This window comes from Pseudomonas anatoliensis, from assembly GCF_017976235.1.
GTDB lineage: Bacteria > Pseudomonadota > Gammaproteobacteria > Pseudomonadales > Pseudomonadaceae > Aquipseudomonas > Aquipseudomonas anatoliensis.
In genome coordinates, this window is sequence record NZ_JACVHC010000007.1 from 393,194 (window position 1) to 434,288 (window position 41,095).

A 41,095-nucleotide genomic window follows, 5' to 3' on the forward strand; every position below is an offset into this window, starting at 1 on the left:
GTTGTTTGATCGCCATGGCCTCAGTCCTTTTTTATCGGTTCTGTTCCGGATTCCACTGGGCATACCGCTGGCCGCGCAGAAACTGCCACAGGCCGAGGCTCATGCCCGCCAGGGTGACCAGCAAAAACGCCGCCAGACGGAATGGTTTGGGCAAACGGTGTTGCGAATCGAGCAGGCCGGCGATGGCGATCGTGTAGCCGATCAACTGCGCGATCAGGCTCAAGCGATAAAAACCGTGTTCTTGCCACAGCCAGAAGTTGCTCAGCAGCAACGGCAGCAACAGCACCGGCGCCAGTCGGCGGATCAATTTGTGGCTGATCAAGGCGATCGAATACAGGCCGTGCTTGAACGGATTGAGCAGCTCGCTGCGTTGCGCCAGGCTTTGCAAGCCGCCAACGGTGACGCGCTGACGCCGGCGAAATTGTTTGCCCGCCTCATCGACGCCATGGTCGATCACTTGCGCTTCAGGCACGTAGACGATGCGTTTGCGTGCCACCGGAGCACAGGTGCTGATAAAGAAATCGTCGTTGACCTCGGCCGGCACGTTCTGGAACAACTCGCGGCGCAGAGCGAGCAGGGCGCCATCGGCGGAAACCATGCAACCGGTGCGATTCTCCACGCGGCGCAGCCAGCCTTCGTAGTGCCGGTACAGGCTGTCACCGACGCTCAGGCCCCCGCCGGTGACCGGAATCACCATGTGCCCTGCACACGCGCCGACCTGCGGATCGCTCAGCGGCGCGAGCAAGTGGCCGAGGGTGTCGCGTGACCATTGATTGTCGGCATCGGTGAACACCAGAATGTCGCCGGTACTCAGCGCTGCGCCGGCATTCAGCGTAGCGGCTTTGCCCTGGCGGGGCAGGTCGAGCACGGTAATGCGCGGATCAACCACTTTGTGCGCGCAGGCCACGGTGTCATCCGTCGAGCCGTCGCTGGCGAGGATGATCTGCAGCGTCGCCGGCTGATAATCCTGAGCCAGCAGCGTGCGCAACTTGTGCTCGATGTGCCACGCCTCGTTATGCGCGGCAATCACGATGCTGATGTTCAGAGGCGGCGCTGGCGTATGGCGCCAAGCCGGGAACAGCGGCGCCAGCAAGGTCAGCAGCAGCGGATAACCGACGTAGGCGTACACCGGCAGCAGCAGGCACATCCAGAAAATGAATTCAGCCACGGGCAGGCCTCCTGGCGTTCCAATGACACAGACTGAGAACAAGTGCCGCGCTGGGCAGGTGCAGGCGTAACCAGTGCAGACCCCACAGTTGCAAGGTGAGGCGAACGTTGTGGTGCTTGATACTCTGCCGCACGCTGAGCACCAGACTCGGCAGCAGGGTCAGCACCAGCAGGATCACCGCGAGCTGCGCGAGGCCGGCGAGCAAGGCAACGATCAAGAGAAAATCCGTCACCCAGACCAGCAGCGACAGCAGCGGAAAACGCAGCAGGCGCAGGCTCATGCCATGGGTGCGCAGCAACTGCAGGTGACTGCCCTGACGCCACAGTTCCTTGCCCATCCACTCGCGCCAATTCATTTCGTAGCCCCAATGCAGGGCGATGCTGGTATTGATCGACAGCAGCCGTGCGCCCTGTTTGCTCAGGCGCAGGGTGTATTCCTTGTCCTCGCCGGTGCGCAGGGTTTCGTTGAAACCGCCGACGACATCGAACCAGCGTTTGCGCATCAGCAGGTTGGCGCTGGGCAGCCAGTCCACGGTGCGGCTGGCGTGCGCTGATGGCCGCAGCATGCGCCGTTGCCAGGCGGTCGCGTACCACGGCGCGGCGGCGGGGGTGTGCAGGTCCAGGCCGAAGATGTCGCCCTGAGCGTCTGCTTCGAGGGCGAACAATTGGCTCAGCCAGTCTTCGGGCATTTCAATGTCGGCATCGATGAACGCCAGCCATTCACCACTGGCAACCGTTGCGCCACGATTGCGCAAAGCGCCGATCAGCAGGCCGGGCAACACCAGAACCTGCGCGCCGAATGCGCGGGCGATCTGTGGCCCGTCATCAATAGAGCCGTTGTCGACGACAATCAGTTCACAGTCGATGTCAGCGGCGTTCGCGGCTTTGCGAGCGGCCAGGAGGGTGCGGCCGATGTGCCGTGCCTCGTTGTACATCGGAATGACGATGCTGACCCGGCTCATGCCCTGACCTCCGTCAGCGGTGCTTGCTCGGCTTTCAGGCGCAGCACCCAGGTCAGGGCAAGCATGATCCACAGGTATTTCAGGTTCGGCGCGCTGAGAAACATCAGAAACAACGTCAATGACAGAAAACTCATTCCAAGATGAGTCACCACGTCCGCGTGCTGCCACTCGCGCCGTTGCAGCCACGCGCGTCGTGCGCGGATCAGGTTGTAGAAACCCTGCACGAGCATGCCGACAAACAGCAGGCCGGCCGGAATCCCCAGTTCGCTGAAAATCTCCAGGTAAGTGTTGTGCGCCCGGCGATACAGGTCACCGATCTTGCGGTTGGCCGAGAATGCCTTGGCGTAACCGGTGGTCGCGTAGTGCAGCGGGAAGGTCCCGGGGCCGGAGCCGAGCAGCGGATGTTCGCGGATGATCTGGCTGCCGACGACAATGTAGGAGGCGCGACGGCCGAGTGATTCGTCCTGAGCCTTGGCCCCGGCGCTCAAGATACTCAGCGACTGGATGCGTGCCAGATAACCGGCAGGCATCGCATAAATCGCCAATGGCAGCACGATGGCGGCGCCGAGCATGGCAAAGCCGAAATGCCGGGGACGGACGCGGGTGAGGTGCTGGCGGTAATGCCAGACACCGATCGCCAGACTCAAGGCCAGTACCACCAAGCCTGAGCGCGACTCCGTTTTGGTCATGCCGCCGAGCAGCAAAAGGCAGCAGCCAGCCCAGAACAAACGCTGCAAAAGGTTCGGACTGCGAATCACCAGCAGCAGGCCCAGCGGCACGGCGAAGGCGATCAGCAGAGCAAAGGCATTGGGGTCATCGAGCAGGCCGGCGGCGCGGCCCTTGTCCTGGAATCTGCTGGAAAACATCGCCATGGCGCAGGTGGCGCTGACGCTGAGCGTGACCAGCCGGGCGAACAGATCGAGGTTCAGCTCGCGGCCGATCAACAAAGTGATCACGAACAGAATCAGGCCCACGCTCAGTTCACGCAGATGACTCTGTGACATGCCCAGGTTGTCGGTGGCGAGCAGGCTCAGCAGGTACAGCGCCATGAAACCGATCAGGTAGCGCCACAGATTGCTGCGCAGGCGCTGCGATGGAATCTGGTGCAATGCCAGTTGCAGCATCAGGATCAGCGCCAGCGAAGCCCCGAGGAATTTGCTCCCGGAAAACATGCTGTCCTTGAAGAACCCTTCAAACGGCACCAGCGCGGCAATGCCAAGCAGGCCCCAGGACGGTTTGCGGTACAGCACCGTGAAACCCAGCAGCCCCAGCACTGCCCCCGGCGCCAGATACGGATAAGGACTGACCAGCAAAGCCATGCAGACCAGTGCCAGCAGACTGACGATCGAGAGCGGGAAAATCATGCGCGTGCCTCCCGTGCGGTGCGGATGTACAGCTGCGACCAGTGTTCGGCCAAGGCCTTGAGGTCGTAGCGATCCTGTTGCGTGCGTTTCGCGTTGTCGCGCAGTTGCCGGGCCAGGCCCGGTTGCATCAGCAACGTCTCGAGCTGGCGGGCGAGGGCTGCGCTGTCGGTGGGCGCGGCGAGCAGGCCGTTATGCCGGTCTTCCAGCACATCGGGAATCCCGCCGACCGCGAAGGCCACCACCGGCACCCCGGCCTGCATGGCCTCCAGCAAAATCATCGGCGTGCCCTCGGTGCGCGAGCTGATCACCAGCGCATCGAGTTGCTGCCACCAGCGGCGCATGTCGGTCTGATAACCCGGCAAACGAATGCGCTGCTGTAAACCGGCGGCATCAATACGCGCCTGCAACACCTCGTGTTCCGGGCCATCGCCGAGCATCACCGCGTCCAGTTGCGGGTGTTGCAGGCACAGCGCAATCAGCGCGTCGAGAAACAGATCCGGGCCTTTCTCGCTGCTCAGGCGCCCGACGTAACCGGCGAGCCAGCGCTGGCGATCAGCATTGGGAATCATCTCGGCGTGAGCCGGCAAACCGTTGGGAATCACTTGCAGCTTGTCGGCCCGCACGCTGGCCTGGCGGTGGATGGCCGCGATGCTTTCAGCCACGCACACCACCCGATCAACCGATGCGGTGCGGCACAGTTGCAGGCTCAGCCAGGTGTAGAACTTTTGTTTGCGGCTGCGCGGGGTGAAACCGTGTTGGGTGATGACCAGCGGCAGGCGCAACAGGGTCGCGCCGAGCCAACCGAATAACAGCCCTTTGAAATTGTGCGTATTGATCAGCGGCCGTTCGCTGCGGCGTTGACGCAAGTGCCGCAGCAAGGTGCCCAGGCCAGTGCAACCCTGCGCGTCGACCCCGCCCTCACGAAAGCGCGCGATCAGTTCCGGCGGCGCGTCGAGGAACAGCACTTGATGCTGTCCCGGCGTCGCTAGGCAATGATCGAGCAACATGCGCTCGGCGCCATAGAAGCCACCGCTGCTGAGCAAATGAATGATCGGCAGGGCGGCGTTCGGCGGGGTCGACATGTTCAATTGCGCACCCAGTGCACGAAGCTTGGCACCGACCAGCTCTTGTGCGGATTGCCCGGCAGCGCTTCCTGTTCGTTGATCACCAACAGCACCGGCAGCCCCAGTTCATGGCTGATTTGCGCCGGATGTTTGAAGCGATGATCAAAGAACTCCCGCACATAGACGAACGCGATCGCCAACAGCAGGCCGGTGAGCATGCCGAACGGAATGATCAACATGGGTTTGGGGAACGCTGCTTCAGTCGGCTCGAACGGCGGGCTCAACACCCGCGCGTTGGACAGGTCGTTGTCCAGCGAGCGCGTGGTGCTGCTTTCGGCAAAGCGTTGCGCGTAGGTCGAGAACGCGGCGTGCAGGGCGCCTATCTCGGTGTCCATCTGCCGCAGCTTGCTCTGGGTTTGCTGCAACTGGTGGATACGCTCCTTGAACTCGGCAATGCGCGCGGTTTTCTGCTCGATCACCTGGCTGACCACCGACAGATCGATCGTGCGCTCCTGGATGCGGTTATTGACCACTTTGAGGAACTGCTGGCGAGTGCGGGCAATTTGCTCGCGGGTCAGCAACATCGGCTCGCTACCGGGCTGGAACACCGCCAGATCATTCATGTAGCGGCTGACCTGAGTGGTCAGCGCCTCGCCCATCTGTCTGATCTCGCGGTCTTCGAACGCGATGTTGTCCACCGTGGTGGTGAAGGTGAACGGGAAGGTGTAGTCGTTGAGTTTGTTGGTGTTGGCAGCGGCCAGGCTGGTTTTCAGGTAATCGAGCCAGCGCTGGCTTTGCAGCAAGCGATCGCGGTACAGATTGAGTGCCTGCTCCTCGGTGTTGATTGCATTGAGGCGAAAGGTGATTTCCTCTTTCGGGTCGGACGAACCGACACCTTCGAGCAAACTCAGCCGAGCACCTTCCAGTCCGTCGAGGCGCACCTGGTATTGATGCTTTTTGGTTTCATAAAACGAGTGCGGCAGTTCGATCGATTGCAGCGCCTGACGGCTGACCAGATAGTTTTGCAGCAAAGCTGCGACAAACGTCGTGCCCTGGGCTGGATCCGGGAAGCTGTAGACAATCGAAATCACATTGGAACCCGGCAGGGTTTCGATCTTCAGATTGTCGATGGCTTCTTGCGTCAAGCCGTCGAGTACCGTGTCGCGCACGGGATCGGTTTCCAGGCCCAGCGTGCTGCGCAGCGGGTTGACCACGTATTCGCGCAACGGCGAGCTGACGTAGCGTTTGAACGGTTCACCGAGCAGCTTGCTGAACATGCCTGGCGCTGGGGTGTACTCGCCGTTGTCACGCAGCTCGCTGATGGTCTGACGAATCAGCGCCGGCGAACGCAGGATATTGCTTTCGGTTTCCATGTCCGCCAGCGACGGCGGAATGAACGTGGCGTTGTCCTGGGTCAGCGAGGTGGTCGCATCGCCCTGGGAGAGTTTTTTCGACTGCACGATCACCTGCGCGGTGATATCGAAGCTCTGTTTGAGCAACAGCGGCAGCACCAGCGCGATCACTGCAAAGATCAGGAAGACACGCTTCACCAGTTGCTTGTTGGCGAAGAAAATCCTGAAGAACTCGTGCAGGTAATTTTCTTTTGGGTTCATGTCGTTCACCTGAGAGTCAGTTGTCACTGCCTTTGTTGTCGACGCGGTAGCCGAAGCTGAACCCCACGCCCTGGAACAGCACCACGTCGGCCAGTTGGCGGGCGAGTTCGCCGGCGCTGGCAAGCTTGGTTTTTGGCACGTAGAGCATGTCGTCCGGTTGCAGGTAGGCGATCTGCGGAGCCTCGCCTGACAACGCCTTCTCGACGTCGTAATTCATCGCCTGCACCTGATTGCCATTGCGCCGCATGATCACCACCGAATCGAGGCGCGCCTTGACGTTGGTGCCGCGGGCGAGGGTCAGGGCTTCAAGCACCGAGACCGGACGGCGGATCGGGTAGGAGCCAGGCTGGGCCACTTCGCCCAAGACGTAGATCTCGTTGCCAGCCGTGGATTTGAGCAGCACATCGACGCTCATCCGCCCTGGCAATTGCGCGTATTTTTTGTTGAGGAAGGCTTCCAGTTGATTGACGGTCATGCCTTGCATTGGCACGGCACCGATTTCCGGGAAGCTCGCGTAGCCGTCAGTCCCCACGGTGATCTCGCGGCTCATGCCGGTGGCGGGGTGGTTGAGGGCACTTTTGAGGTTCTGTTCGTTGCTCAACGGGCTGAGGACTTGCACGCTCAGCTGATTGCGGTTGGGCTGGAACAGTTGTTTGCGTTGATAAACCCGCTGGATTTCCTGGCGCGCTTCCTCGCTGGTCAGCCCGGCGATTTTCACCGAGGTGTTGGCGCCCGGCAGTTCGATGGTGCCGTCGGGCAGCACCAGTTGCGTGCCGTTGAGCTGGCTGGCGGCGGTGAAGTTCAGGCCGATCTGGTCACCCGACTGGACGCGGTAAGCGTCCGAGCCGCTGGTGCTGATGTGGAAAATCACATCCAGCACGTCTTTCGGGCGCAGGGTCTGCTCGACCCTCGGCATATCGGTTGCCTGGGCGTTGGCCGGTGCGGCGGTGAGGATATTCACCGGCATGTTGCGGGTATCGGTATTGCTGGAGCAGCCCGCAAGCGGCAGCAACAGCAGGACAAGCATTTTGGCGTTCATGGCGTCATCCTTTGCGTTCGCTTACAGGTTTTTGTAAAGCCACTTGGGCATGTAGTACTTGCGCCGGTTGAACACGCTACCGACCACTTTTGCCCCAGCCTGGGTCAGCCGTTGCACGGCAGCCTGGGCGACTTCCCAACGGGTGTCTTCGGCGCGAACCACGAACACCACGCCATCGACCTGGGTGCTGATCACCAGCGTGTCGGCGGCGGAATACACCGCGTCACCGTCGATCACCACGAAGCGGTACTGGCTGCCCAACTGGTCGAGCAACGGGCTCAGGCGTTCGGCGGTCAGGTGTTCCATGGTCCGGATCGGCCGGCCGTTTGGCAGCACATCGAAGGGCAGGCTCGAGACCTGCACGACGCAGTCCTGCAACAGCGGCGGGTTGTCCGGGTTGAACAGCAGGTCGCGCAGGCCGCGCTCCTTGCTCAGGTTCATCTGCTGGGTAAGGTTGCTCGCCGACTGGCTGGCGTCGACCAGCAGCACCTGGCCGCTGCTCATTTGTGCCAGTTGACTGGCCAGTGCCAGCGCGCTGGTGGTGGTGCCGGCGCCGGGGTTGGCGGCGGTCAGGAACAGAATCCGCAGATCCAGATCCAGCACGGTCGATGTCAGGTTCGATTCGCTGGGGTTGGCGATGCTCAGGCTTTTATTGGTTGAACCGTCCATTAGCTTGCTCCGTGGCCGCTGAATACTTTGAAGGGGGTTTTCAACAGGATCTTCAGATCAAGCAAAAGGCTCTGCTCGGCGATATAGCTGAGGTCCAACTCAACGCGCTGGTCGAAGTCGATATTGCTGCGCCCGGAGATCTGCCACACGCCGGTCATGCCGGGGTAGATGCTCAGGCGTGCGAGGTGACTGTCCTTGTAGCGATAGGCGTTGAAGGAGGTCGGACGCGGGCCGACCAGGCGCATATCGCCGCTGATCACATTGATCAGGTTGGGCAGTTCGTCGAGGCTGGTCCGGCGCAGGAAACCGCCGATACCGGTGATCCGTGGGTCTTTGTCGATCTTGAAATCAATGGCATCGACACCGTGTTTGTTCAGGTGGCGCAACGATTCCTTGAGGTCTTCGGCGTTGGCGACCATGGTGCGGAACTTGTACATGCCGAATTTGCGCCCGCGATAGCCGGTGCGTTTCTGCACGAACATCACCGGCCCTGGACTGGTGAACTTGACGGCCAGCGCCAGACCGATCAACAGCGGCGAAAACACCAGCAGAATGACCAGCGCGCCAAAGCAGGCGACCACTCGATTGGTGCGCGACAGCTGCCATGGTCGGCCACCGTCACGGCCAGTCATCCAGCCGCGGCCCTGGCGATGAATCGCGGCATCGAGGCGCATGCGGTGCTCGGGATCAATGCGCTTGTCACGGCGCAGTTCCTGCATCGGTATTGTTTTTTCATGTCCAGTCATAAAGACCTCCACTGATGGTCAGCCGCGTGCGGCGCGTGGGCGATAGGCAGTTGGGTAGTAGTCGCGGAACCAGGCGATGAAGCGCCCAAGTCCTTCATCCAGCTCTATCCGGGGCTGAAAACCGGTGGCCTGGGCCAGATCGCTGGCCTCGGCACAGGTGTTGAGTACGTCGCCCGGCTGCAAGGGCAGCAGCTCGACCAAGGCTTTTTGACCGAGGTGTTTTTCGATCAGCGCCAGGTAGGTTTTCAGTTCCACCGGATGTTGGCCGCCGATGTTGAACAGCCGCCACGGCGCCATGCTGCTGGCGGGGTCGGGCTGCTCGCGGTTCCACTCGGGGTTGGCTTTTGGCGGTTGCGGGATGAGGCGGGCAATGCTTTCGATGATGTCGTCGATGTAGGTGAAATCGCGCTGATGCTCGCCATAGTTGAACAGCTTCAGCGGTTGCCCCTCGCTGATCGCCTTGGCGAACTGGATTGGCGACATGTCCGGCCGGCCCCACGGCCCGTACACGGTGAAAAAGCGCAGCCCGGTGCAGGGGATGCCAAACAAGTGGCTGTAGCTGTGGGCCATCAGCTCATTGGCTTTCTTGGTCGCGGCGTACAGCGACAGCGGATGATTGACGCCGTCCTTCACCGAGTACGGCGTGGTCTGGTTGGCGCCATACACTGAACTCGACGAGGCGTAGATCAGGTGCTCGACCGGATGCTGCCGGCAGCTTTCCAGAATATTCAGGAAACCCTGCAGATTGCTGTCCAGATACGCCCGCGGATTCTCCAGCGAATAACGCACCCCGGCCTGCGCCGCGAGGTGGATGACTACTTGCGGACATTCCCGGACGAACAGCGCTTCGATGGCCGACGCATCGGCCAGGTCAACCGTAGCGAGCTGGAAATCGCCGACCTGCTCGCGCACCCATTGCACGCGATCGTGCTTGAGCTGCGGATCGTAATAGGCGTTGAAATTATCCAGGCCGACCACTGTGTGTCCGTCGCGCATCAGCCGCAATACGCAATGGGCACCAATGAAGCCGGCCGCGCCTGTGACCAGAATTTTCATGGCCGTAGCCCTTCGGGGGCGATGTGGCGCAGGCCGATGCCGCTGTAATGCAGGCCAGCGGCGGCCAGATGTTCCGGGTTGTAGAGGTTGCGACCGTCAATCACCACCCGCGAACGCAACTTGCTGGCCAGCCATTCAAAATCCACCACGCGGAAGTTTTTCCACTCGGTGCAGATCACCAGTGCATCGGCATCTTCCAGCGTGTCGTCGCGGGTGGCGCACAGGTGCAAGTCGTTACGGTAACCATAGAGGCGCCGGCACTCGGACATGGCTTCCGGGTCGTAGGCCTGCACGCTCGCGCCTTCGGCCCACAGCGCATCCATCAGGTAACGGCTGGGGGCTTCACGCATGTCGTCAGTGTTTGGCTTGAACGCCAGGCCCCAGATCGCGATGGACTTGCCGGCCAGGCCCTGGGGGAACTGCGCTTTCAGTTTGCTGAAGAGGATGTGCCGCTGACTGTCGTTGACGTCGGTGACGCTGCGCAGCAGTTTCAACGGCATGCCGTTGTGTTCGGCGGTGTGCAGCAGGGCGCGCAGATCCTTGGGAAAACACGAGCCACCGAAGCCGCAGCCCGGATAGATAAAGTGATAACCGATGCGCGGGTCGGAACCGATGCCCTTGCGCACTGATTCGATGTCGGCGCCAAGCAATTCAGTGAGGTTGGCCAGCTCGTTCATGAAGCTGATGCGCGTGGCGAGCATCGCATTGGCCGCGTATTTGGTCAGCTCGGCGCTGCGGTTGTCCATGAACATCAGTTTTTCGTGGTTGCGGCAGAACGGTGCGTACAGCTCGCTCATCTGCTCGCGGGCCTCGTCATCGCGGGTGCCGACGATAATCCGGTCGGGGCGCATGCAATCGGCCAGAGCGCTACCTTCCTTGAGGAATTCGGGGTTGGACACCACGCGCACTTTCAGGTCAGTCCTGGCGCGGCGCAGCAATTCGCTGTTGGAAGTGGCGAGGACTTGATCGGCGGTCCCGACCGGCACCGTGGATTTGATGATCAGGGTACGATCGGCCTCCATTAAACCGGCGATCTGCCGGGCAACGTTGAGCACGTGGCTGAGGTCAGCGGAGCCGTCTTCATCGGCCGGGGTGCCGACCGCGATGAAAATCAGCTCGGCGTGTTCGACCGCATCGCTGGCCTGGGTGCTGAACAGCAGACGCCCAGCCTTGATGTTTTCTTCAAGTGCGCTGGACAGTCCTGGTTCGCTGATGGGCGGCACGGCTTGTTGCAGTTGTTTAATCTTCTTCGGGTCTATATCAACGCATAAAACCCGATGTCCGACATCTGCAAGTGCGGCAGCTTGTATAAGTCCAACATAGCCCGTGCCAAATACGCTCACGTCCATCTGCGCACCCTCGATAGAGCGAAAAGAAGAAGTTCTTGAGAAGACCGTAGAAGGGGTATAGCGCAGGGTTTGAAAAGCGTGTCAGCAAAATGACATGTTGCATCTGTATAACACTTGAGCGCTTTTTGGCGATTGGCCATCAAGTCATTGCTGCGATTGGATTTGTTGATTTTTTGCAGATTTGTTCAGAATTAAAATAAGCGATAGACGGTTGTAAGTCTTTAATTTAAAGGCTTTCAGCGCATGGCGTGTGTCAGATTTGAGTCACCGTTTTTTTGACGCATTATAAAAAAAACAGTCAATTCTTGCGCTTTGAGGGCCGGGTGCTAGTGTCAGGTTTTGACCGACAAACCTTTGACTTTCTGCCTTTTGCACCAGCGGAATCGCCATGTTCAAATATGCCAAAGAACTGCTTTTAATTACTTATCTGCTCCTTTATTCCGAATATTACATTGAGCGGTTAAATGCTATCGGCCTCGGTTTTTCTGTACTTCTTTTTGGCGCGATGTTTTTGGCGCTCACTTTGGCGTTATATCTAACGGCGTATATAAGACAAACACTCGTTCGCCATTTATTCGCATTGGCGATGTTTGTTTCGGCGGTGTTTTTCGACATCTATACCCGGGTCACCGCGGATTACCTGAGCTACAGCAATTTCGTCTCGCTGGTGTATTCCGGCGGCTTCATTCAGGAAGCGGCGTACCAGTACCGTGACGCAATCATTCGCGGTGCGCTCAGTGGCCTGCTGCTGTTGTTTGCCATAGGTCTCAAACCGCGCCATTCGCTCATCGTACCGAACACGTTGCGCGTGGCGGCGCCGTTGTGTGGCGTGTTGCTGCTCAGCGCGGTGCTGTTTTTGCGCGCAGGCGAGGGTGCCCGCGGTTTGCCGATCATGTACACGCCGTTGGCCTATCTGAACCTGTTTGCCTATGAGGCGCTTCATAACACGGTGGGCCCACGTGAACCGGTCACGCTGGCGCGCACTTCGCAGGCGGTGGGGCATGACATCGTGCTGATCATCGACGAGAGCATCTCCGGCAATTATCTGGATATCAACGCGCCATTTGGCGTGCACAGCAACCTCAAACAGCCGCACGCAGGCGTCGACATTTTCAATTACGGCTATGCCGCCTCCATCGCCAATTGCAGCGCCGACACCAACATCACCCTGCGCTACGGTGGCACCCGCGCCGACTACATGCGCATCAACAGCACGCTGCCGTCGATCTGGCAGTACGCGAAAAAGGCTGGAATGCGCACGGTGTACATCGACGCCCAGCGTACTGGCGGCAATCTGCAGAACCTGATGAACGACGCCGAGAAAAAGGACATCGACGAGTTTGTCCAATTCGACCGCACCAGCGTGCGCGACCGAGACATGGCCGCGGCGGCGAAGCTGATCGAACTGCTCAACGACGACAAGCCCGAGCTGATCCTGATCAACAAGGTCGGCGCGCATTTCCCGGTGCACGACAAATACCCGGATGCCTTCATGGCTTACCGCCCGACCTTGCCGCGCGGGCAGTTCACGGAAGTCGCCGATACCGGTGAACGCAATGGTTTCAATGGTCAGGTGGATGACTGGGTGCTGTATCGCAACGCCTACAAAAACACGGTTTTATGGAACGTCGGCGAGTTTTTTGCGCGGGTGTTGGCCAAGGGCAATCTGAACAATGCACTGCTGATCTATACCTCCGATCACGGGCAGGATCTGCACGAACGCGGTAACCCGGGGCTTAACACCCACTGCGGCGGGGATCCGGTGGAGGAGGAGGGCCTGGTGCCGCTGGTGGTGATTCAGGGCCGCGATCTGAAAACGCTCGACTGGTCGGCGCAGTTGGCGGCGAACAAGGATCGCTCCAGTCACTACAACATTTTCCCGACGCTGTTGCAGTTGATGGGGTATGACCTGGCGGCGATCGAGTCGGCGTACGGCAAGCCGCTGTCGGTACCAACGGTGGATGAATTCACCTTCAACTATCGCTTCAATGCGCGGTTGGGGGCCAAGCCTGAGTGGAAGCATATTGATCTGGGCAGCATCGTGACGCCGACCCAGGCGCCGGCGAGTGTGGCGGCGGGGCAGCCCTGAAAGATCGCAGCCTGCGGCAGCTCCTACATTAAAAACGCGATCCACTGTAGGAGCTGCCGCAGGCTGCGATCTTTTGATCTTGCTGTTCAGACTTGCCACTGCGCCCGATACACCCCCGGCGCACACCCCAACCACCTCAAACATGCGCGGTTAAAACTCTGCACATCGCTATAGCCCAAACGATCAGAGACCTCGACCAACTCCAGCTCACCTGCCTGCAACAGATCCTCGGCCCGGTAGCGCCGATACTCGTCCAGTAACTCGGAAAAACGCCAGCCCAACGCCTTCAACCGCCGAGCCGCTGTGCGTTCGATCAAATGCCGGGCGGCACAAAACTGCTTCCAGTCGGCCGCTGCCAGGTCTGCAATCAAATAGTCGCTGAGCTGCTCCAGCAAGGTCGACTCGCTGTTGCGGCGGGTCTGCTCCAGCAATTCCACCAGCGTTTGTTCGAGCGACTGATTGCCTGGCGTCAACGGCGCCACAAACAACTGCGGATCCAGGCGAATCGCCGGATACGCCTGCCCACCCTGCACGGGCGCACGGAAGGCGCGCTCATGTTCTGCACTGCTGGCCGAAACCAGCGCCACACTCGACACCGGATCACGCCCAAGACCACTGGCGAGCAACTTGCGCCGCAACATGCTGCACAGGCTGATAAGGATGTAATCGGCCGTCGCGGCACACGCTCGCAAGCTGCCGGCATCCAGCAAACGCAGTTCGACAGCATCGCCGTCGCGGACGATCTGCGCGCGGTAATGGCCGTTGAAGAAAGGGAAGAACCGCTCGAAATAATCGCAGGCACTTTGCAGCGACACCGCGACATCGAACAGATACGTCAGGCCATTGGTGGCCGTAGAAACAAAGCGCCGGCCCGCCGCCAGACCGATCAGCGGATCGCCGGTCTGCTCGATGGCAAACACCCAGAACCGCCGCGACAGCACCAGCGGAATGCGCATGAAGGGCGTGCGCAAATCGAACAGACTGCGGTGAAACTGCGCCTCGATGGCGTCTTGCGCGATACCGCGCGCAAGCAATTCTTCGATGGCCGGCAACAGGCTCGGTGCGTAAAAAGCGTTGGCGGATGGCTGATCGATTTTTGTCATATAGGGCTCACCGCTTGTTTCGGAACACGGCTCACTCCTACATTTGAACGCATTCCAACTGGATAAATACGGTCACCTGTAGGAGCTGCCGAAGGCTGCGATCTTTTGATCTTGCTTGTAAATATCACAATCAAAAGATCGCAGCCTTCGGCTCACTCCTACATTTGATCGCATTCCAACTGAATAAATACGGTCACCTGTAGGAGCTGCCGAAGGCTGCGATCTTTTGATCTTGCTTGTAAATATCACAATCAAAAGATCGCAGCCTTCGGCAGCTCCTACAAGGCTCAGTGGTTGGCCGCGAGCAGGCGTTGATCGACGGTCAGAATCGCTTCCACCATCGCCCGCGCCGCCGGGGTCATGGAATAGCCGGCGCGGGTGACGATGCCGTAGCTCAGTTGCAGAGCCGGATCGTCGTGGGGTATGTCGATGAATTCGAGCAAGTGGATCACGCCTTGATCGACCTGCTCACGCAGTGCCTCCAGCGTCGCCAGGCCCACTGCGTCGGAGCGCAGCACCACGCGCTGGATCGCGTCGAACTGGGCGCATTCGACGCTGGGGGTGAAATCGGGTTCGCCCAATACATCGGCAAGGATTTTGCGGATCATCGGCGGAATGCGTGTGCCCACCACCGGGTAGTCGAGCAGGGCACGCAGCTTCAAGTCAGGCTGACTGGCGAGCGGGTGACCCGCGCGGCAGAAAAACCGCCCCGGTCGGGTACGCAGCAGTTGCACGTGGTACTGCGGATCGCCAACGAAATAACGCGCATCCGCCACCAGAAATTCGATCTGCTGCTCACGCAACCACAACGACAATTGCTGCCAGTCGCCCTGATGAAAACGCGTGCGGATCGCTGGGTGCGCCTGGATGAATTGCGCCAGCGCTTCCGGCACTAACACTTGCGCCGGATAAGGGCCACAACCGAATTGCAACTCACCGCTGGTGAGGCCGTTGTATTGCGTCAGTTCGTTGTGCAATGCCTGACTGCCGGCGAGCAGGCGCCGAGCATGTTGCAACACCAGTTCACCCTGACCAGTGAGACGAAATTCTCGGCTGCTGCGCTCGACCAGTTCACAGTCCAGATCGCGCTCCAGCGTCTGGATACTGCGGCTGAACGCCGGTTGACTGAGGTTGATGGCCTCGGCCGCGCGGCCAAAGTTGCGGTAGTCAGCGAGGGCGACCAAGTGGCGAAGCTGTCGCAAATCCATCATGCGTCTCCTGCATTCTGCGGATACTTTTAATGCATTGGATCGATATCACGTTGGCTGGCATAAGTACACGCCTGTCTCTTGGTAGCCGTCGCCATGTCCCACCTCCTGTTCGCCTCCAGCGCCTTCACCCGGACCATTCTCGGCCACGCCGAGCAGTCCGGTCTGTGCCCGCAGACCTTGCTGGCGCGCGCCGGAATCAGCCACGCGGCACTGCAGGATCAAGCTCGGCAGATTCCCGCACACGCGGTCGAGCAACTGTGGCTTGAATGCGAACAGGCCGGTGTCGCCCCGACGTTCGGCTGCGAGCTGGTCAACTCAATGGCGACTACTTGCCTGCAAGGCTTGAACATTCTGCTCGACTCCGCGCCCACCCTGCGCGCCAGCCTTGAATGCTTCGTGATGTTCGTCCCGCGAGTGGCCAATTACGTGGCTGTCGAACTGCAGGAGATCGGCCTTTTCGCTCATTTGCATTTGCGCCCGGTGCTGGGCCATGCGCATCACTTCGGCCTTGATGCTGCAACGCTCACTTTGGTGCGCAATATCGCCGGGCGACTGGGCAAGGCGCCCGAGGAAGTGTTTGTCAGCGTCAGTCTGTGCCCGCCACAAGCGGCCGGAAACTGGCTACGCGGCGCCGGCATTAATGTTGAGCAGGGCGAGCATCCGCGCCTGACGCTGCGCCGTGCAAGTCTTGACGATACGCTGCTGGGCGCCAATGCTTTCCTGCATCAGAGCATGCTCCGTCACTGGCAGGCTGAATCATCCGCCCCCAGCCGTAACGACAGTCTGCAAATGGCCCGCCACTGGCTGACAGCCGGCGATCAACCGATCGAGCGCATCGCCGCGCGCCTCGGTTACCGCCAGCCGAGCAACTTCATCCGCGCGTTCCGCAAACAGTTCGGCATCACGCCGAAGCAGTTCCGGCTCAATCCGTTGTAACTTCGGCGTTGATCGTTTTTTTTGTCGGTTCGCTCTCACATTTAGCCGGGGGCGCGGTTTCAATGTGGGAGCGAGCCTGCTCGCGAAGAGGGCGACGCGGTTACGGCGTGACGATGTTGAACTGCGGCCCGAACGTATCCAGGCTGCCCATCAACTCACCCAGTTTCTTGCCGTTACCCTGCAACTTGATCAAGCCTTTTTGCATCGCCGTCGGGAAGTCCAGTTGCTTGAGGCTGATCTGCTCCAGCGTGTCCTTGCTCAGGCTGACACTGGCATCTGCCGCCGGATTGAGCCCGGCGCGGTGGGTGAGGACGCCATTGCGCAAGGTCAGATTGAAGTCCTTGTGCTGATCCTCGAATGTCCAGTTCAGCGTCAGGTCATGGCCGACCGCCTTGTCACTGTCCAGGCGCACCGCCAGATAATCAAAGAACATTTCCGGGCTCATCGCCCGCACCATGTCTATCGACACCGAAGTCCCGGCGTGCGGTGGCACACCATTGCGCAGCTCCATCGCGCCGGTCAGGTACATGTTGCGCCAGGTGGCGTTTTCACTTTGATAACCCATTTGCTCCAGTGTCTCGGCCTGGGCCTTTTTCGCGTCGACGTTGTCCGGCTCGGCGAACAACAACTGATTACCCAACTGCGCAGCCCAGCGATAGTCACCGCTGGCCATGGCTTTGCACATTTTCTCCAGCACCGCAGCGCCACCGCCCATGGCCTCGACCGTGCGTTTGGCGGTGTCCACCGGCGGCAGCGGATTGAGGTTGGCCGGGTTGCCGTCATAGAAACCCATGTAGCGCTGATACACCGCGCGGACGTTGAAACTCAGCGAGCCGTAATAGCTGCGGGTGTACCACTTCTGGTCCAGCGAGCCCGGCAGCTTCTTGACCGCATCGGCGATTTCCAGCGGTGTCAGGCCCTTGTTGAGCAGGTGCAGCGTGCGGTCGTTGAGGAACGCGTACATGTCGCGCTGGTCGGCGAGGAGCGTGCGAATCCGCTCGCCACCCCAGGTCGGCCAGTTGTGCTGGGCGAACAGCACGTCGGCCTTGTCGCCGTAGCGCACCAGGCTGGCGTCCAGATATTGTGACCACGCCTTGGCGTCGCGTACCTGGGCGCCACGCGGCGTGAGCACGTTGTGCATCATTTGCGTGGCGTTTTCTGCCATGCACAGGGCTTTGAGCTCGGGCAGATAGAGGTTCATCTCGGCCGGGGCTTCGGTGCCCGGCGTGAGTTGAAACTCGACCTGCACACCGGCGATGGTGCGGGTTTCCAGTTCCTTGGTGATCAGGTCGGTGGGTGGAATCAGCGTGATAGTGCCGCCACTGGGCGTGCTCTTGCCCAGGCCGGCGTCGACCTGACCCTGTTCACCGCGCGGCAGCAAACTGCCGAACTGGTACTGCGCGCGGCGGCTCATGGCGTTGCCGGCGTAAACGTTCTCGCTCATCACGTGTTCCATGAACCCGGCCGGGGCGAACACCTTGACCTTGCCGGCCTTGACATCGGCCTCGTCGATCACGCCGCGCACGCCGCCGAAATGGTCGGCGTGAGTGTGGCTATAGACCACCGCGACCACCGGTTTGTGCGGACGGTTCGCGTAGTACAGGTCCAGCGCAGCCTTGGCGGTTTCGGCCATGGTTAGCGGGTCGATGATGATCAACCCGGCGTCGCCTTCAATGATGGTCATGTTGGCCAGATCGAGGCCGCGCACCTGATACAGCTTGGGGCTGACTTCGAACAGGCCGGCATGGGCGCTGAGTTGAGCGAGCCGCCACAGGCTCGGATTGACCGATTCCGGGGCCTGATCCTTGGCGAGGAAGTCGTAGGCCTGCACATCCCAGATGACCTTGCCGGCGGCGTCCTTGACCTGGCCCTTGAACGGCGCGATCAGGCCTTTGCTGACCGATTCGAAGTCGGTGCGATCACTGAACGGCAATTGTTGCAGGACGGCGGCGTTGCTGGCGGACGTCTGGGCGCTGGCGGCAACGGCTGCGTCGGCGGCGATGACTGTTTGACTCAGGCATGCGGTGATCAGGCAGGCCAGCAGGCCACGGGGGCTCAAAGTAAAACGGGGCATGGATTCTCCAATTATTATCGTTATGGCTGGATCAGGGTTTGAGGGTAGGGCGCAGCGAAGGCACGGCGATGATCATCCGCGGACAAAAACCATTCAGCACCGCTATCCTTGGCTCACGTCCATCGATCAGGTTTGCCCATGCTTGAGGTTCGCAACGTCTTCAAAAACTACGCCACCCCCCAAGGCCCGTTACCCGTGCTGCAAGGCGTCGACCTGACGCTGGAACCCGGCAGCAGCCTGGCGTTGATGGGCGAATCCGGCAGTGGCAAAAGCACCTTGCTGCACTTGATCGCCGGTCTCGACAAGGTCGACAGCGGCAGTATTCACAGCGGCGAGCATCGGCTCGAGAGCATGAACGAAGCGCAACTGGCCAACTGGCGACGCACGGAAATCGGTCTGGTGTTCCAGCAGTTCAACCTGATCGGCAGCTTGCGCGTCGAAGACAATCTGGCGTTTCAGGCGCGCCTGGCCGGGCGTCACGATCCGCGTTGGCAAGCGCATCTGGTGCAACGTCTGGGCCTAGGCGATTTGCTCAAGCGCTATCCCGAGCAGCTCTCGGGCGGTCAGCAGCAGCGCGTCGCGTTGGGTCGGGCGCTGGCCTCGCAGCCGAAACTGCTGTTGGCCGACGAACCCACCGGCAGCCTCGATGAAGCGACCAGCGACGAAGTGCTGCGATTGTTGCTGGAGCTGCTCGACGACACGCCGACGACCTTGCTGATGGTCACTCACAGCCCTCGTGTGGCGGCGCGGTTGTCGCAGCGGGTGGTGCTGTCCAGCGGACGTCTGACGTGATCGTTTTCCGGCAAACCCTGCGTGCGCTGCTCAGCCATTGGCGGCGGCATCCGGTGCAGTTTTTCAGTGTGCTGACCGGGTTGTGGCTGGCTACCAGCCTGTTGACTGGCGTCGAGGCGCTGAACAGTCAGGCTCGCGACAGCTACGCTCGCGCCAGCCAATTGATCGGCGGCGAACCGCAGGCCAGCCTCAGTACGCCGAACGGTGCGACGTTCCCCCAGCAATGGTTCATCGACCTGCGGCGCCAGGGCTGGCCGGTGTCGCCGCTGTTGCAGGGGCGCTTGATCCTCAAGGATCACGACAATCAACGCCTGCAACTGATGGGCATCGAACCGGTGTCGCTGCCAGCCGATTCCGCTGTGGCAGGGCAGGCGATGCCGATCGAGCGTGTCGTCGAATTCTTCACGCCGCCGGGCAGTACGTGGATTTCCCCGGAAACCTTGCGGGCCCTGAACCTGAGCGAAGGTGCTACGCCGCAAACGGTCAGTGGCCAGACGTTGCCGCCGTTGCTGGCACAAAAGGACATGGCGCCGGGCGTGTTGTTGGTCGACATCGGCGTCGCGCAAACCCTGCTCGAACAACCCGGACAACTCTCGCGTTTGTTGCTGCCCAAGGATTTTCACGGTGAGTTGCCGGCCGCGCTCACAGGCCAGTTGCAGCTCAAAAGCAGTGGCGAGGAAAACAATCTCGCGCGCCTGACCGAGAGCTTTCATCTCAATCTGGATGCCTTGGGTTTTCTCTCGTTCGTTGTCGGTTTATTCATCGTGCATGCAGCCATCGGCCTGGCGCTGGAGCAACGCCGTGGCTTGCTGCGCACATTGCGTGCCTGTGGGGTCAGTGCGCGGATGTTGATGGGTTGCCTGATTTTCGAATTGGGTTCGCTGGCGCTGATCGGCGGAGTGTTCGGCGTGATCAGCGGTTATTGGCTGGCCAGTGTGCTGCTGCCGGACGTCGCCGCCAGCCTGCGCGGATTGTACGGCGCAGAAGTGGCGGGGCAGTTGCGCCTGAGCCCTTGGTGGTGGGTCAGCGGGATCGGTTTGAGCCTGCTCGGCGCCTTGCTGGCCGGGGCAAACAGCCTGCTTCGCGCTGCCCGTTTGCCACTGCTGGCGGTGGCGGATCCGCAAGCCTGGCATCAGCAATACACGCGCTGGTTGCGGCGTCAGGGCTGGCTGGCCTTGGTGCTGGGCGTGATTGCGCTGGTGGCGTTGATTTGGGGCGACAGCCTGGCCAGCGGTTTTGTGCTGATGGCGGGGTTGCTGCTCGGCGCCGCGCTGGCCTTGCCGGTGCTGTTGAGTGGCGTGTTGAATCAACTGCTCGGGCGCAGTCGTTCGGTGCTCGGCCAATGGTTTCTCGCCGACTGCCGCCAACAATTGCCGGCACTGAGCCTGGCGCTGATGGCGTTGCTTCTGGCGCTGGCGGCCAACATCGGCGCCGGCAGCATGACCGCCGGTTTTCGCCAGACCTTCAACGACTGGCTCGAACAACGCTTGAGCGCCGAGCTTTACATCAACCCGAGCAACCCGGCCCAGGCCCGCGAGATGTCCACTTGGCTGAAACAGCAGCCACTGGTGACGGCGGTGCTGCCCAACTGGCAGGTATCGATCACATTGCAAGGCTGGCCGGCGGATGTCTACGGGGTGATTGATCATCCTTATTATCGTCAGCATTGGCCATTGCTCGATGCCAGTGGCGGTGATCCGTGGGCGCATCTGGCGACGGATGATGCGGTGATGCTCAGCGAGCAACTCGCCCGCCGCCTGCAGGTACGCGCCGGCGATCGCCTGACGATACCTGCTCCGAATGGCGCGTGGTCGCCGCGAATCGTTGGCATTTATGCCGATTACGGCAATCCCAAGGGCCACTTGCTGGTCAATAGCGACCATCTGCTGCGCGGCTGGCCACAGTTGACGCCAAACCGTTTCAATCTGCGCATCGATCCGCAAAACATTGCGGCATTTTCGCGTGCATTACAGGCGCGTTTTCAGCTGGATGACAGCCGCATCGTCGATCAGGCGCGGCTCAAGGGCTGGTCGGTTGAAGTGTTCGAACGCACCTTTGCCGCCACGGCGGCTTTGAACACTCTGACCCTGGCGGTGGCGGGCGTGGCGCTGTTTATCAGCCTGTTGACCCAGAGCCAAAGCCGTCTCGGCCAACTCGCGCCGCTGTGGGCGCTGGGCGTGACACGACGCCAATTGATGCTGTTCAATCTTGGTCAGACCTGGCTGCTGGCGGTGCTGACGCTGGTATTGGCGTTGCCGCTGGGGATCGCGCTGGCGTGGTGTCTGGATGCGGTGATCAACGTGCAGGCGTTTGGCTGGCGTCTGCCGTTGCGCGTGTTCCCTTGGCAGCTTTTGCAACTGATGGGGTTGGCGTTGCTGGCCACATTGCTGGCGTCGGCGTGGCCGTTGTATTCGCTGTACCGTACGCAACCGGCGGATTTGCTGAGGACGTTTGCCCATGAGGACTAACTTCGTTGTGCTGATGGTTCTGCTGTTGCTCGGCGGCTGCGATCAGTCAGTGCCCGAGCAAAAGGGCTTCGCCGGAATGGGCGATCAGGCACAGGCATTTACCCCGGTGGTGCCGGGTCGGGTGTTCAGCTTTCCGGCGGATCACGGCGCCCATGAGGGGTTTCGCATCGAGTGGTGGTACGTCACCGCCAATCTCAAGGATCAGCAGGGCAACGATTTCGGCGTGCAATGGACGCTGTTTCGCAGCGCCCTCAAACCGTTGCCGGAGCAGGCCGGGTGGGGGAGTCAAACGATCTGGCTGGGGCATGCCGCGGTGACTTCGGCGACCGCGCATCATTCCGCCGAGCGTTATGCCAGGGGCGGCGTCGGTCAGGCCGGCGTACGTTTGGCGCCGTTCGAGGCGTGGATCGATGATTGGCAGTTCAGCAGTCAGGCGGTCGATCCCCTAAGTGACCTGCAACTCAGCGCCCGCGATAGATCCTTCGCCTATCAACTGCATCTCACGTCCAGCCGTCCGTTGGTGCTGCAAGGCGACAACGGTTTCAGCCAGAAATCCGAACAAGGGCAGGCATCGTATTACTACAGTCAGCCGTTTTTTCAGGCCAGCGGCACGCTGCAAATCGATGGCAAGACTTACACCGTCAGCGGCCCGGCGTGGCTCGACCGCGAGTGGAGCAGTCAGCCGCTGACCGCCAACCAGACTGGCTGGGACTGGTTCTCCCTGCACCTGGACAGCGGCGAACACCTGATGCTTTATCGCATGCGCCAGAAGGAGGGCGCGCCGTACCTGACCGGCACCTGGATCGGCGCCGACGGCCAGACGCAAACGCTGCGCAGCGAGCAGATCAAACTCGTCCCGCAAGACACCGTCAAAGTCGCCGGCCGGGCGATGCCGGTGCGCTGGTCAATCAGCATTCCAGACAAGCACCTCGATATCAGTCTCTCGGCGCTCAACCCCAACGCGTGGATGGACCTGCGCATTCCTTATTGGGAAGGCCCAGTACGCGTCAGTGGTAGTCATGGCGGCAACGGCTACCTGGAAATGACCGGGTACTGATGCTCAAAATCCTGGAATGGCTCATCTCTATCTGCCGACACACATCCCTGTAGGAGCTGCCGAAGGCTGCGATCTTTTGACGGTGGTCTTTGAACGCAAGATCAAAAGATCGCAGCCTTCGGCAGCTCCTACAGGGATCGGGTTGAACTCCGGTTGCTCGCTGAACCTCTACAAAAGTAATACCTGTCGAGGATGAGCCATGAGCGACGACCTGCAACCCCAAGACCTCACCACTTGGCAACGTCTGTTCGACGACGACACTTTGTGGCAGCAGTCCCCCGACGCTCACTTCTTAGACCTGCAACGCATCGCCGATGACATGCTCGGTCAGGGCGCCATCGACCTTGAGCAATGGCAGATCCTGCGTGCCAAGGCCGATGACCTGCACAAGGATTCCCCCGCCGTAAACGTCGCCCGCGAACTTGACGACCCCGAAGCCTGAGGACAACACCGATGAAACCTGAATCTGAAAACCAGCATCCTGACGAGCCCCGGCCACCGGGGGAAACCGAGCGCGACAATGATGCTCTGCGTCCGACCGATCCGAAGCAGCGTGAGAAGAGCGGCAAAGGCACGGCCAGTGGCGAATCGACCGCACAGGAAACTGCCGCGCCACAAACCAAAGCCAAGCCCTGAACAGCGTCTATGCTCAGTGACACACCCCACGTCTGAAATGATTCCGGCGTCGGGTGCTGCCAATCATTGACAGGGAAAGTACGCTTATGAAGCTTCATGCACTCGCCAAGTCCATCGCCCTCGCGTCGCTGCTGTCCGCCTCCAGTCTCACTGCGTTTGCCGCCGACATACCGCTGTCGGCAACGGTTGAAGCCGACAAAGTCACCACCAAAGTGCTAGCGGTTGACGCGGATAAACACCAGGTTGTGCTGGAAGGCGCCGAAGGCCAGCAGGTTCACGTACAGCTCACGGAGAAAGCGAAAAACCTCGCCAATCTGAAGGTCGGCGACCAGGTCAACGTGGAAGTCATGCGTTCCGTCGCGGCCTACCTCGACACCGATGTGGATAAAGGTCTGCCTGGCACCACCGAGCGAACCGGCGAACTGCGCAACGCTCCGGGCAGCAGCAACCCCGGCGGCGAAGCTTACCGTCAGGTTCAGGTGCAATTGAAAATCACCAAAATTGATTTGAAAACAAATCAGGTAACTCTGCAAAACCCTGCCGGTGTATCGAAAACCCTCAACGTCGAACGGCCTGATATTCAGGACAAACTGAAGAACCTCAAAGTCGGGCAGAGCGTTGTTGTCACTTATACCGATGTATTAAAAGTGACCAGTCAGCACGAAAGTTGAGTTTTAGCTCTACAGGATGACTACTCTTGTACAGTTTTTGTATTAGAGTAGTCATACTATTAGTTGCTTGTAGGGTTTCTGAAAGTTTCGTGAAAGGTTCGTGAAGGGTTTCATCGATAAATATCTATTAACTTTCTTGTACATAATATTTACATTGAAGTATGGCGACATATCCGCCAACTTCTATTAAAATCCTTCGCGTTCGCCCAGTGTCAGGGCTCTTTACCGGTGCATGGATTGCCAGGCCATTACACTGGGCGAACACCTCCGTTGGAGCAAATGTATACAATTTCAGTTAAAAAAAGGGTGACTTTTAAAGTCACCCTTTTTGTTGCCATGAGTTAAACCGATGTTTGTATCCCGGGTTTGCCTCGCTGTCCCTGGAAGCGCTCGATAGTCGCTTGGTACATTTTCGTACGGCGGTGATTTTTCCCGTAGGTGCCCGCCGCGGCGACCGTTCCTGCCTGGATGTGATCGAGATAACGGAAAATCGTGCGTGGCGAAAGCAGCTTGATGCCGTATCCAAGGCTCACCATTCGATCCTGCAGCGTGTAACCGGGTACGCGATCATCCATGCAGAAGTGCAGGCCTTGAGACTTCATCAGTCGCACGTTCCACAACGTACAGAAACTTTTCAGGTGAGTTTCCTTATATGGTCTTGGCGGTTTGGATTTCATACCCAGACGAACTTTTGCCTGGCGAACATAATGCTTGCAAAAGCGTGAAGTTAAACGCCAGGTATCCCGCACAATCCCCCGATTGATCTGCTCGACACAACCAACTGCGGCGATATCCGCACTTTTTGTGCACTCGCGCAGCATCATTGCAAACACTTCTTTGTCATAGACGAAGGTGTCGGTGTGGAGCAAAAACAAATAATCGGTTTCAACCTTTTCCAGCGCCAGATCAAGTGCCTTGCCATGGGCAATATGGCCTGCTTCCTTGCACGGAGAAGGCCGCTCGATCAAGTTGATCCAGTCGAGCGAACGCAGGTAGTCCAGACTTTCATCCGCTGAATCGTTGTCCACCACCCAGACTGGAATGCGCTGTTCCTTGACATGCTGGTGCAATAATTCCAGGCACATCCGGGTAATGTCCGCGGTCTTGTAATTGACCAGGACAAGGCTGAAGTTCGGCTGTGGTTGGGTTGGCAGATTAAACGCACTCATAACAGAAAGACTCATCCACGGGTCAATGACGACAGGGTTTATGAGCCGGGAGGGTAGCGAGCCAACCTTAGGCGAAGCTTAATTTGCAGGTCTGGCAGCGCTTCAGAATGTGTCGAAGTGAGTCGAGGAATATGCGTGGCGCGCTCGGGTTACAGGCTAGAATGCCCGCCCATTTCACGATTCAAGGAAGAAGCGGCGATCGCCGTTGCGTCACGGATGAAACCACTTTCCCTCTACCACCCAGCCTTGTACTGGCTGCGCGTGTGGCAAAAAAGACTGTTCCGGCACATCGCCTGGCACTGCTCCAGCAAGCGTTACGCACGACCCGTTGCGTTGACCGGACGCCTGCCATTTCGCTACCTCAAACACACCTCGAAACTCATCCGTAAACTCGGCGACTCCGATCTTGCCCTGCAACACAACAAAGTCATCAACCTCAAACTCGCCGTCGCCGCCATCGATGGCGTCATCATCGCCCCTGGCGAACACTTCTCCTTCTGCCGGCTCGTCGGCCGCCCAACGCGTAAACGTGGCTACGTCGAAGGGATGGAACTGTCCTTCGGCGAGGCCCGCACCGGGGTGGGTGGCGGGATATGCCAACTGAGCAATCTGATTCACTGGATGGCCATACATTCACCGCTGGTAGTGGTTGAACGCTCCAATCACAGCTTCGATCCGTTTCCGGATGAGGGACGCGTACTGCCGTTTGGCTCCGGTGCGGCGATTTTCTATAACTACATTGACCTGGTGCTGCATAACCCGACGGATCGGTGTTTTCAGCTGAAGTTGAATGTCGGGCAGACGCAACTGGAAGGGGAGTTGTTATGTGATCAGGTGCGGGCGTATCGGTATCACGTGTTTCAGGAAGGGCATCGGTTTGCGCGCGAAGGGGAGCGGGTCTATCGGGAGAATGAGATCTGGCGGGAAGTTCGGGAAAAGGGGCAGGTGGGGACATTGGTAATGCGGGAGAGGCTTTATCGCAATCGTGTGGTGGTCAAGTATGCGGTGGCGGACGAGCTGATCGGATAGGGCACGCGCAAATATGCTTCGCTGAACAAGGCGCGCCGCGTCTGATCAGTTTCTGAAATAAAGCTCGTCGAGCTGACGTCTGCGTATCGACAGATATTCATCCCATACCTTGGGGAAGTCCTCATCCCTCGTCAGCGGAAAGGTCAGATAAATGTATCTTCCGACAACACTGATGTATTGCCGCGCACGTTTGAAAGCCGGCTGCTCGAAAAGCGCGACGCTCTCATCGTAGGCGTCATGGTGATGACGGATGCTCACTCGGTGCGGCGCGATCATGCCCCGCGCAAAATCGATTACCCAGCAATTATCAACGGCTGTGCTCAGGTACCCGTAAACACCATCGCTCGACAAACGAATACATGAATTGGCCTGAGTACCGTCTTCATCGTTGACCAAAACAATCTGGTCTGCGAAATACTGGATCATCCTGTTATCGGGCCCTTGCAGGAGCAAGCTCCAACCTTCTGCCCCCATGTGGAATTCACCGTTGTTTTCAAAGGTGGCGGTCCAGCCGTTGGCGAGTGTGATTTGGCGGGTGTTCACGTGAGTTCCAGATTCAATGGTTCGAGGCTAAAGCGATTCGAGTTCGAGTGTGCAACCAAGGCTACGCAGTCTCTGAAGCTCTTGAGCGAACGAGTATTTCGAAGTGCCAGCATTTTCCTTGTCGTAGGATATTCGGAGCAGCCTGAACAACACGCCTGCTTTATTTCGGCTGGTTTTACCAAGGGCGGCGGTAAGGTCATAACCCGCCCCGGATAGAAACGGGTTCTTCTTCCTCAGGATGTAATAGGCCCTCAGGTTCGAAAGCAATCCGTCCGAGTCGATGTAGTTTTCCTCGAGGCTTTGAACGTACTCCTCAAAGATCCGGGTCAGTTGTACTTGCGCTGAGTCTTGGTGCCTCAACACGGCACACATCCCTTGCCAGTTGTTTATGTGCAAGTGGTCGCCCCAGTCACAGCCTTTGGCGAAGTAGAACCCGTTGCCTTTGAAGAAATCAGGGATTTCATGTTGGTCTAAAGCGTTTTGGAAGGTAGCCGTCACTGGCGTACTCATGTGTTGTCCTCAGGTAACGGCGCACGGCACCCCCTTAAGCCAATTACTGTAGTGGTTGCTCGGCCATTTCTGTCTCACGCTTGGCGATGGCCGCCTCCAACTCAGGCGAGCGTTTGGCCCATTGCTCGGGAGGAAGGGGTTTGGACCATTCGACGATGGCGGGATCAGTCAGATCAGGTGGTGGTGCGAGTTTCCACACCTGAAGCATCATGGCCAGAGGCGTTCCCAGAAGAAAAATGGATACAAACAGCCACAGTGCTTGGCCAAACTCCTTGGCTATCAGGTGGTCACGAATACTTATAAAGAAACCGTACCAGATACCCCAAAATGTGCCTTTTCTTCCAAGTTTTCCGCGAATGCCCTCCAGGTCATTTCCTTGTGGAGTAGCGTCCGGTCCAACTTCCATAAAACTGCGCATGCATTCCCAAAGGCTCATGGCTGTTTCGCCGCCGCCGCAACTGAACCCTAGGCTGAAATCGCGTTCTTTTTCAGGCGCATCAGGATCGGGATTACGAAAACCCACCACCAATAAGCCTTGAGTTGTTTTACCGTGCTGGCCTACGGAGTCCATCGCCACCGCTTGGGCGGTAACCTGTTCCCAAGGCACGATCCAGTAGCGGCCATCTTCGAATGGGACACAGACTTCGCGCCGTTGGCGGTTGAAGCGAATAGGAGGTGGTACTGGGCTGATCAAGCCTTTGAAGACTAGAAGAATTGGAAGGCCAACGATAAATAACGAAAGCGCTAATGCACCTCCAAAATATCCTTCAGAAGAACTCTCATGCTGCACAAACCAAATACTCATAAGCAGCACTGGCCAAATAACCATGACGGCAGAGCCAATGCTGTAGGAGCCAATATCAAGAAACACGTCGTTCTTGCGCCAAATGCTGTTAAGCACATCTTTGGGTGTTTGCCCCGTCGGGATTGCTGGTGGTGCCAGATAGTCCTCTCGTGAGAGCAATCCTTTGCGAGTGCCGGTTGCGGCTGAGGTCATGCCTTATCCTTGGGGGTCAGGTAGTTAGAGTTCTGTTGTGGGCCAAGACGGTGAACGCTGGCCCGATCTAGCTCGGGAGTTGGCTCGCCCGATCGCAGGGTGATGATTTCACCATCCGGACTCAGTAAGCCGCCATTGGGCGATAGTGTGTACGCGAGGCCTTTAGTGCCGCCGATGGTAGCACCGTCACCGGCCAGCAGTGCCACGGGACTGAGGTAACATATGCGCAAGGACAAGCGAGTAAGCGGCTGCGAGAAGCTGCCGGTAAGGCGCAAGCCCTGGCCGGCATCGGCGGGAATCCAAGTGCACTGGCTGGCATTCAGCCAAGTAGCACCCAGGTCGGTGGGCGTACCTCGAGTACCGGTACCGAACCCCGCCGAGACTGGGGTAGGATTGCCGCTCATAGATAAATCGATTTGTGCCGCTTCTGGTGCAGCACCCGGCAAGTCAATGCTTAATTGGGTAATGGCGTCCTGGGTGATTGTGTCGCCCAGAACCCCGCTGATACGAACTTCTCGAGTCTCCATCGACACTCTCGGCTGATACAACAACATCATCAGTTCGTTGATTTCGTCCAGTTGTGCCTGAGGCTCGATAGCCTTATTGGTATTTGCACGGCGATGGGACCAGCAGCAATTGGCCAAATAATTCTGCAACGGACTGGCTTGGCGGAGCCAGGCGAACAGGTAAAGACCCCCGAGTGCCAACAACAAGAAATTCATTGGCCCCATCCCAAGGCGAAAGCGTTTTATGGCCACTGGAGTTGAAATTTGATTTGATAGCCGCATCCCCGTTAGTCCAAGCCCTAGAAGTGCTTGCGCTCCATACACGGCAACCTGCCCGGCAACGGCCAATTGTTTGATTTTAAGCCACGGATCGATATTGCTTTGAGCACTCTCTATTTGAATTTGAAGCGACTTGAATTCTTTATAGGCTGCTGCAGCGGATAGCCATCCAACAACTCCACTGAACAGAGTGAGCGTTGGAGCCGTTGCAGAAAGCCCCAGAGGCAGTCGACCGGTTATGTCCTTTACTCCTTTCCCCAAAAGCATCCAATTCTGAATCACCGCCCCCAACGCCGCCCCTGCATATAAATACGCAGAAAGAGAGTCCGCCTGACGCTGCTCATCGCTGCCTTCCAGCGCCGCTGCCTGTCCGGCATAGGTGCCGGCGTTGAGAATGTTGACCACCAGCGCCGCCAGCGGCAGTAGGCCACCCGAGGCTTTGATCGAGGGTGCGTTGACGATGCCGTTGACGCGACCGAGGCTGATGGCCTGAGCGGTGCTTCGGGTCCATTGGCTGAGGGCTTCAGCGTTCTGGCCGACCAAGCGCCAAACCTTGATACCGTTCTCTACGCCCTGCACAAGGCGGGTGTTATCGCCGAGGCGGATGACCAGGAATAATCCCATTGCCATCGCCGTGCCTTTGCTTGCATGAATCAAAGACGCGCCGAGGCGGGTCATGGTCGCCGTCCAGGCACCTTCCAGATTACTCGCCAACCGCTCGATATTGCGTAGGGTGTCAGTGTCCAGAATCTTGATTGCGGCTGCGCGGGAGTCGGCGAGGTTTTCCAGACTGAGCGCCGTGACCAGTTCGTTGAGGCGCGAGGTATTGTTTACCGCCGCTTCCAAGCTCGGACTCCACGCCTGGAACACCAGACGCAGCAAACCGGGGTCATCGCTACTCACGTAGTCGGCAAACTGTTTCGCGCCTTCGCTACGGCTGCACTGAGCGCTGAGGCAAGCGATCGTCAGGCTTTCCAGCCACTTGAGGTGCTCTTCGCTGCTCTGGTCGACAAACCACGTGCCGCTGTCGTTGCGTGGCAGGTAGGTTTTGCGATCGGCGTACAGCAATTGATGGCGTTCTTCGACCTGTTTGAAGTGCTGCGGCGCCTCCTGATCCAGCCAATGGTCCATGCTCGCCAAGTCGATGTATTCACCAACCTTGGTTCCGCCGCCACCTTCCAGATTGCTGACTTTTTCCTGGCGATAATCCCGCACAACCTGTTGCGCTTCCTGATGCAATTCGCTCGGGATGAAGCTGCGCACCTTGTTCAGCACGGCTTCTTCACGGGATCGAACCTCAGCCAACAGGCCATCCGCTTGAGCATGCCCATACTGTCGGCCGCGTTGTTGGTTGATGCGTGTTTCTTCCAGCATCAGGGTGTTCAGCTGCTTCTGACTGTCGATCAGGGTGTCGCCCTGTTCCGGTGTCAGTTGCAGGTTATGTTCGCGATACCGGTAGTTGAGCAGGTTGGCAACTTCGCCACCGTCTTCGGTAACCATGTTGCGGATAAAGCTGCCGATGGTCTGGCGCAAGCTATTGTCGGCTACCCACTCTTCGTGTTCTGCCTCGACCTTGTTCTGTTCGTGGTCGATATCCCGCAACACCCCCAGATCATCATCCAGCGCAGCAAACACCGCATATAGCGGAGCCGACTCGCTCTTGGCTTTGTCCAGCCAGGCTTGCGTAGGTGCCAGTTCCCAAGGGCTGGCGCTCCAAGTCCCGGGCTCGACCACGGGCTCGCCCGGTGGTTGCATGCCGGCCGCCTGTTCGCGTTCGCGCAGAGATTCCGAGCTAGCGGAGTAGGCTTTGATATTTTCTTGAGTCGGCGCGGCTTGCGCTGTTTTGCGTTGTTCTTTCACGCCTTCGCGGTCAGTCGCGCCGTTCTTCTGATGTTCATGCGCAAGGGTTTTTTCGCGCACTTTCGGCATGAGTTCGGCGACAAGTGTCGGGGCTTTTTCGAGCGGTAGGCAGTGTTTGGCCGACAGGCGTTTGGCTACGTCGGTAAGGGCGATCTGACGCATGCGCTTGCGTCGTTCACCGGTCTTTTTCAGGCGCTCGCAGGCGTCTTTGCCCAATGGCACTTCGCTGTAGAGCATCCACGCGTCGGTGCTTTTGTTCAATGCGATTCCGGCGTTTTCACCGGTCGTCAGAGCAGAGTGTGGTTGCGTCAGCGGTTGTTCAACCAGCAAACCATCAGACGCCACCGCGTAGCGTTTCAATGGTCCTTCGGCATGCCAAAGATAGGCGTAACCCGCGCGCAAGCGACGCAAGGCCATCGGGTGGCTTTTGGTCGGGCTGGATGGCGCGAAATCGGCGTGTTCGGCGGCCTGTTCGGCCATTGCGTAACGGCTGGGAACCACAAAGATTTCGGGTTGGCGCGCAGGGCAGGTGGTAGCCGGGCTGGACAGGTCTTCGTCGCCGAACTGGCATTGTGCAGCCTGATCTGCAGCGGCCAGGTTGCGGTTTTTATCGAGCGGTGCGGTGGTCATGCATTGGACTCCTTGTCAGTCAGCAGCCAATGGCGATGCAGTTCTACCAACAAGGCATCCAGGCGTTGTGTGGCGTTGAGCGTCGGCTGTTGAAGAATCTCGCGGTAGGCCTGATGTTCAGGCGCTTGGGGGAACTCGGTCCCGTGCTCAGCAACCAGAGCAGACCAGCGTGCCACTTCGTTGGGCGCCGAGTAACCGTGGCTGGCGGCGCCTTCACGGCAAAGGACCGCCCATTGCTGCTGTTCGACGGCCGAGCGCTGAGCCAGGCAGTCGGGAAAGTAGGTACGAACGTGCGCCAGCAACTGTTGATCAAACATTTCCAGCTTGCCTTGATTGAGCCGTTGCAACTGTTGCTCATCGAGGTGAAGCCACGGACGCTCAGCATATTGCTGGGCGCTTTGGCGATCCTGCTCACGAACGATCCACTGTTCTTCCTGGCCTTCTCGCGCTGGCAGACGTACGCGTCTGATCGGGCCCATCACGTGATCTTTTTCCCCGGGGTTCAGGGCCGGCAGCCAATGGCGCATGACTCGCGGGTCGTAGTAGCGAAACAGCATTGACGCTTCACCGGTCACCCGCGCGTGGATGAGGCTGCGCAGATGTTCAGTCAATTGCTGTAGAGGCGCATCGCTTTCGATGATGATGCCAGCATCGTTTTGCCAGTCATCAGTAAAGGCCTTTTCAAGTGCGCTGTTGGCGCGCAATACGACCAGCGCAGGGCCGACATCAAATACCTCTTGGTAGGGCGTTGCGTGATACAGCCATTCGATAACAGGGTTGTCGTCCAGACTGTACAAACGGGCCGGAAGGTTTTCGATCTTTGCTCCATCCAGAAGCAGATAACGCGTGGCACCGGGGATCATTTCAGCGCCTTCAGTTTTTGGCATATCTCGCAGACCGGCTGAGCCGTTGTGGCCGCCCGTTTCAGGGTTTGGCGCAACACCGGTCCCAGCAACTGCCCAGCCTTATCCGCATCCGCCTGCTTCAACGGCCCCGGCAGCAACGGCGCAGCGCCCGTGCCGCTACCCGGTCCACCGCCGGAGTTCATATTGATCACCGGCCCGCTCATGGTCACGCCGCCAGCATCAATCTTGATGAAGCTGCCGCCACCGACCAATGTCAGTTCGGCGCCGGCTTCCATCACCACTTTCATGCCGCTGCTGAGGTGGATTTCCTGCCCCGCATCGATGAACTGCCCAGTCCCAATCTTTATGTGCTGATTGACGCCCACGGTGAGGTGATCATTTGCCCGCGCCTCAACTTTGCGATCGGCATAAACCGTTTGGTGTTCTTCGGCTTTGAATTCCGTGTAGCTGTTCTTTTCAACGGTGTCGTGTCGTTCGTTGCCAACCCGAATTTTCTGGTCGTTTTCGACGTTCTCGTCCCAGTCGCGCTGGGCGTGCAGGTAAATCTGCTCCTGACCTTTCTTGTCTTCGATGCGCAGTTCGTTGTAGCCGCCACCACCCATGGAACTGAGGGTTTTGAAGGTACTGCGGGTTTTGTTCGCCGGCAGGGCGTACGGGACGGTGTTTTCCTTGTGGTACAGGCAGCCGCTGATCAGCGGTTGGTCGGGGTCGCCTTCAAGGAAGGTGACGAGCACTTCCATGCCGATGCGCGGGATGGCGATGCCGCCGTATTGGGCGCCGGCCCAGGCGCTGGAGACGCGGAGCCAGCAGCTGGTTTTGTCGTCCGCCTGGCCTTCGCGGTCCCAATGGAATTGCACTTTGACGCGGCCGTATTGGTCGCAGTGGATTTCTTCACCTTTGGGGCCGGTGACCACGGCACTCTGGCTGCCGAGGATGCGCGGTTTTGGATGGCGCAGGGGCGGGCGGTTGGGCACGTCCCACGGGGTGGCCTGGAAGCGGTTGCGGTAGCCCTGATGGAAATCGTCTTTCAGCGCGGTGGTGTCGCTGGTCACCGACTCTTCCAGCACTTGCGGCTGTTTGCCTTCGTGGAGGACTTCGGTGAGCAGCCAGAGGTCGTTCCATTTGGCTTTCGGGTGCGCGGTCAGCGCGAGGAAGTGGCCGCTGACCAGCAACGGCTGATCGCTCTTGCCTTCAGCCAGTTGGAAGTCGCTGCGGTGGCGTTCGAGGGCGCGTTTGGCCAGGTGTTTGCCGCGCTCGCGGTCGATGAAACGGCCCGGGTAATCGTAGTCTTCGAGGTCGGGCAGGGCGTCGCCACGGTTTTCGCTTTCCAGCGTCAGGCGTGGTTTTTCGAAGTCGTAATCGCGACGCGTGGTGCGGCTGGTGCGGGTTTCCAGGCGCAGGTCGAAGCGCTTGATCACCGGGTCGCTGGCGACCATGCCGGAGTCTTGCTGATAGGCCACAGGCTTGAGTTTCGGGAACACCGTCTGGTCATCGCCGAACACTAGTTTGTGCGCCGTGGCGCTGTGCTGGAAGTGGTAGTGGATACCTTCTTCTTCGCACAGGCGCTGGATGAAATGCAGGTCGGATTCGTCGTATTGCACGCAGTAGATGCGCTCGGGGTAGATCGAACCGGTCTTGAATTCGTAGGCGTTGCTCTGGATGCCGTGCTCTTCCAGCACTTGGCCGATGATTTTCGGCACTGTGAGGTTCTGGAAGATGCGCTGGTTGACGCGGTGCGCCAGGTACGACAGTTGCGGGCGCAGGGTCACCGAATAACGGGTCAGGCGTTTGCCTGAGTCACCTTGCGCGGCGCGATAGATCTGGCCGTGGATGCCGCTGCCGTCGGGCGACAGTTGCAGGAAGGCCGGTTTGTGCAGCAGGGTTTCGAGGTCCAGCGACGGCTGCTCACTGACCAGCTCCACCTCAAAGAGAAAAGGCTTTACCGAGAGCGGATCATGTTTTCGGTATCAAAGTAACGCATGATATAACTGACCGAGTAAACATGGTCTTTCGAGTTATAAAAGCGATAACTTCTGACATGCTTTATTTTTCCAATTAAGGAAAAAACTGATCCCATTATGTGCCACTTTTTTCTTTAAATTAGACCGGCGGTCTTGCATGCCTCAACAAACGTTGCGCCTTTTTTATCCATTGCGTTTTTTACCGCCTGATTGGCGTTTATCAATGCAGGGCTTGGTTTTGCCCATTGTTCTTTCGGCAAGGGTTGGGACCAAATATCTACTTTTTCCGGTAGAGCGCGACCTCCCTTCCGGTAGCTCCACTCGGCCAGTATGTAAGGCATTTTCCAAAAGCTCAGCACGCGCCAGATGTACCAACGACGTAATGGCCACGGTGTGCGCTTGGGGTAACCATAATGCTCACGCTCCTTGTCCGTAAGTTTGGCCCCTTCGTCGTTCGAATTGCACATCCAGCGAGCGTCATCGCGCTCGATTTCAAAAGTGTGCAGCCCTTCATATGATTTCAGGCGATCACCTGTCGGAGTAAGTCCCAAAGCAGTTAGCATTGGGTTCGGCGTATCTACTATCTGTCCGTCTTCCATGTAGTTTCGGATTGATGTCCACATCCCTAGCGCGTGTGCGTCACTGGGCTGTGGGAGAAGAAGAAACTGCACTTTGTCTTGTTCGGCATCCTCAAGAGCCATCCCAAAGGTGTATTGGCGTGTCGCGCCATAGCTGGTGATACCTTGGGTTTTTGCGACCCAAGCAACCACGCCCTCCCATGGCACCACCAGTACGCGATCAGTATTATGGTCAACGTAGCAAACTTCACGACGTTGGCGATTGAAGCGCACTGGATATTTTTTTGGAGAAAAAATTACGTCGGAAAACATTCCATATAAATAGGCTCCTATTGGTATGGCGAATAAGAGAGAAACACTAGTCGTCACCTGTAAAAAGGTAATTAGATCTGTAAGCGGCTCAGGAAAATTTTCAGGGTAAAAAATAACGCCGGCAAGGATTACTAGGCTAGGCATTATGAAGGCTGTAAACAGCGCCATCCAAATAGCCGCAGCGAGTATTTTTCCTTGCTCAACCATTCCCCAGTTGCTTCCACCTATCTCAAGGAATACGTCATTTATGTCGGAAAAGTTACGGCTAGAACCTTGTGTTTGTCCGGTGTAAACAGGTAGTGGGGCTAAGAATAAGGTTTCGTTTAATCTTCCTGTGCGAATCTCGCCCGCACAGGGTCGCTGACTTTTAATGTCCGGCGCATCTAGTGTTTCTGAAAGCTTGTCACTGCGTTTGAAAATATTTTTAAACATCGACGGTCGCCAGTTCTTCTTTCTTGAATATTTTAAACGTGCCTTTTCCCGTCCCGCTCGGCAAAGTATCAACAGGATCGAGTGTGTACTTGCCCTTGGTAGGGATTCGTACTCCATAGCTCGTGGTGATTCGTAAATCCTTTAAAACGAAGCAGGTGCGATGTATCAAATCGCGTTCTGCTTCCAATTGATAGCCAATGTTGAAGGCTAAAGCAAAGTCGGAAGTTTGCAAGGAGTCACTGATAGGGAGTTTGAGTGTCAGTGCTTCATTTCCTTTGCTGGCGACCATAAACCTTGTGGCCCAAGTGGCAGTACTTTCTTGCCAGCGTAGTGGTGGGAGATTTGGATTGTATCCCCCTCGCATTGGAGCATCACGTTTTTGCTGGTACGCAAGTAACTGTAATTGACGGCTATCCATCTCTTTCGTGCTGACACCCGGGAGGATCAGTTTCAAATAGGTCTGCTTCTCATCGCGGATGAGTTCGCAAGTGGGCTTTTGCACCACCTTTGCCAACTCGCTCCACTCATCTTGGGTACTACGATTCTTTGTCTGGTTTCCCCATGCACTGGATTGCATCCACTTCTGCAGTTCGTCTAAATTGAAATAATTATAAAGTCCTTCACCGATCAGCTGCAGAGCTGTGCCTATTAAACCAATCAAATTAGCGCGTGCACCAATTGACACCAATTCTGGGCTTGCTTCTGCCCAAGCAAATACACGCATTTCAGTCGGTGTTTTTATTACGGTTTTAACAATAGAGCCAGTATGCTTGGCTCCCCATGTACCCGCGCCGATCAATATTGCGTCGCCACTAATTTGTAGCGTTGAGGCACCCAGCCCTTTGGAATCTCCTTGGGCGAGTGCTTTCGTCCACTGGATAGAGTGTTTGCGCAAATCCAGTGAAGCAGATAACACACTAAAACCGAAAGCGCCGATGCCCGCGACACCAGCCCAGCGACCTAGTCGAGTCATAGTATTTAGCTTACCGGCCGTACTTGCCATATCCTCAATGTGCGCTTGGAAAATCGTAACTGAAAGCCCCTGTACTGTGGCAAATCCGGCGCCAGCGATACCAACAAACGCTTCAGTAAAAGACCAGGCATCGCTCGCTGACAAGGAGGTTTTGTCTTTTTTAAGTAGAGTGCTCACTGCCTCGATGAATTTCTGTCCCTGAATGATGAACAGTCCAAAAGCCAGTAAGTCTCCCTTCGACTTTAAGGCTCCGCTCAGAGGTTTATTAAAGGTTCCCATTGATCGAAAATCTCTAACTGTCCTGTCCATTTCCGCACGTAATTGTGGGTCTAAGCCATCGATGACGGTGCCAATTTGTGCGGGGCTGTTACCTCCCACTGCTAGGGCACCACTTAGCTTTTCTTCCAGAGGTATCAGTTGTAGTTTCAGTTGGTCAATTCGCTGCTGGTAAACAGCCTCACTGCCCGCTTGGGCTGAACCTGATGATTGCAGCATCAGTTCCCGATTCCGCAGTTTATAGGTCGCGCTCAATTGATCACGCAAGCTTAGTGATTGTTCGCTGGCCTGATTGTAATTAGCGATCTCCGTGGCCGTTGCTGCCCGTAAAGTTAGGCCTTTGGTGGAAAATTCGCGTAGCAACTGCAATCGTGCGGGGCTGCCGATATTTCGTATATAGGTGTTTGGGTCAATATTTTGCATTCTTTTGAATGCATCATGTGCTTTTTTCAGTTGATCAGCAGCCTTTAGTTGGGTTGCCGGGTTATACGCCTCAGTAAGCATGCTTTGCAAACCGGCGAATTGAGTGCTCAATTTTGCGTAATTGGGTAGGCGCGCAGAGACCAAACTACTGAATTGATTGCCAAGCGCGTCGGCATTTACCAAATTTTCCTTCGCTGACAAAATGCCAACAGCCAAATTGCTCAGGTCAACGAGTTTCTTAGCAATATCAATTTGATCTATCAGTCCTAACGTGTCGAGTCCAGGTACGACTGTTAACAGATTCGATTCTAAATAGGTGGCGAGCTTTTCAACTGCTTTTCTATCGGGGCACATGGCTGCCACGCAGACGAACTCGGTTTTCAAACGATGCTCGATTTGGGCATCAAGATGAAAGTCGTAATACCACGCAGCCCGGTGGAAGAGTCCGTCAGTGAACATCGTCAAGCGATCTTCGCGTATTTTTCCTAGTCGCTTGTTCCAATGTGAGAGGAGATTTTGCTGGCGAGTAACAAATGTTTCCATTTCTTCTCGGTTGACAAGATTCGCGATACCGCGCTGGCCAAGATCCTTGCCATGTAAGGCCTCCCACGTTTGCAGGCTTAGCGTATTGATTGTGCTTTGGTGCTTGCGATAAAGCGGCTGCCCCATTGCATCGGTCATATCGACAAATGCCTTCGCGTAAGGGTTGGTCAATGCTGCTTTTCGCCACTGAGACTCATCGCCATACACACCAGGGTCACGATGGTCGCGACGAGCCTTTAGGTAGTCGTAGATTTTTGACTGTTGTTGCTCGTTAGTTTCGTCTTTCAGCGCTTTGACGTCGGGATCTGTGCCGCTCAGGGCAGTCAGTCGTGAGGCATTAACATCATACAAAGACTGAATGTAGGATCCGGTAAGATACTGTGCCTGGCACTTATCGTCGGCACTCCATTTTCCAAGCCAGTCAGCTACTTTCAATTGTGCGCTGGCAAGATCTCGCATGACACCAATATCGTCGCGCAGCACCAGGAACAGATAATCATCCTTGTACGGGCCCTGTACTTTGCTGGTCAGTGTTTCTATCGCCGTATTTTGAAACAGCGGCTCATATTCCCAATTGTAGGGTTTGCTCTCTTCGGAGTCGGCACCTTCAAGCAGCGCCATGGCCCGGGTTTCGTTCTCAGCCACTTCGGCTAACCATTTTTTTGCCTGCATTTTGCTGAGCAGACTTTTACCTCCCTTCTCAGGGCAGACACTGGCCAATTCGACGGACTGCATTAAGCGCTTTCGTTCATCCTTGGATCTGAGAACTTGAGAGCACTTGAAGGCCGTCCATTGAATTTCCGAGTAACTGGCGTACAACGCATGATTGCGAGGGAAAACCAAGTGTGGTTCACCAATAGAACTGGTTCGGGTGTCGCCCGATACTTCCTGACTGTTCCACAAAAGCTTGGTGATTTGACCTCTTTCGACGCGGTATTCGTGCAGGTAGCCAGTAGAGCCGTCGATTATGTACAAGTAGCCGTCGCGTAACAGCCGGATACCCAGCGGCTGGCTTTTCGTCTGAAATGGCATGGCCAGTTCAGCCTTCGGATCGAGATACTCAACCAGTCCAAAACGCAGCGGCAGTAACTGCACTTTTTTCTTCGCCAATTGGCACTCACCCATGGGAACGCGGGTGTCCTTCGCACTCATGGCCATCGCTGCGTTATTAGCGCTGGGTTTTGGCGGTTGCTGGGTAGTCACGATGGGCTTCCTTGTCGATCAATGGCACGGTTCTCTGCTAATTCGGCCGCGCGCTCCAGACGCTTCAATGGCGCCTCTGGTGTTGACTCCGCCAGCAGGAGAAAAATATCTGGGTGTTCAGTCACAGGTTCACCGGCCAAATACCCGAAAACGTTCGCGTAAAGTGTTATTTCCTGTTCAGAGGCGAAGCCTTGCTGATACGCATCATCTGCAATTTTCTGCGCATACTGACGACGCGCAGGCCCTGCAAAGGATGACATAAAGTCTGGAAAATAAGTCTGCAGATGCTCGCTCAACCCTGAGACGAAATTACGAAACTCGACTTCGCCTAACGCCGTGAGTTCTGAATCCGTCAAACGATAGGTATCGGGTTCGGCATTTGCGGGATCGGGGCGCTGGTGTCGATGCCATTCAGCCGCCACTCCATCCGGCAGGCAGATGTGCGTAACCGGACCAAACCAACGGGCACTGCTGGCTTGCTCCGCCAGTGCGAACAGCGGGCGCATGACTGCTGGGTCGGCAATACGTGGCATGACCTCCACACCACTGGGGTGCTCTACAGTCAGCAGATGGCGCAAGTGGCTCCAGAGTTGGTGAGCATCGGCATCACTGAACAGTAAATAACCCCATTCAAGGGCCGCGTGCTCGCGGAAGTACGCCAATAGCGGATCGTTGGCGCCTTTAAGAGCAATCAAATAGGGGGAGATATCTGCCAGCTCCTGCCAGCGAGTGGACTGGTACAGGCTGTAGGCTTGGTTGTCCCACTGAAACAATTGCTGCGCGAGGTTGGGAACACTGACGCCATCCAGCAGTAGATAGGCTGGGGTTTTCCATGGCAGATCACTCGGGAGCGGCGGTAGTTCGATCATTTACTGTGCCTCCTTTTGCGCGGCTAATTTGGCGGCTTCACACACCGCACAAATCGGCTTCTTCTGCATCAACGCCTGCCGCTGGGCCGGCACCAGCAATTGCCCAGCCTTATCCGCATCCGCCTGCTTCAACGGCCCCGGCAACAACGGTGCAGCCCCCGTGCCGCTACCCGGTCCACCGCCGGAGTTCATGTTGATCACCGGCCCACTCATGGTCACGCCGCCAGCATCAATCTTGATAAAACTACCGCCGCCAATGAGCGTCAGTTCCGCCCCCGCCTCAAGCACCACTTTCATACCGCTGCTCAGGTGGATCTCCTGCCCCGCATCGATGAACTGCCCAGTCCCAATCTTGATGTGCTGATTGACGCCCACGGTGAGGTGATCATTCGCCCGCGCCTCAACTTTGCGATCGGCATAAACCGTGTGGTGTTCTTCAGCCTTGAACTCGCTGTAGCTGTTCTTCTCCACGGTGTCGTGTCGTTCGTTGCCAACCCTAATCTTCTGGTCATGCTCGACGTTCTCGTCCCAGTCGCGCTGGGCGTGCAGGTAAATCTGTTCCTGACCTTTCTTGTCTTCGATGCGCAGTTCGTTGTAGCCGCCGCCACCCATGGAGCTGAGGGTTTTGAAGGTGCTGCGGGTTTTGTTCGCCGGCAGCGCGTACGGGACGGTGTTTTCCTTGTGGTACAGGCAGCCGCTGATCAGCGGTTGATCAGGGTCGCCTTCAAGGAAGGTGACGAGCACTTCCATGCCGATCCGCGGGATGGCGATGCCGCCGTACTGGGCGCCGGCCCAGGCGCTGGAGACGCGTAGCCAGCAACTGGTTTTGTCGTCGGCCTGGCCTTCGCGGTCCCAGTGGAACTGGACTTTGACGCGGCCGTACTGGTCGCAGTGGATTTCTTCACCTTTGGGGCCAGTGACCACGGCGCTCTGGCTGCCGAGAATGCGCGGTTTCGGGTGGCGCAGGGGCGGGCGATTCGGCACGTCCCACGGGGTGGCCTGGAAGCGGTTGCGGTAGCCCTGATGGAAATCGTCTTTGAGCGCGGTGGTGTCGCTGGTCACCGACTCTT

At 57.9% G+C, this 41,095-nt stretch carries 33 protein-coding genes and 1 pseudogene (1 of these 34 only partly in view); 9 read left to right on the forward strand and 25 right to left on the reverse strand.

Annotated elements, in window-relative coordinates; genetic code table 11:
• The 11 genes in view from ICA16_RS23505 to ICA16_RS23555 are tightly spaced (at most 21 nt apart) and all read right to left on the reverse strand, a layout consistent with a single transcriptional unit that may run on beyond the window.
• Nucleotides 1–16, reverse strand: partial view of a polysaccharide deacetylase family protein gene (locus tag ICA16_RS23505; RefSeq protein WP_150616526.1) — the 5' end (the start) only. 986 nt of this gene lie to the left of the window's left edge; 16 of the gene's 1,002 nt are visible here — the first part of the coding sequence; its start codon is at nucleotides 14–16; its stop codon lies beyond the left edge, outside the window.
• Between the two features lie 15 nt (nucleotides 17–31).
• Nucleotides 32–1,168 carry a glycosyltransferase gene (locus ICA16_RS23510; protein ID WP_210701755.1) on the reverse strand — a complete coding sequence of 379 codons (1,137 nt, stop codon included), beginning with the start codon at nucleotides 1,166–1,168 and terminating at the stop codon, nucleotides 32–34.
• Nucleotides 1,161–2,129 (reverse strand): glycosyltransferase, encoded by a 969-nt coding sequence (locus ICA16_RS23515; protein WP_210701756.1) that lies wholly within the window; start codon nucleotides 2,127–2,129, stop codon nucleotides 1,161–1,163. Before ICA16_RS23515 ends, ICA16_RS23510 begins: the two co-directional genes overlap by 8 nt.
• Nucleotides 2,126–3,493, reverse strand: coding sequence for an O-antigen ligase family protein (locus tag ICA16_RS23520; protein WP_210701757.1), 1,368 nt, complete (start codon nucleotides 3,491–3,493; stop codon nucleotides 2,126–2,128). The genes ICA16_RS23515 and ICA16_RS23520 overlap by 4 nt, the downstream gene beginning before the upstream one ends.
• Nucleotides 3,490–4,575, reverse strand: a complete 1,086-nt coding sequence (locus tag ICA16_RS23525; RefSeq protein WP_210701758.1) for a glycosyltransferase — start codon at nucleotides 4,573–4,575, stop codon at nucleotides 3,490–3,492. Before ICA16_RS23525 ends, ICA16_RS23520 begins: the two co-directional genes overlap by 4 nt.
• Nucleotides 4,576–4,577: 2 nt before the next feature.
• The gene (locus tag ICA16_RS23530) at nucleotides 4,578–6,170 is read right to left on the reverse strand and encodes a GumC family protein (RefSeq protein WP_210701759.1); all 1,593 of its coding nucleotides are present in this window, start codon (nucleotides 6,168–6,170) and stop codon (nucleotides 4,578–4,580) included.
• A gap of 16 nt (nucleotides 6,171–6,186) precedes the next feature.
• Nucleotides 6,187–7,209: a polysaccharide biosynthesis/export family protein gene (locus tag ICA16_RS23535; RefSeq protein ID WP_150616521.1), complete on the reverse strand. Its 1,023-nt coding sequence runs from the start codon at nucleotides 7,207–7,209 to the stop codon at nucleotides 6,187–6,189.
• A gap of 21 nt (nucleotides 7,210–7,230) precedes the next feature.
• A complete protein-coding gene (locus tag ICA16_RS23540) occupies nucleotides 7,231–7,878 on the reverse strand; it encodes a CpsD/CapB family tyrosine-protein kinase (RefSeq protein WP_150594859.1) in 648 nt (215 codons plus the stop codon).
• Nucleotides 7,878–8,624 carry a sugar transferase gene (locus ICA16_RS23545; protein WP_150602269.1) on the reverse strand — a complete coding sequence of 249 codons (747 nt, stop codon included), beginning with the start codon at nucleotides 8,622–8,624 and terminating at the stop codon, nucleotides 7,878–7,880. Before ICA16_RS23545 ends, ICA16_RS23540 begins: the two co-directional genes overlap by 1 nt.
• 18 nt (nucleotides 8,625–8,642) lie before the next feature.
• A complete protein-coding gene (locus ICA16_RS23550) occupies nucleotides 8,643–9,680 on the reverse strand; it encodes an NAD-dependent epimerase (protein WP_210555548.1) in 1,038 nt (345 codons plus the stop codon).
• Nucleotides 9,677–11,029, reverse strand: coding sequence for a UDP-glucose dehydrogenase family protein (locus tag ICA16_RS23555; RefSeq protein ID WP_150602267.1), 1,353 nt, complete (start codon nucleotides 11,027–11,029; stop codon nucleotides 9,677–9,679). Before ICA16_RS23555 ends, ICA16_RS23550 begins: the two co-directional genes overlap by 4 nt.
• 388 nt (nucleotides 11,030–11,417) lie before the next feature.
• Between ICA16_RS23555 and ICA16_RS23560 the strand changes: the two genes are divergently transcribed.
• Nucleotides 11,418–13,118, forward strand: a complete 1,701-nt coding sequence (locus ICA16_RS23560) for a sulfatase-like hydrolase/transferase (RefSeq protein ID WP_210701760.1) — start codon at nucleotides 11,418–11,420, stop codon at nucleotides 13,116–13,118.
• 86 nt (nucleotides 13,119–13,204) lie between these two features.
• Here the strand turns inward: ICA16_RS23560 and ICA16_RS23565 are convergent, their stop codons facing one another.
• Both ICA16_RS23565 and ICA16_RS23570 read right to left on the reverse strand, forming a co-directional pair.
• Complete coding sequence (locus tag ICA16_RS23565) at nucleotides 13,205–14,221, reverse strand: helix-turn-helix domain-containing protein (RefSeq protein ID WP_210701761.1); 1,017 nt, start codon at nucleotides 14,219–14,221, stop codon at nucleotides 13,205–13,207.
• Between the two features lie 287 nt (nucleotides 14,222–14,508).
• Nucleotides 14,509–15,429 carry a LysR family transcriptional regulator gene (locus ICA16_RS23570; protein ID WP_210701762.1) on the reverse strand — a complete coding sequence of 307 codons (921 nt, stop codon included), beginning with the start codon at nucleotides 15,427–15,429 and terminating at the stop codon, nucleotides 14,509–14,511.
• Between the two features lie 96 nt (nucleotides 15,430–15,525).
• Between ICA16_RS23570 and ICA16_RS23575 the strand changes: the two genes are divergently transcribed.
• The gene (locus ICA16_RS23575) at nucleotides 15,526–16,368 is read left to right on the forward strand and encodes an AraC family transcriptional regulator (RefSeq protein ID WP_210701763.1); all 843 of its coding nucleotides are present in this window, start codon (nucleotides 15,526–15,528) and stop codon (nucleotides 16,366–16,368) included.
• A 100-nt stretch (nucleotides 16,369–16,468) separates the two neighbouring features.
• On the opposite strand, the gene ICA16_RS23580 is transcribed toward ICA16_RS23575, so the two are convergent.
• Entirely contained in the window at nucleotides 16,469–18,442 is a 1,974-nt protein-coding gene (locus ICA16_RS23580; RefSeq protein ID WP_210701764.1) for an alkyl/aryl-sulfatase, read from the reverse strand.
• Between the two features lie 138 nt (nucleotides 18,443–18,580).
• Between ICA16_RS23580 and ICA16_RS23585 the strand changes: the two genes are divergently transcribed.
• From ICA16_RS23585 to ICA16_RS23610, 6 genes are all read left to right on the forward strand, one after another.
• Nucleotides 18,581–19,234: an ABC transporter ATP-binding protein gene (locus ICA16_RS23585; protein WP_210701765.1), complete on the forward strand. Its 654-nt coding sequence runs from the start codon at nucleotides 18,581–18,583 to the stop codon at nucleotides 19,232–19,234.
• Nucleotides 19,231–21,702, forward strand: coding sequence for an FtsX-like permease family protein (locus tag ICA16_RS23590; RefSeq protein ID WP_210701766.1), 2,472 nt, complete (start codon nucleotides 19,231–19,233; stop codon nucleotides 21,700–21,702). The genes ICA16_RS23585 and ICA16_RS23590 overlap by 4 nt, the downstream gene beginning before the upstream one ends.
• Nucleotides 21,692–22,759: a lipocalin-like domain-containing protein gene (locus ICA16_RS23595; RefSeq protein ID WP_210701767.1), complete on the forward strand. Its 1,068-nt coding sequence runs from the start codon at nucleotides 21,692–21,694 to the stop codon at nucleotides 22,757–22,759. The genes ICA16_RS23590 and ICA16_RS23595 overlap by 11 nt, the downstream gene beginning before the upstream one ends.
• A gap of 199 nt (nucleotides 22,760–22,958) precedes the next feature.
• On the forward strand, nucleotides 22,959–23,201 hold the full coding sequence (locus ICA16_RS23600; RefSeq protein ID WP_150616511.1) for a hypothetical protein: 243 nt from the start codon (nucleotides 22,959–22,961) through the stop codon (nucleotides 23,199–23,201).
• Between the two features lie 11 nt (nucleotides 23,202–23,212).
• On the forward strand, nucleotides 23,213–23,395 hold the full coding sequence (locus ICA16_RS23605) for a hypothetical protein (RefSeq protein ID WP_150602257.1): 183 nt from the start codon (nucleotides 23,213–23,215) through the stop codon (nucleotides 23,393–23,395).
• Between the two features lie 86 nt (nucleotides 23,396–23,481).
• Nucleotides 23,482–24,066: a hypothetical protein gene (locus ICA16_RS23610; protein WP_150602256.1), complete on the forward strand. Its 585-nt coding sequence runs from the start codon at nucleotides 23,482–23,484 to the stop codon at nucleotides 24,064–24,066.
• A 341-nt stretch (nucleotides 24,067–24,407) separates the two neighbouring features.
• Here ICA16_RS23610 and ICA16_RS23615 read toward each other — a convergent pair whose 3' ends face one another.
• Nucleotides 24,408–25,235, reverse strand: coding sequence for a glycosyltransferase family 2 protein (locus ICA16_RS23615; RefSeq protein WP_210701768.1), 828 nt, complete (start codon nucleotides 25,233–25,235; stop codon nucleotides 24,408–24,410).
• 216 nt (nucleotides 25,236–25,451) lie between these two features.
• Here ICA16_RS23615 and ICA16_RS23620 point away from each other — a divergent pair, with 216 nt between their 5' ends.
• Nucleotides 25,452–26,264: a VanW family protein gene (locus ICA16_RS23620; RefSeq protein WP_210701780.1), complete on the forward strand. Its 813-nt coding sequence runs from the start codon at nucleotides 25,452–25,454 to the stop codon at nucleotides 26,262–26,264.
• A gap of 45 nt (nucleotides 26,265–26,309) precedes the next feature.
• Here ICA16_RS23620 and ICA16_RS23625 read toward each other — a convergent pair whose 3' ends face one another.
• The 10 genes and pseudogenes from ICA16_RS23625 to tssI all read right to left on the reverse strand — a co-directional run.
• Nucleotides 26,310–26,807 carry a hypothetical protein gene (locus tag ICA16_RS23625; RefSeq protein ID WP_210555559.1) on the reverse strand — a complete coding sequence of 166 codons (498 nt, stop codon included), beginning with the start codon at nucleotides 26,805–26,807 and terminating at the stop codon, nucleotides 26,310–26,312.
• Between the two features lie 27 nt (nucleotides 26,808–26,834).
• Entirely contained in the window at nucleotides 26,835–27,317 is a 483-nt protein-coding gene (locus ICA16_RS23630) for a hypothetical protein (protein ID WP_215731540.1), read from the reverse strand.
• 43 nt (nucleotides 27,318–27,360) lie between these two features.
• On the reverse strand, nucleotides 27,361–28,314 hold the full coding sequence (locus ICA16_RS23635) for a hypothetical protein (RefSeq protein WP_210701769.1): 954 nt from the start codon (nucleotides 28,312–28,314) through the stop codon (nucleotides 27,361–27,363).
• A complete protein-coding gene (locus tag ICA16_RS23640) occupies nucleotides 28,311–31,589 on the reverse strand; it encodes a toxin VasX (RefSeq protein WP_210701770.1) in 3,279 nt (1,092 codons plus the stop codon). The genes ICA16_RS23635 and ICA16_RS23640 overlap by 4 nt, the downstream gene beginning before the upstream one ends.
• Nucleotides 31,586–32,476, reverse strand: a complete 891-nt coding sequence (locus ICA16_RS23645; RefSeq protein ID WP_210701771.1) for a DUF4123 domain-containing protein — start codon at nucleotides 32,474–32,476, stop codon at nucleotides 31,586–31,588. Before ICA16_RS23645 ends, ICA16_RS23640 begins: the two co-directional genes overlap by 4 nt.
• Nucleotides 32,449–34,395, reverse strand: a pseudogene (locus ICA16_RS23650) (type VI secretion system Vgr family protein); the annotation flags it as partial. The gene ICA16_RS23645 and the pseudogene ICA16_RS23650, both read right to left, overlap by 28 nt.
• Nucleotides 34,396–34,550: 155 nt before the next feature.
• Complete coding sequence (locus tag ICA16_RS23655; protein WP_228734218.1) at nucleotides 34,551–35,738, reverse strand: DUF6708 domain-containing protein; 1,188 nt, start codon at nucleotides 35,736–35,738, stop codon at nucleotides 34,551–34,553.
• Nucleotides 35,731–39,156: a toxin VasX gene (locus ICA16_RS23660; protein WP_210701772.1), complete on the reverse strand. Its 3,426-nt coding sequence runs from the start codon at nucleotides 39,154–39,156 to the stop codon at nucleotides 35,731–35,733. The genes ICA16_RS23655 and ICA16_RS23660 overlap by 8 nt, the downstream gene beginning before the upstream one ends.
• Entirely contained in the window at nucleotides 39,153–40,025 is an 873-nt protein-coding gene (locus tag ICA16_RS23665; RefSeq protein WP_210701773.1) for a DUF4123 domain-containing protein, read from the reverse strand. Before ICA16_RS23665 ends, ICA16_RS23660 begins: the two co-directional genes overlap by 4 nt.
• Nucleotides 40,026–41,095, reverse strand: a 1,070-nt coding sequence (gene tssI / locus ICA16_RS23670; protein WP_210701774.1) for a type VI secretion system tip protein TssI/VgrG, incomplete at its 5' end; no start/stop codon positions are given. It abuts the gene before it with no gap.

Bases quoted from the DNA above. Each gene is read 5' to 3' on its own strand.
- ICA16_RS23515 (WP_210701756.1), bottom strand. From the start codon at position 2,129: ATGAGCCGGGTCAGCATCGTCATTCCGATGTACAACGAGGCACGGCAC.
- ICA16_RS23520 (WP_210701757.1), bottom strand. From the start codon at position 3,493: ATGATTTTCCCGCTCTCGATCGTCAGTCTGCTGGCACTGGTCTGCATG.
- ICA16_RS23525 (WP_210701758.1), bottom strand. From the start codon at position 4,575: ATGTCGACCCCGCCGAACGCCGCCCTGCCGATCATTCATTTGCTCAGC.
- ICA16_RS23530 (WP_210701759.1), bottom strand. From the start codon at position 6,170: ATGAACCCAAAAGAAAATTACCTGCACGAGTTCTTCAGGATTTTCTTC.
- ICA16_RS23535 (WP_150616521.1), bottom strand. From the start codon at position 7,209: ATGAACGCCAAAATGCTTGTCCTGCTGTTGCTGCCGCTTGCGGGCTGC.
- ICA16_RS23540 (WP_150594859.1), bottom strand. From the start codon at position 7,878: ATGGACGGTTCAACCAATAAAAGCCTGAGCATCGCCAACCCCAGCGAA.
- ICA16_RS23545 (WP_150602269.1), bottom strand. From the start codon at position 8,624: ATGACTGGACATGAAAAAACAATACCGATGCAGGAACTGCGCCGTGAC.
- ICA16_RS23550 (WP_210555548.1), bottom strand. From the start codon at position 9,680: ATGAAAATTCTGGTCACAGGCGCGGCCGGCTTCATTGGTGCCCATTGC.
- ICA16_RS23555 (WP_150602267.1), bottom strand. From the start codon at position 11,029: ATGGACGTGAGCGTATTTGGCACGGGCTATGTTGGACTTATACAAGCT.
- ICA16_RS23560 (WP_210701760.1), top strand. From the start codon at position 11,418: ATGTTCAAATATGCCAAAGAACTGCTTTTAATTACTTATCTGCTCCTT.
- ICA16_RS23565 (WP_210701761.1), bottom strand. From the start codon at position 14,221: ATGACAAAAATCGATCAGCCATCCGCCAACGCTTTTTACGCACCGAGC.
- ICA16_RS23570 (WP_210701762.1), bottom strand. From the start codon at position 15,429: ATGGATTTGCGACAGCTTCGCCACTTGGTCGCCCTCGCTGACTACCGC.
- ICA16_RS23575 (WP_210701763.1), top strand. From the start codon at position 15,526: ATGTCCCACCTCCTGTTCGCCTCCAGCGCCTTCACCCGGACCATTCTC.
- ICA16_RS23580 (WP_210701764.1), bottom strand. From the start codon at position 18,442: ATGCCCCGTTTTACTTTGAGCCCCCGTGGCCTGCTGGCCTGCCTGATC.
- ICA16_RS23585 (WP_210701765.1), top strand. From the start codon at position 18,581: ATGCTTGAGGTTCGCAACGTCTTCAAAAACTACGCCACCCCCCAAGGC.
- ICA16_RS23595 (WP_210701767.1), top strand. From the start codon at position 21,692: ATGAGGACTAACTTCGTTGTGCTGATGGTTCTGCTGTTGCTCGGCGGC.
- ICA16_RS23600 (WP_150616511.1), top strand. From the start codon at position 22,959: ATGAGCGACGACCTGCAACCCCAAGACCTCACCACTTGGCAACGTCTG.
- ICA16_RS23605 (WP_150602257.1), top strand. From the start codon at position 23,213: ATGAAACCTGAATCTGAAAACCAGCATCCTGACGAGCCCCGGCCACCG.
- ICA16_RS23610 (WP_150602256.1), top strand. From the start codon at position 23,482: ATGAAGCTTCATGCACTCGCCAAGTCCATCGCCCTCGCGTCGCTGCTG.
- ICA16_RS23615 (WP_210701768.1), bottom strand. From the start codon at position 25,235: ATGAGTGCGTTTAATCTGCCAACCCAACCACAGCCGAACTTCAGCCTT.
- ICA16_RS23620 (WP_210701780.1), top strand. From the start codon at position 25,452: ATGAAACCACTTTCCCTCTACCACCCAGCCTTGTACTGGCTGCGCGTG.
- ICA16_RS23630 (WP_215731540.1), bottom strand. From the start codon at position 27,317: ATGAGTACGCCAGTGACGGCTACCTTCCAAAACGCTTTAGACCAACAT.
- ICA16_RS23635 (WP_210701769.1), bottom strand. From the start codon at position 28,314: ATGACCTCAGCCGCAACCGGCACTCGCAAAGGATTGCTCTCACGAGAG.
- ICA16_RS23640 (WP_210701770.1), bottom strand. From the start codon at position 31,589: ATGACCACCGCACCGCTCGATAAAAACCGCAACCTGGCCGCTGCAGAT.
- ICA16_RS23645 (WP_210701771.1), bottom strand. From the start codon at position 32,476: ATGCCAAAAACTGAAGGCGCTGAAATGATCCCCGGTGCCACGCGTTAT.
- ICA16_RS23655 (WP_228734218.1), bottom strand. From the start codon at position 35,738: ATGTTTAAAAATATTTTCAAACGCAGTGACAAGCTTTCAGAAACACTA.
- ICA16_RS23665 (WP_210701773.1), bottom strand. From the start codon at position 40,025: ATGATCGAACTACCGCCGCTCCCGAGTGATCTGCCATGGAAAACCCCA.